The organism is Coleofasciculus sp. F4-SAH-05 (assembly GCF_040222985.1).
GTDB classification, from domain to species: domain Bacteria; phylum Cyanobacteriota; class Cyanobacteriia; order Cyanobacteriales; family Coleofasciculaceae; genus Coleofasciculus; species Coleofasciculus chthonoplastes.
The window spans coordinates 1-57,671 of sequence record NZ_JAVKBY010000058.1 but is presented as its reverse complement, the minus strand read 5'-3'; the positions used below and the strand labels follow the sequence as shown (position 1 = coordinate 57,671).

At 45.6% G+C, this 57,671-nt stretch carries 46 protein-coding genes and 4 pseudogenes; 37 read left to right on the top strand and 13 right to left on the bottom strand.

Going from position 1 to position 57,671, the window contains the following annotated elements; all coding sequences use genetic code 11:
• Positions 1-51: 51 nt before the first annotated feature.
• The 8 genes from RIG27_RS06875 to RIG27_RS06840 all read left to right on the top strand — a co-directional run bounded on the left by RIG27_RS06875 (position 52) and on the right by RIG27_RS06840 (position 11,240).
• Entirely contained in the window at positions 52-843 is a 792-nt protein-coding gene (locus RIG27_RS06875) for an endonuclease/exonuclease/phosphatase family protein (RefSeq protein ID WP_446343647.1), read from the top strand.
• Between the two features lie 132 nt (positions 844-975).
• Complete coding sequence (locus tag RIG27_RS06870) at positions 976-2,757, top strand: hypothetical protein (RefSeq protein WP_446343645.1); 1,782 nt, start codon at positions 976-978, stop codon at positions 2,755-2,757.
• Between the two features lie 41 nt (positions 2,758-2,798).
• A complete protein-coding gene (locus RIG27_RS06865; protein ID WP_446343643.1) occupies positions 2,799-2,945 on the top strand; it encodes a hypothetical protein in 147 nt (48 codons plus the stop codon).
• On the top strand, positions 2,923-5,082 hold the full coding sequence (locus RIG27_RS06860) for a hypothetical protein (RefSeq protein ID WP_446343641.1): 2,160 nt from the start codon (positions 2,923-2,925) through the stop codon (positions 5,080-5,082). The genes RIG27_RS06865 and RIG27_RS06860 overlap by 23 nt, the downstream gene beginning before the upstream one ends.
• A 100-nt stretch (positions 5,083-5,182) precedes the next feature.
• Positions 5,183-7,045 carry a hypothetical protein gene (locus tag RIG27_RS06855; protein ID WP_446343639.1) on the top strand — a complete coding sequence of 621 codons (1,863 nt, stop codon included), beginning with the start codon at positions 5,183-5,185 and terminating at the stop codon, positions 7,043-7,045.
• 39 nt (positions 7,046-7,084) lie between these two features.
• Positions 7,085-9,109: a hypothetical protein gene (locus RIG27_RS06850; protein ID WP_446343637.1), complete on the top strand. Its 2,025-nt coding sequence runs from the start codon at positions 7,085-7,087 to the stop codon at positions 9,107-9,109.
• 9 nt (positions 9,110-9,118) lie between these two features.
• Positions 9,119-10,144: a hypothetical protein gene (locus tag RIG27_RS06845; RefSeq protein WP_446343635.1), complete on the top strand. Its 1,026-nt coding sequence runs from the start codon at positions 9,119-9,121 to the stop codon at positions 10,142-10,144.
• 4 nt (positions 10,145-10,148) lie between these two features.
• Positions 10,149-11,240 (top strand): hypothetical protein, encoded by a 1,092-nt coding sequence (locus tag RIG27_RS06840; protein WP_446343633.1) that lies wholly within the window; start codon positions 10,149-10,151, stop codon positions 11,238-11,240.
• Here the strand turns inward: RIG27_RS06840 and RIG27_RS06835 are convergent.
• The gene (locus tag RIG27_RS06835; protein ID WP_446343631.1) at positions 11,237-11,392 is read right to left on the bottom strand and encodes a hypothetical protein; all 156 of its coding nucleotides are present in this window, start codon (positions 11,390-11,392) and stop codon (positions 11,237-11,239) included. The two genes, RIG27_RS06840 and RIG27_RS06835, sit on opposite strands and share 4 nt — an antisense overlap.
• A gap of 484 nt (positions 11,393-11,876) precedes the next feature.
• Between RIG27_RS06835 and RIG27_RS06830 the strand changes: the two genes are divergently transcribed.
• Together RIG27_RS06830 and RIG27_RS06825 are read left to right on the top strand one after the other, a co-directional pair.
• The gene (locus tag RIG27_RS06830) at positions 11,877-13,172 is read left to right on the top strand and encodes a hypothetical protein (protein ID WP_446343629.1); all 1,296 of its coding nucleotides are present in this window, start codon (positions 11,877-11,879) and stop codon (positions 13,170-13,172) included.
• Between the two features lie 358 nt (positions 13,173-13,530).
• Positions 13,531-15,207 (top strand): hypothetical protein, encoded by a 1,677-nt coding sequence (locus RIG27_RS06825; RefSeq protein WP_446343627.1) that lies wholly within the window; start codon positions 13,531-13,533, stop codon positions 15,205-15,207.
• A gap of 212 nt (positions 15,208-15,419) precedes the next feature.
• Here RIG27_RS06825 and RIG27_RS06820 read toward each other — a convergent pair whose 3' ends face one another.
• Positions 15,420-15,554, bottom strand: coding sequence for a hypothetical protein (locus RIG27_RS06820; RefSeq protein ID WP_446343625.1), 135 nt, complete (start codon positions 15,552-15,554; stop codon positions 15,420-15,422).
• A gap of 352 nt (positions 15,555-15,906) precedes the next feature.
• Here RIG27_RS06820 and RIG27_RS06815 point away from each other — a divergent pair, with 352 nt between their 5' ends.
• Together RIG27_RS06815 and RIG27_RS06810 are read left to right on the top strand one after the other, a co-directional pair.
• A complete protein-coding gene (locus RIG27_RS06815) occupies positions 15,907-16,050 on the top strand; it encodes a hypothetical protein (protein WP_446343623.1) in 144 nt (47 codons plus the stop codon).
• A gap of 31 nt (positions 16,051-16,081) precedes the next feature.
• Positions 16,082-16,417, top strand: coding sequence for a hypothetical protein (locus RIG27_RS06810; protein ID WP_446343621.1), 336 nt, complete (start codon positions 16,082-16,084; stop codon positions 16,415-16,417).
• A 58-nt stretch (positions 16,418-16,475) separates the two neighbouring features.
• Here the strand turns inward: RIG27_RS06810 and RIG27_RS06805 are convergent, their stop codons facing one another.
• The 9 genes from RIG27_RS06805 to RIG27_RS06765 form a co-directional block, all read right to left on the bottom strand.
• Positions 16,476-16,607: a hypothetical protein gene (locus RIG27_RS06805; RefSeq protein WP_446343619.1), complete on the bottom strand. Its 132-nt coding sequence runs from the start codon at positions 16,605-16,607 to the stop codon at positions 16,476-16,478.
• Positions 16,598-19,228 carry a CHAT domain-containing protein gene (locus RIG27_RS06800; protein ID WP_446343617.1) on the bottom strand — a complete coding sequence of 877 codons (2,631 nt, stop codon included), beginning with the start codon at positions 19,226-19,228 and terminating at the stop codon, positions 16,598-16,600. Before RIG27_RS06800 ends, RIG27_RS06805 begins: the two co-directional genes overlap by 10 nt.
• 11 nt (positions 19,229-19,239) lie before the next feature.
• Positions 19,240-19,404 (bottom strand): hypothetical protein, encoded by a 165-nt coding sequence (locus RIG27_RS06795; RefSeq protein ID WP_446343615.1) that lies wholly within the window; start codon positions 19,402-19,404, stop codon positions 19,240-19,242.
• Positions 19,356-21,236: a ShlB/FhaC/HecB family hemolysin secretion/activation protein gene (locus RIG27_RS06790; protein ID WP_446343613.1), complete on the bottom strand. Its 1,881-nt coding sequence runs from the start codon at positions 21,234-21,236 to the stop codon at positions 19,356-19,358. The genes RIG27_RS06795 and RIG27_RS06790 overlap by 49 nt, the downstream gene beginning before the upstream one ends.
• A 149-nt stretch (positions 21,237-21,385) precedes the next feature.
• Positions 21,386-23,920 carry a two-partner secretion domain-containing protein gene (locus RIG27_RS06785; RefSeq protein ID WP_446343611.1) on the bottom strand — a complete coding sequence of 845 codons (2,535 nt, stop codon included), beginning with the start codon at positions 23,918-23,920 and terminating at the stop codon, positions 21,386-21,388.
• A gap of 64 nt (positions 23,921-23,984) precedes the next feature.
• Entirely contained in the window at positions 23,985-24,404 is a 420-nt protein-coding gene (locus RIG27_RS06780) for a Nif11-like leader peptide family RiPP precursor (protein WP_446343609.1), read from the bottom strand.
• A gap of 60 nt (positions 24,405-24,464) precedes the next feature.
• Complete coding sequence (locus RIG27_RS06775) at positions 24,465-24,677, bottom strand: hypothetical protein (protein ID WP_446343607.1); 213 nt, start codon at positions 24,675-24,677, stop codon at positions 24,465-24,467.
• Positions 24,632-25,012, bottom strand: a complete 381-nt coding sequence (locus RIG27_RS06770) for a Nif11-like leader peptide family RiPP precursor (RefSeq protein ID WP_446343605.1) — start codon at positions 25,010-25,012, stop codon at positions 24,632-24,634. The genes RIG27_RS06775 and RIG27_RS06770 overlap by 46 nt, the downstream gene beginning before the upstream one ends.
• Positions 25,013-25,207: 195 nt before the next feature.
• Positions 25,208-25,624 carry a Nif11-like leader peptide family natural product precursor gene (locus tag RIG27_RS06765; protein WP_446343603.1) on the bottom strand — a complete coding sequence of 139 codons (417 nt, stop codon included), beginning with the start codon at positions 25,622-25,624 and terminating at the stop codon, positions 25,208-25,210.
• 1,027 nt (positions 25,625-26,651) lie between these two features.
• On the opposite strand from RIG27_RS06765, the pseudogene RIG27_RS06760 reads away from it, so the two are divergent.
• Positions 26,652-27,080, top strand: a pseudogene (locus RIG27_RS06760) (helix-turn-helix domain-containing protein); the annotation flags it as partial.
• Between the two features lie 190 nt (positions 27,081-27,270).
• Here RIG27_RS06760 and RIG27_RS06755 read toward each other — a convergent pair.
• Positions 27,271-28,065, bottom strand: a complete 795-nt coding sequence (locus RIG27_RS06755) for a DUF928 domain-containing protein (RefSeq protein ID WP_446343601.1) — start codon at positions 28,063-28,065, stop codon at positions 27,271-27,273.
• A gap of 470 nt (positions 28,066-28,535) precedes the next feature.
• Here RIG27_RS06755 and RIG27_RS06750 point away from each other — a divergent pair, with 470 nt between their 5' ends.
• From RIG27_RS06750 to RIG27_RS06695, 12 genes and pseudogenes are all read left to right on the top strand, one after another.
• Complete coding sequence (locus RIG27_RS06750; protein WP_446343600.1) at positions 28,536-29,333, top strand: MinD/ParA family ATP-binding protein; 798 nt, start codon at positions 28,536-28,538, stop codon at positions 29,331-29,333.
• A gap of 178 nt (positions 29,334-29,511) precedes the next feature.
• On the top strand, positions 29,512-33,174 hold the full coding sequence (locus tag RIG27_RS06745; protein WP_446343598.1) for a type 2 lanthipeptide synthetase LanM family protein: 3,663 nt from the start codon (positions 29,512-29,514) through the stop codon (positions 33,172-33,174).
• Positions 33,175-33,746: 572 nt separating this feature from the next.
• The gene (locus RIG27_RS06740) at positions 33,747-34,043 is read left to right on the top strand and encodes a Nif11-like leader peptide family RiPP precursor (protein WP_446343596.1); all 297 of its coding nucleotides are present in this window, start codon (positions 33,747-33,749) and stop codon (positions 34,041-34,043) included.
• 290 nt (positions 34,044-34,333) lie between these two features.
• Entirely contained in the window at positions 34,334-35,824 is a 1,491-nt protein-coding gene (locus RIG27_RS06735; RefSeq protein WP_446343594.1) for an MBL fold metallo-hydrolase, read from the top strand.
• A gap of 356 nt (positions 35,825-36,180) precedes the next feature.
• Positions 36,181-36,462 (top strand): Nif11-like leader peptide family natural product precursor, encoded by a 282-nt coding sequence (locus RIG27_RS06730; RefSeq protein WP_446343592.1) that lies wholly within the window; start codon positions 36,181-36,183, stop codon positions 36,460-36,462.
• A 439-nt stretch (positions 36,463-36,901) separates the two neighbouring features.
• On the top strand, positions 36,902-37,249 hold the full coding sequence (locus RIG27_RS06725) for a Nif11-like leader peptide family RiPP precursor (RefSeq protein ID WP_446343590.1): 348 nt from the start codon (positions 36,902-36,904) through the stop codon (positions 37,247-37,249).
• 249 nt (positions 37,250-37,498) lie between these two features.
• A complete protein-coding gene (locus tag RIG27_RS06720) occupies positions 37,499-39,028 on the top strand; it encodes an FAD-binding oxidoreductase (RefSeq protein WP_446343589.1) in 1,530 nt (509 codons plus the stop codon).
• Between the two features lie 108 nt (positions 39,029-39,136).
• Positions 39,137-40,801, top strand: coding sequence for a tryptophan halogenase family protein (locus RIG27_RS06715; protein WP_446343588.1), 1,665 nt, complete (start codon positions 39,137-39,139; stop codon positions 40,799-40,801).
• A gap of 137 nt (positions 40,802-40,938) precedes the next feature.
• Positions 40,939-41,484 carry a 2OG-Fe(II) oxygenase gene (locus RIG27_RS06710; protein ID WP_446343587.1) on the top strand — a complete coding sequence of 182 codons (546 nt, stop codon included), beginning with the start codon at positions 40,939-40,941 and terminating at the stop codon, positions 41,482-41,484.
• Between the two features lie 127 nt (positions 41,485-41,611).
• A complete protein-coding gene (locus RIG27_RS06705) occupies positions 41,612-41,881 on the top strand; it encodes a DUF433 domain-containing protein (protein ID WP_446343585.1) in 270 nt (89 codons plus the stop codon).
• A gap of 27 nt (positions 41,882-41,908) precedes the next feature.
• Positions 41,909-42,172 (top strand): annotated as a pseudogene (locus RIG27_RS06700) (REP-associated tyrosine transposase); the annotation flags it as partial.
• A gap of 90 nt (positions 42,173-42,262) precedes the next feature.
• Entirely contained in the window at positions 42,263-42,460 is a 198-nt protein-coding gene (locus RIG27_RS06695; protein WP_446343583.1) for a DNA-binding protein, read from the top strand.
• Between the two features lie 58 nt (positions 42,461-42,518).
• Here the strand turns inward: RIG27_RS06695 and RIG27_RS06690 are convergent, their stop codons facing one another.
• Entirely contained in the window at positions 42,519-42,815 is a 297-nt protein-coding gene (locus RIG27_RS06690; RefSeq protein WP_446343581.1) for a hypothetical protein, read from the bottom strand.
• An 82-nt stretch (positions 42,816-42,897) separates the two neighbouring features.
• Between RIG27_RS06690 and RIG27_RS06685 the strand changes: the two genes are divergently transcribed.
• The 12 genes and pseudogenes from RIG27_RS06685 to RIG27_RS06630 all read left to right on the top strand — a co-directional run.
• Complete coding sequence (locus tag RIG27_RS06685; RefSeq protein ID WP_446343579.1) at positions 42,898-43,023, top strand: hypothetical protein; 126 nt, start codon at positions 42,898-42,900, stop codon at positions 43,021-43,023.
• 207 nt (positions 43,024-43,230) lie between these two features.
• Positions 43,231-44,517, top strand: a complete 1,287-nt coding sequence (locus RIG27_RS06680) for a PAS domain S-box protein (RefSeq protein ID WP_446343578.1) — start codon at positions 43,231-43,233, stop codon at positions 44,515-44,517.
• Positions 44,518-44,519: 2 nt separating this feature from the next.
• Complete coding sequence (locus RIG27_RS06675; protein WP_446343576.1) at positions 44,520-44,891, top strand: NHLP leader peptide family RiPP precursor; 372 nt, start codon at positions 44,520-44,522, stop codon at positions 44,889-44,891.
• Positions 44,888-45,109 (top strand): NHLP leader peptide family RiPP precursor, encoded by a 222-nt coding sequence (locus RIG27_RS06670; RefSeq protein WP_446343574.1) that lies wholly within the window; start codon positions 44,888-44,890, stop codon positions 45,107-45,109. Before RIG27_RS06675 ends, RIG27_RS06670 begins: the two co-directional genes overlap by 4 nt.
• Positions 45,110-45,404: 295 nt before the next feature.
• Positions 45,405-46,532 carry a DUF7005 family protein gene (locus tag RIG27_RS06665; RefSeq protein ID WP_446343653.1) on the top strand — a complete coding sequence of 376 codons (1,128 nt, stop codon included), beginning with the start codon at positions 45,405-45,407 and terminating at the stop codon, positions 46,530-46,532.
• 344 nt (positions 46,533-46,876) lie between these two features.
• Positions 46,877-47,980: a cyclic nucleotide-binding domain-containing protein gene (locus RIG27_RS06660; protein ID WP_446343572.1), complete on the top strand. Its 1,104-nt coding sequence runs from the start codon at positions 46,877-46,879 to the stop codon at positions 47,978-47,980.
• An 84-nt stretch (positions 47,981-48,064) separates the two neighbouring features.
• Positions 48,065-49,762 carry an NHLP bacteriocin system secretion protein gene (locus RIG27_RS06655; protein ID WP_446343570.1) on the top strand — a complete coding sequence of 566 codons (1,698 nt, stop codon included), beginning with the start codon at positions 48,065-48,067 and terminating at the stop codon, positions 49,760-49,762.
• Between the two features lie 82 nt (positions 49,763-49,844).
• Complete coding sequence (locus RIG27_RS06650) at positions 49,845-52,127, top strand: NHLP family bacteriocin export ABC transporter peptidase/permease/ATPase subunit (RefSeq protein WP_446343568.1); 2,283 nt, start codon at positions 49,845-49,847, stop codon at positions 52,125-52,127.
• An 85-nt stretch (positions 52,128-52,212) separates the two neighbouring features.
• Positions 52,213-55,140 (top strand): NHLP bacteriocin export ABC transporter permease/ATPase subunit, encoded by a 2,928-nt coding sequence (locus RIG27_RS06645; RefSeq protein WP_446343566.1) that lies wholly within the window; start codon positions 52,213-52,215, stop codon positions 55,138-55,140.
• Positions 55,141-55,605: 465 nt separating this feature from the next.
• A pseudogene (locus RIG27_RS06640) lies at positions 55,606-55,755 on the top strand (RRXRR domain-containing protein); the annotation flags it as partial.
• Positions 55,752-55,880 (top strand): annotated as a pseudogene (locus tag RIG27_RS06635) (RNA-guided endonuclease IscB); the annotation flags it as partial. The pseudogenes RIG27_RS06640 and RIG27_RS06635, both read left to right, overlap by 4 nt.
• A gap of 154 nt (positions 55,881-56,034) precedes the next feature.
• Positions 56,035-57,671: filamentous hemagglutinin N-terminal domain-containing protein (locus RIG27_RS06630; RefSeq protein ID WP_446343564.1), on the top strand; the 1,637-nt coding region annotated here is incomplete at its 3' end.

Genomic DNA, 57,671 nt, shown 5'->3' with positions numbered 1-57,671 from the left:
TGGATGAGATAGCACCGCCTAAAAATTGAGTTCAAGAAAGGAGAAAATCAAATGAAAGCAGCCTTCTGGAACATAAACATGGGAAAAACGTCTCCGCCGAACCGGATCAACACATTCCAAAAATGGTGTGCCGATATGAAGCCGGATTTGCTGTTGTTGGAGGAAGTCAGCGAGACATTGCGAGACGACATGGAGACTCTCACAGGTATGCAGAAACTCAACTACGTCAATACCTTGGATAAGAATGGTAATACGACAACGAAACAGTTATGGGCATTGGAGAAGGCGAGACAACCGTTACCGTTTGAAGCAAGGGCATTGAGATTTCCAGGGCTGGAGCAAAAACGACTCCTGTTGAAGGTGACAAGGAAAACTGGGATACCCGGTAACGCATTTGAACTTTGGGTGATACATGCAAATGCATCAGCAGCCGGAGGTGCTGCCGCAACCAAGGCGGTGAATGACCATCTGAATTCTACTGCGGGAAAGGGGGCGATCGTTGGTGGTGACTTTAATTATGCGATCGCATCGGCAGGGGGAAATGCTATCCATCCACATAGTTGGCAGACTAAAGCCGGACAAGTCCAACTAAAATTCACGCAATGGAATAAAGTAGCTGGATCGACTCAGGGTCCAAATGACAATTTACATATTGAAAAGTCTGGTACTGTAATTTATCAACAAGTTCAACCGCATAACATAATCGATTATGTGATGAAGGGCGCAAACCGAAACGCAGTTGCCCAGAACAACTGTATAGGTGTCACCCCCGCCCCTGAAAATATGTGGATCGACATATTGAGGGAATTCGATCATTGCCCTGTTGTTTACGACATAACCTAAGAATGCCTGTTTTAGCAGTAGACACATCAAATAGTCCTATTTCCCCTTACATAAGACATAAGACATAAGACCAATGACAATCTCCACGTTTAACTTTAACTGTATCTACCTACTTATTCACTTGTTATTCAGATGAGCATTATCTACGGTATTCCCGATTGGCAGGGTGTCATCAGAACTGAAAAGTTCACCATTTTACCAGCTTCTGACGACCCCAACCAACATTTTGCCCTACCCGTAAATGTGAAGATGGGGAACGACAAAAAAGATAAACCGGATTTCTTTCTCAGCTTTATCTGTCCCCCCGGTTCTGCAGATCCAGAAACTAGCATTTACACCATGATTAACATGGGTCTGGAAACAGATCAACATATAGAAGAGGCTTTTGAGTATTTGCGCCAGGAGAAACCACAAGCTACCTTAGTGGCGGCTAACTTTGCTGCCGAAGCCTTCTGGAATTTGGAAATCCCCCAAATGGAACCAATCGTGCAACAATTTGCTTGGGAAAACGTGAATACAGCACGGATTTATCAGCGAATTCCAGAAGCAGCCGGATTGCTGATTTATAACGGATTAAAAGAAACTTCCCTCATCGCCAGAGCTGCGGTTCAATGCCAACTCATCGCTCTGGTGCCGCGTTTACCTCTAAAAGTTAAGTTTAATACCCGCGAGTTACTCCAGGCAGTTTGGGACTTACACCCGAGCCAGTCTAGTATCCCTCGCAATGATATTTATAATTATTTTCTCAGAGATCCCAATGACTTGCCCCTGACAATAGAGGAGGGAGACTATGACGTAACTAAACGGGACTTATTTTCTCAAACCATGGTGGGACATTTGCGGATGAAATTAGGCAGTTTTGCTGCTTCTCCCAGTATTGCTGAAGGACCCCATATCGGATTGCAAGACCCCTCAGATCCGTCTTTACCAACGGAGACGCTTTGGAATCTAGATATACCACTGGTTGTCGCCACCCCACTGATGTTTGACTTCGATCCCTTTGATCAAGTATTAGAAATTATTAGTGAAGAAGGAATTGACTATTTCACCTATTTCTCAAATACCCCTGAGCTTCCCAACGAGCTGACCACAGAAAACGTCTACGTTGATTCTAATTTGCCGCCTAATTTACAAAATGTTTATGCGGTTGATGTCAACTTGCGAGTCGAGCCAGAATATTCTTACAATGGCAATGCCCAGACGAAATTACATAAATTATTTCCCTACCCTGAGCCCGATGCTGACCCGCCAATCGTTAGTCTTAGGTTTAAACACCCCAATCAAAAAATCTATAACTCCCAGGTTCTGATTATTACAATGCAATATATGCACCAGGGTGAGAAGATTGATCGCACCGGGGATTATCTCTATATTGGTGCCGACCAAATTCCGGTTTTTGTCACAGTCAGCGCCACCTCACAACTATTAAATCAAGCTGAGATTGATGCTACGATCGCTGATCCCAATCAGAGCATAAGCGATCGCGGCACTCTGAATGCCGACAATCCCGCAGCCACGTTTGTCTATTTTGCCGAACTTAGTCAGGAAGCCAGCTTGGAAATTATTGCCAGATCCGTCGAGGATAATACGAAAACTTTACATCTAGACCTACCGCCCCTATCCACTCAACTAGACCTATTTAGTTTCCCCGAATTTGGCACCAAAAGTATCGAAGTCACGGTCAACTTTCAAAGCGGAACAGACCTAGCCATTGTTGAGTTTTTACCCGAAGGAACCGATGAACCCAGAACCGAAATGTTTACCCCAACTGACAACCAGAAAACAGTATCCTACTCACCTGGGAGCTTATTTGACTATCGCTATCGATACCGCTTGATGCCAACTGATAGCTCCCCAATACCAGACTGGTCAGATTATCTTTTGCCCAGCGAACCCCTAACCTTGGAGGTCTAATATCATTTGACAAATGACAAATGACAAATGACAAATGACAAATGACAAATGTTGAGGGAGCTACGGAGTTAGCGCTATTACCTCACACACCCTCTGTCGAATCTCGACAGCTAAAACAGATGCTTCGAGCAACTCAAACAATCCATTTATTTTATAGGAGTGCCAATGCTTTCACTTTACGTGCGTAAACGAGTGGAAATAGAAGGATCAGACGGGAAAACCCGCTCCTTTACCGTTTTTGCCGACACCGTAGAATCGGACAAATTCTACATCATACCCGAAAGTCCGAACTTCGCATTAGATCTAGACACGAGTCAACCCAAGTTCAACTTCATTTGGTACTACAGCAGCAATTATGAGAATGGTGGGATTTGTACCTTTACTGTCGCCCTACCCATACCCACAGAAGCCAGCGAAATCAACCAAGTTGCGGCGCAGCTTCAGGAAGACAATCTGGTAATTGGGCGATCGCATGATCTCTATAAAATGGTTGTGGCGATGAACGAAAACGAAACAACAACCAGCAAAGCGCTGCGAGAAGCTCTCGGACTCACCGAGGCGGAAGCGAAGGCTTACCAGGATAAATTCCAGCCCGATCAAGATTGGCAGCAATTCCTGCCGCCATCAACAATCAATTTACTGCCATTACCGATTAAGGGTGGAAAAGTAAGCATACGCGGCTTTGATAACCCAAATGCTTATGACGATTGGCAGAACGGAGATCAATCAGCCGCTGATTTTACCGGAGTCTACGAAACAACCCCTTCACTATTGGGAGATAACCGAGCTGTAGTCAGCTTCAACCTCAACGAATTCGGGGCTAACCTGTTCTGGCATGCTTTGGGTGGTCCGGATTTTTCGGGAGATCCACCTCCTGGGTACGAACCGATCAACAGCATCATCGCGGTTACCTACGAAGTAGATTTTGAAGCTATGCTCCCTCCAGCCAAAGTTATAGTCACTCTGGAGTCTGAAACCGTCGCCAAACTGATTACAGAGGAGCATACAGATAGCGATACCTGGGGTAACGAAAGCGAGCGCACTGAAGTGATCGCTCGGGAATACGAGAAAAAGGGTTTAAGCAGTATTGAAGTCAAAATTCCCAGTGTTTCCTATCTCGGCGATAATGACGATACATCGGCACATGAAGCGAACTATTTGGAATTACTGACACAGTGGGGTTCCGAGCAATTGGCAGAAATGGTGAATAACCAACTACCTGACTTCAACTGGGATGATCTCAAAGATGGTTTAAAAGAGGAAGTCGTTCTCTATGACGAAACTCGTGTCTTCCAGATTAGCATACCTGTTGCCTTTAGTGTATACCCCCAAGATCAGTTACCAACAATTGGTTCCATAATCGGGGATGAACCCCTAGAACAATATTTTCAGGCGATTAACTTGGACAACCGCCCTTACTACGACGTAACTGTTACCATTAACCCGCCAGCCAACATTGAGGATCTCAGTATTGGTACCCTAGCCGTATCACCAACCTTTGCTGGGAAACCCCTGTATCAAGATGGTCAACAAGTTAACACTCTGGTCTTCGATTCTAACAATAAAGATCAAGTGGAATTAACTGGTACTTTCGACGTCAATAGCAGCGCCGAGAAACAGTTTGAATACTCCTGCCAAGTGAACTACACGAACGCCACGCCAGCCTACCAGTTCAGCGGTACCCAGACCGAGAATTACAACCTTTCTCTGGTGAGTGGAGCTACCTTGGGAGTCGTGTATGCTGAGCTAGTTGGTGGACAGATTCTTTGGGATATTTTCAATCGCGGAGAACTCAAAGTTAAATACGCCAGCGTTGAGCAGCAATATTTTCTGAATCAAGATGACTACGATGTTGATGTTTTGCTAACTTTGGGCGAACAGGTGACCCCGACGATTGAATATCAACTCAAGTTAGACTTTGCCACTGGTGGCAATAGCCTCACCTATCCACTAGATAGCACCCTCTGGGCGAGTATGGATATTTCTCAGGGGACTGGCACAATTCAGGTCCCCTACGAGAATACTAAACAATACATCTTTCTTTGTCCTGCTATTGGTTCAGGCAAGGCAACCATGTGTATTGTTCAAGCTACCTATACTCTGATGTTTCCCGGTGGCGTCGTGCGCGAAATTAGCACCAACATTACACTGAATGCAGCTAATAATGGTCTTTCTTTTTGGACAGTTCCCACCTCTTCCTTGGAAAACTTTTCTCCGAAGGGTACTGTAAGTTATACTGCCACGATTGTGACCAGTAGTGGGACAGAGATCAGAACAGGTGACGATGACAACGGCACCAACCTTTTATTGCAGATCGATCTTTAGGCAGTAGTACCGTTACAATCGGCTCGCATAGGGGATTCTATCTAGGAATCCCCTGCCCTAAACCCCATCAAATTTACTATCAAAAAAAGGGATTTGATTTATGCTTCAAGAAGATGGATCGCTATTTTTCCCCGACTATAATGTTGTCGTTTATCCCGATGACGATGCCCAACTGAACAAGTATTACTATACCAACACCCAACCTCGCCTGCGTAGTCAAGATGGCAATTATCGTTTTACGTTGATCGGTTTTGAGCCTCCAACTCAGGAGTCGGCTGGAGCGCTATCCTTGGTGGTAGATTTATCGGTTGAATCTGAAGTGTTAGAGGCGATTGCCAAAGAGATATCCCCCGACAATCCCCCACAATTGGCACCCATCCCCTGGATGTCTGGTACGGCAATTTTATCCCTAGTATCTTCCAGTAATAGATACGTAGCTCAGCCATCACTGATTGGGGACAATGCGGTAGTCTTCAATATGCTCCTGTCTTTAGATGATTTTATTCTGCTGCAATCGGTTTTGTGTAGTGGTAAGGATGGGAGTCAGGGAAAACAGGACGATTTTTGTCAAAACAGTCAACTCTTAGAAGATCCTCCTGTTCCGATCTCAATTATTTATAACCTTACCTATGCCTCCATGCGCCAAAGCTTAAAATGCAGCGCCACGATGACCTGGGATCGATTTTACACCTGGCATCAAAAAACCTGTGAAGTTAAAATTATCTTTATCAATTTTAATATTACGGAAATCGTTGAAGAACTCAAAGAAGAGCAGGCGGTTGAAATTGAATGTGCGAGCGATGGTGCGGAACATGAAACGGCTCTGGAATTAGTAAAATTGATTGCTGACTCGTTTTTTACACCGTTGCCCATCTATGAAGAGCCAGCTCCCGGCGGTAATAATGGCTGGGGACTGGGTTTTTCTTGCGTCGAGAGAGATTATACCGAGATTGCTCATAGCTTTTTGAATTTTGATATGAATACTGAGGTGGCAGTTTCCCGTCGCATGTATCTTCAGGGACAAATTGAAGACTTGGGCGATGCCTACGACCAAAATAAGATTGAGTTTATTAGGATGAATTTAGAGTCACCCTTTGAACAAGATCTAACGATTTATTGCAACGCCGATTTTGCGGCAGACCAAATTTACGAAATTTACCTGGGAATTTATGACAAGAATGGTGATCTGGTCAGATATATCAATCCGAATCCTCATCGTTTCACGGACAACGAAACCTGGTCAGTGACTCTGATTTACGACCCCTATAAAGAAGATGGTTATAGCTACCAGTACACGGTTGATTTTCACCCTGATACCTATAGAGACCCATTGAAAATCCCCAATAAAGTTAGGATAGAGCGTGGGGAAAAATATTTAGCGATTACGCCTCGGGACTACTATACTGTCCAACCTGTACCGGTAAGAACAGGTAGTAATTTACCTTGGGAGTTAATGCAGGCTATTATTGTTAACCTAAAGCTAGCCGACCAAATTTTTGATACCATTCAATTGGAAGGCGAGGAACGAGAAAAAACTTGGTTTATGTATAGGCCACAACCCAATGATTTTGACTTTTACTATAAAGTCACCTACAATACAGGTAGCAAGTTAATCAAAACGAATTGGATTAAAAGTGCTACGATTATTCATCTTGATCCATTTACCGAACGAACAGTATTTTTCTTGGCTGGTCAAGTTAATTGGACAAGATATAATCAAGTTATGGTGTTTGTAGAATGTATCAATGAACAGGAGGCAATTAATGGAAAAACATTTTTTCTGTTGACGGAAGAAAGTGAGCCGATCGCGGAATTCACCTATTACTATATCCAGAGTGAACAAAAGGAAATCAAATATAGCGCGATTTATTTTGAATCGGGTGGTTCCCAAACGCTCCCAGAACAAAGAACTCAGGATACCTACGTGACTTTACCCGCCTCTCCAGAGGTTACATCTCTATAGCTTTATCGATTTTTTCAGGTTACTAATTAGGAGGTCATCATGCTAGTCCAATACAGAGGTAAGATTGTTGTCAATGGCATCGAAGTTTATCCCGACTTTGAAAATACCCATCAATTCTGGTACATTCCCTCAGAAATAAAACTAGCCGAACGCAATAACAGCAAGATTTTTTCTCATATCTGGTATATAGCCAGTACAAGTGATGAATACGGCGACGGATTCCTCAACTATGAGGTAAACATGGCAGTAGAAAACAGTACCTTAGACAAGATTAAACAAGAAATCAACCGCCAATGGGGAATCGCGATTAATGATATTCAATTAGCTCCAGTTACTTATAGTAATGGTCAGGTTTCATTGGTGGCGCTGCAACCGTTAGATGATGGCGATACCTCTCAAACAGTTTGGGATGCGGGCTCGCCTTCTCTAGTGGGAAATAATGCGGCAGTTTGTTCAGTTGAATTTCCCAAAGAAGGGCAATTGGCTGCGGCAATGTTCGCGGCGATCCAAGAAAAGCGAAATTCGGTGATGGCGGCTTATATCCTCAGTTATAAGGCAATGACCCCAGCTATTCAATTTCGGGTGAATGGTGAGTTTAAGGCGTTTTTAAACGATTTTAAATTGTCGGCTAACCTGCCCATACCTATCAAAAAAGTTATCCTTGACTTTGGATTGCAAATTCAATTCCAAGCCAGTTTTCAGAAAACCAATATGGAAATTGAGCTGATTAATTACGACGGCGAGGAAGAAAGCCAAGGTTTGGAATTGGCAATGCAGATTCTCTATGAATATATGTTGCCAATCTTCTTTGAATATCAGCTTAGTCCCAGCGATAGCTGGAATCCCTTGAGTGAACAACCAGAAATTATCGATGATATTGTGGCGGCGGGTGACATGGACGACGCTGGGGTGAAAGCGCTGAGTGAAGAAGCCCCGCCGATGATGATTACTATAAACGTTAGTAACTATACCGGAATTCAAGAAAACCAATTGAAGTTCATGTACTCGGAATCACGGGCAAAATATTTTACAATCGCCCCCCAATCAGCGGTACTGGAACAGTTGGATAATCCCGACGATTATATTAGCCAAATCAATCGCAGCGACTTTCCCTTCGGTCAACCATTCAATGTATCGGTGGGTGCTCCAGGAATAGGTCACGAAGAATTTACAGATCGCAATTTAGTTTATGTGAAGGTTAATGCGACTTATCCGCCTGGGGGAGGCTCCAAAAATGATTTGGAATTCAGAGTAGATGGGGTAGACAAAGACAATCCGATGCCGTTCCAATACAACGCCAAAGGGGATACAGATGTTGGCTATTCCGTCAGCTATCTGTATGAACCGTCTAATAATTGGAAGGCGGATAAAAACCAGTACGATATATCCGATTGCCAGACTGAAGCAAACGCAATTTCGGCATTTTCCGGTGAAATTCTCGACTTTGTGACGATCCTCACCCGGGTGAATAGTAATTTTATTTGGGGCGATCAGACCAAGCGGGTTGATGTGACAATTGAGTGCGAAGGCTATTCGGGAACCATTACCCAGTCATTCTTTCCAGATGATGTCCAAGAGCAATCGGCAAATATCCGCGTGGAAAAACAGCGATCGACAAAACGGCGGTTAAAATCGTCTATCTCTCGCTATAGTTACAAGTTGTTAGACGGAATGGGCAACGTTATTTACGAGACCGATGTCCGAGCAGTAAATAACTTTATTATTACGGTCTCAGACCAATACCGAGAACACGTACCGATTCCCTTCTTCAATGCGCTGCCAGAACAAGGTATTATTGTCGCGTTTGTCTCAGTTCATTATCAAGGTGAAAACGGTGAAAAATGGGATTCTGAACAGATTCGGTTGACGCCAGACAATCGTTTTGAAACAAAAGAAATTCTGTTGGCGACGTTGACCGAATATCCCGATAAAGAACAACTGTTATTTAGTTACAAAGTTAAGGTGATCAAACAGGACACCTCTGAAGATAACTATGAAGAAACAGACGTAAATCCGACCCAAGCGCCATTTGTGATTACAGGCACACCTCCAACGGCTAGCTGATACTGAATCATGAGAGTTATTAGTAAAGATACAATTTACCGGGAAGCGCTGGAGAGAGCCGTTTCCATCTTGACGGAGAACTATCCCGATCGCGCCCAACGCCTTCAACACACTCTTGATGTGGTCACTCAGGATATTATTAACCATCCCCATCCGGCAAAAGCTTGGTCTTATAGCAGCCTGAATAAAGATGGAGCGCCTGTAGAATTTACCTTTTCCTCCCTAGATGATGACCTGCGCTATGCCGTGGAAGTCGGCGGACCAGATATTTTTAGCGAGGATCGCTTAACCAGAGCCAGTCAATTGCTATCTATCCTGGCTCCAGAGGCACCCTTTGGCGAAATCGTCAGCCAATTTAAGCAGGTACAGGCAGAGGGGATACTCAGTTGGGGCGCCTGGTTAGGGATTCGCCATCAGCGCGATCGCGATCGCTATAAAATCTATGCCCAAGTGCCCAAGAAGGCAGACAACGGTACTGGGGGCGCAGCAGAACTGATTGCCCGATATCTGGGTCAACTACCCAGCTTACTAGGCAATCGCCGCCTGGAATTAATTTCCGTCGGACAAGCGATCGGCTCAACCCGCTGCGAATTTTACTTCCTGCTATCGGGATTGGGGCTTCAGGAAGCCGAAATCGCCCATTTACTGGAGCAGTTTGGCTTGCAGCACCATCAACCTGCTCTGTTGGAACTGCTCAGAAGCCCCCGCAAGACTCTATTCGGTACGCCAGATTCAGCCCCCTTACCCGAAGTCAAATATGCTTTAAGCTGCTCCGTACTACCGGGAAACCAGCAGCCAATTGTTTCCATCTTTACCAAAGCCAACCAATATCTGGGTGGGGATGGCTTCATTCGCTATGCCGTGATGGTAACCGCCTATCGTCGCGGTTGGCCTTTTGAAACCTACTCAATTTTCACCCAACCCATCGGGCGACAAATCCGGCGCTGCGCCCATCACAACGTTCTCGGCTTCATCGTTGTCCCTGACGCCGAACCGGGTTTGCATATTTCCTTGAGTTCCCCATTTCCCCAGTAAGCCAATGTCTATCAATCGCACGATTGAACGAGCCATTCGTTTTTTACTGCTATTTCAGCATGACGACGGCTGGTGGGCTGACTTTCAACTGGCACCAGGACCGAGTAATATCTGGGTTACCGCCTATATTGGCTGGGTTCTGGCAGGTCAAGATCATCCCCAAGCCAGAGATGCGGCGGCTTTGGCTTGGCATTGGCTCTCGGCACAACAGTCCCCCGGCTGGGGATATAATCCCTTGACCCCCCAAGATGCCGACAGTACCCTCTGGGCGTTACAGTTAGCCGCAGCAGTTGGCGCCAGGGGACGCGGGGATGGGGGGACGCGGGGATGGGGGGACAGTTCTGAAGCTGGGGGAGAGAAAGTTATCCCTTTGAATCCAACTTGGTATCAAACCCGAGTCGAACAGGGCTATCGGTTTCTCCAGCAGCACCGACAACCTGGGGGCGGAGTGGCAACTTATGCTCAGGATCAGGAAATTCGCGCCTTCATCGGAGCCTCTCCATCGGTATCCTTTCAGGGTTGGTGCCAACCCCATGTTTGCGTTACCGCCGCCGCCGCTGGGATAGATGAACTAACTGCAGATGCCTGCGAATTCTTGCGAGCCAATCAATCGGCTGACGGGTGCTGGCACAGTTACTGGTGGTGCGAAGACGAGTATGCCACCAGCCTAGCCGTTCTGGGTCTCCAGAAACAAGATCACCCAGAAGATAGGGAACGCATCGATCGCGCCGTGCAGTGGGGGCTGACGCGGATTACAGCTCAGGGTTGGGTGCCCTCAACGTTGTATCGTTACGGTTCTCCCTTTGCCACCGCTTGGGTGATCTCCCTGCTTTCCACCCGTAAGCAACTGCAAGTGGTGAGGGATGCCATGGAAAGGGCGTGGCAATGGCTAAAAGGGCAACAAAAGCCCAATGGCTCCTGGTTAGGTTCCGCCTGCCTACGAGTACCACCACCGGATTGGCGCAACCCTGAGACGTACAATCGCTGGAAACTAGGCAGAAAAATTGAAGGCGGTATTTCACTAGACCAGAATAGTTTATTTACCACAGCAACCGCGATCGCTGCCCTCAGTCATTGGAAAACTCAGATAGGTTAAGTAGTCGGACTGGCATAAAACGACGAATGACAAATGACAAAGGACAAAGGACAAATGACAAATGACAAATGGCTCAGAAGATTACCCATAATCTTAATGGTAATAGCCCTGAATTGCTGGGCGATATTGCCAGTCTCCGCAGCGGAAAACACCGGTCTGCTTCCCTTAAGACCCAGCCAGCAAATAGAAGGAATGGCTCGTTACGAGGTTTTGGAATCGCATAATATCGGCTATATTGCCTGTCCCAAAGGCTTCACAACCGAGTTCGTAAGAATAGATTATGATAACGGCTCAAACCGTGACTATCTAGAAAAGGTAGCCACGGCAGCCGATTGCCATTTTGATATTCCTGGCGAGGCTGATTTTAGTAGAAGCCTGAGACGATGCAATCGATGTATTAGAAACCTGACTAGTGGTACCGATTTTATCGGATGGCCAAATAGAGGAACACGTTCGATTTTAGACTACCCAGATTTTTATCCTCCCCTGTTCAGTCACCGAAGTATCAATAGATATAATTATATAGACCCAAGTACGAGTCATCCCATTTCCGATAGCCGGTTTAGAGTATCCGTAGCCGAACCCATATCGCTCTATCAGCCGCCCACAGCTGTACCCGTAGACGTTGACCATGTGATGGCGAAATCAAAAAATGTCGGTTATGTTGCCTGTCCTTTGGGTTTTACGACGAGATATCGGGATAGTTACGCAGACAAAGAAAAGTTAGCAGACTGTGATGACAACGGCCGGTGCAATCGATGCGTCAAAACCTTTTATGGTACAGATATTTATGAACTGACTGACAAAGATAAATGGCCTCACAATAACTACTGCACAGACGACGAATTTCCGCCCCTGACCAAACCATCTGATGTGCAATTGAGTGGGGGTTGCGCCAGAAAGGAAAAGCGCTACTCCTGGTCTGAAGAAGACTGGATCTGGATTGTTGATCCGATGCCCTTAGATTTCTGGTCTAGCGATATTATCCCCGGATACAATCAAATTAATATCTATTGGCAGGGAACTCGATACAGCTATTACCAGCTAAAAAATCAACCCAATCTAGTTTTCTACCTGCCCGATCGTTTTGAATTAATTAAGCCAGAAGATGATACCGTTCCCGACCGTTCAAAACTCAAGTTCACTACCCCAGATGGCTCCCTCGATAATTTGAAAGCTACGTTTAGTTTCTTTGCCCAAGCTGTTGTCGATGGCGATCGGATTGATGATGCCAAAGCCCAAATCGCCAATCAGATTGGTGAAGAACCAGAAATGCTAATTTTCCAAGCCGATAAGAATTTTCGCAGCCAACTGACCTTGCGCTTGCCCAATCTAGAAGGAACCGCTAGCCAACCACAAGTTCGGGAAACGGCTCAAATTGATATTGAATCAGGCTTTAAGGATGAATTAGATTTAGCCTTTCCTGCCTTCCAAGCCCTATGGAATGCCATCTTTAGTGATGGTTCTGATACGGTCTTATTTACGGGAGACGTAGAAACGAAAATCAATGACGGATTCTATAAGGATCAGATTGATTTTATCGGGCGATTTGCTCCCGAAGACATGGAGGAGTATTACTATTCAATTATTGATTCGGGGACGGATACAACCTACAGCAAAGCCTTAAACGCAACCACATTTGCCGAGGTATTTGACGCGCCTCCTAGTGGCACCGATGGACAAATTGAAACCCTGAATCTGGATTTTGGCGAAAATTCGGCAAATTTATCGCCATCTAATTTGGAAGACGAAATAACCTTGCAACGGCCGATATCCGATTTGATTCTCGGTAACGAAGACCCCGATGTTTATCGTTATACCCTGAAAGTAATGCGTGAGAATGCTTGTAATTCTTGTGCTAAGACTGCCAATGCTGATTGGATCTATATCAACCAGAACGATACCGAAAACTGTCAGGACAAATGTCCTTAATCTCCTCAAGGGATTAGGACTTACGCACAGGCTCTATATGTAGGGTGGGGAGAGCGTAGCGTAACCCACCTTAACCAATATATATGGTGTGGCTGCGTAAGTCCTGGGGGTAACAATCTACTTGAGGGGTAGGCAGGGTGTGGGGGTGTAGAACAAAATAAGAAATAGGAACTGAGAAATGTTTGCTAAACTAACAGAACCGTGGCAACGCCGTCCCATCTGTTCGAGATGGATAAGAGGATTATTAATTGTCTCGATCGTAGGGGTGATTAACTTATGCTATTGCCGGCCAAGTTATGCCCAGTTCTTTCCCGGCTTTCCCTACAAGTACCCCGCGCCATCTTCCCTTGACTACGTGATGAAACCCGAGCCGGCGGCGGAAATTGATATCGATGACGATACTTCAATTTGGGAATCAAACAATGTTGGCTATATTGTTTGTCCTGGAGGCTTTACCACAAAAGTCAACGACGAGCAATATGACCTGCTAGTATCACAAGGAAATCCAGCAGATTGCGATGCCGACAATAAAATCTGCAATCGCTGTGTTGGCGTCGAAACGGAAATTGATAGTGATTGGCCCCACAGTAGCCAGTGTACCGATCCAGCTAATCAATTCTCTCCCTTGAAAAGCCACCTCGATCTCAAGACAAGTGGCGGTTGTAGCCAGTCTTATTCGGACTTATTAGTAACCGATGCCGTACCAATAGTTCAGCCTCCCATTGGCGGCCCCCTATCCTTTGATTATGTGGCAGCGCTATCGAATACAGTGGGTTATTTGGCCTGTCCTCCGGGTTTCACAACTGACTACAACACAGCCAAAAAATTTGATCTGTTAACCCCGGCTAATTGTGATGAGAAGACTGGACGATGCAATCGATGTATTGCCTCTGCTGATTCATTCCCTGACTACGATCAAACAGCCTGGCCTCACAATCACGACTGCGAACCTTGGGAGTTTGAACCCCGTATAGGATGGATGAATCGCTCTGATTTAAAACCGACTGGGGGCTGCGGCACAAAAATCAATGATGCCTGGATTGTCGATGCCATACCATCGGATTTTTGGGAATACGATCAAGGAAATTACGGCTACCAGAGAATCTCCATCGATTGGCAAGGTAATTTATACAGCTACTACCGAACCAATTGGAATCAATTTTCCTATCTCCCCAATGAATTTAAGCTCGCCGAGCAACAAAATGGCGCTCCGGCTTTATCAATCCTACAGTTCGTTAGCTCCGATGGTTCTGTAGAAAATACCCAAGCTCTTTTCCGCTTCTTTGCCGAACCTGTTTTCGATCAAGATCGCATTGATGCTGCCCAAAAAGAGATTGAAAGTCGCCGAGATGAATTTAATATTCGTGAAGAAGATCCCATAGAACTGGTTGTCCTCCAGGGATATCAAAGTGTTGCCACCGAACTTTACCTGCGCTTACCCAATGAAGATAGCAACGAACCTCTAATTCGGGAGAATGCTCGAATCAATCTCAAAGAAGGGGTGCAGGATGAATTGGACTTGTCATTCTCAGAATTTCGGGCACTATGGGATGCGATTTTCAGTACAGCGCCGGGGAATGATCTGTTTACTGGCTTTGTATATGTGTCAATCAATGACGGGCAATCCACTGAAATGATCAACATGAATGGGCGATTGGCTCCGATAGATATGGAAGAGTATTACGACTCGATTATCGATCCGGGGACGGATACAACCTACAGCAAAACCTTACAGACGATCACCTTTCCTCCCATTTTTGACCCACCCGACAATGGGGATGAGCGAGTCCAAGCCCTGGCTCTGGATTTTGGCCAAAATTCGGCGGGTTTATCCCCTACTAATTTGCAGACGGAGATTGATGTACAACGACCCATACGTGATATTGTTCTCGGCAACGAAGATAGTGGTATTTATCCATATACTCTCAGAGTTGTGCGTCTGAATAATCGCAATTGTTGCTCGACGAGTGCGGATGCTGAGGCTATCTATGTTACCCAGAGCGATGTCAACACCTGTCAGGACTGGTGCAATTAACCGGACTTGATAGATTGGGTTCGTAGTAGGGGCTAAAGCCCCTAATTTTATCGGTTTTTTGGGTGTAATACCAAATCCAGGTTAGCCACCCCCGTTATAACAAAGTCCGCGCAGGCGGCCTACCCTTCGGGAAGGCTTCGCCTATGTTTGTGTAGCAGCGATTTCAATCGCCTCCTCTTGCATGGGGTTACTTTCCACCTGCAATCACTTAATCAGGAACTAGGGATACCTTTCTCGATAAATTCTGGGATAATTAAACGATGCCAATCTAGTTTAATCAGCTCCGTGTTACCAAAACGCTGACCCAATACATCCACTGGATTGGTATTTTCTGTTACTATTCTCACTATAATCCTGATTGAACCGATGTGACGACAAATCAGAACTTTATTAACCTCACTCGTTTTCGTCACCATCCGGTCAAGTGATTGACGTTGCCATGAGTCATAGTTTTGCCGCTCAATTTGATTTAGAGACCTGAAACCCTTATTAATTCGTTCTTGAGTGTCAATTTTAAATTCTGCTTCGCTCCACGCTTGTTTATTGCTATGGCTGGGTTATAAATTTTTGGAGATGTCTATTAGGGTTTTACGGCGTAATAGTTTTTCCCATTAGGGTTTTGGCTTCATCTGGACAAGAAGTGCGATCGCACTCCTTCTAGTTTGAGTGCGTAATAGTTTTTCCGATCAGGGTTTTGGCTTGATTTCGGACACCAATGCGATCGCACTCCTTCTGGTTTTACGGCGTCAGGACTTACGCACAAACGCCACATATAGTAGGGGGTACGGCAATGCCGTACCCCTACAGGTAGCGTCTATGCCGTCAAGCAAGCGTAAGTCCTAGGCGTAATAGTTTTTCCGATCAGGGTTTTGGCTTGATTTCGGACACCAATGCGATCGCACTTCTTATGGTTTCAGAGCGTAATAGTTTTTGTCATCAGGGTTTTGGCTTGAATCCGGAAAGTCATGCGATCGCACTCCTTATGGTTTCAGAGCGTAATAGTTTTTCCGATCAGGGTTTTGGCTTGATTTCGGACACCAATGCGATCGCACTCCTTATGGTTTCAGAGCGTAATAGTTTTTGTCATCAGGGTTTTGGCTTGATTTCGGACACCAATGCGATCGCACTTCTTATGGTTTCAGAGCGTAATAGTTTTTGTCATCAGGGTTTTGGCTTGATTTCGGACACCAATGCGATCGCACTTGGATAAGTAGTCAGACAAAAGAAAACGGCACTGTACTAAGTGCAAGTAAACAAGCCTCAAACCCTTACGAAGAACGTAGCTTGCTTCTTTTCGGGAAGCGAGTATGACAAATGACGAATGACAAATGACAAATGACAAATGACAAATGACGATCTCCACCGTTAGCTTTTCGCAGTGTCCACCTACTTATAGCCAATTCCCCACGATCACAAAGGGTGCCCAGTAATAGGGATGAGCGAACTTCTGCTCCTGCAAAATCCTGATTTGAGCAAGGCGCAGGGATTCAGCTTTTGTGGCTTGATTTTTGACTAATTCCTCGTAAAATGTAGTCATGAGCAACGCTGTGGCTTCATCACTGACCACCCAAAGCGAGGCTAAGGTGCTGCGTGTACCGGCTCGAACCGCAACTCCTGCTAACCCTAGAGCCGCCCTTTCATCCCCTTTAGCAGTTGTGCAAGCGCTGAGGACGAGTAATTCAATCGGCTTAGTCTGAGTTCCCTGTTGAGTTCGCAGGATATCATCGAAATCCTTTATGCTAATCGGGCTATCCCAGGACAGGATAAAGGTGTCATCAGCACTAGAACTAAACTGACCATGAGTGGCTAAGTGAACAATGGGGAAAGAAAAAGACTCGATCGCCTGCTGAAAGTTCACCTTGGTGAATGAATCATCCAGGATGAGTTGGCTCTCCATCTCAGCCGTGATCTGCTCTAATTCCAACTGAACGTTTGGTAGAGGTTGGAATCCTAAACGAGCTTCACTTAATCCAAAGGCGAGAACTTTTAGCGTTTCCTGGGCTAAGGGTTGAGGATCTACTAATTGCAGACTCGGCGCGATCGCGACGCTATACCTCTCTATTATGTAGCGCTCGCCATCATGTAGGGCTGAAAGTGGCAGGTTCCGGATCGCTCCGTCGGGAACAAACACTAAGGTTTTCACGCCACTGGCGGCTAGTTCGGCTTCAACGGGGCGGATTAACCAATTGTACAGTTTTTGGGCAGGGTTTAATATGTTTTTGGCAGACAACCGGAGACGACGGCTCGTTGCCCCATTCAGTAAACTCTTGATCGTCTGCTCGATTTGCTCTTTGGGCAAGAACGTGGTGTATTGACGCAGGGGTTGTCCCGGTAGTGTGAGAATGACTTCCAAGCGATCGCTTAAAATGATCGGATAAAAAACAGCGGCGGTTTGGTCCAGTTGGTCGATTTGAATCGGTTTCGCATCTAGGCACGCATCCCGAAAGAAGTTGTCTAACTCTGCCAATTGTAAGGATTCAATCACTTCCCTGGCTTTTATTAAGTTGGCTTGCTCTGGTGTCGCGCCCGGTTGCAACAGTAGTCCGACTAACTCCCGATATACGGGTTCTACGCTCTCTCGAAAGGAAAATTGAACCTCTGAGCTAACGGCGACTAAATCACTGCGTAACGACTCAAGGGTTTTAACCGCTTGAGAGTAAGCCGCGATCGCTCCTTCTCGATTTCCGGTTGCAATAAGCAGCCTTCCCAGTTGCCATTGCCAGCGATAGGCAATATCAGATGCATTAATCCCTTGTGCCAAAAGCAGAGCCTTCTCGGTCAATTCTTGGGCATAGTTCCACTGTTTATTCTGCTCGTACAGCCCAGCCAAATTTCCCAACGCATAAGCCAATGTTCGTTTATCGTTTAAACGCTGAGCCTGTTGAACGGCGGTGGCTAAAAGTTGGGCAATTTCCCCATGACTTGGAGTGAAAACTTCTCCCTCTCGCTGTTGAGCCATCTTGATCAGACTCTGAGCCAGATTAATTCGAGCATTAACCGCTGTCCGAGACAGGGGTAACTGAGTCAGAGTGGTATGAATTTGAGGTACTAATTCCAGAGCCTTTGACTCCTGTTTCTGATCAACTAAAAGACTCAGTTGATTGACTTGTGCTTGAATCTGAAGCTCAGGTGAGGGAGATTCGGCGGCGGCGCGTTGATAGAAATCCAAAGCGGCTTGGAATTGTTGCTGTAATCGAGCAGTGTTCCCTAAACTGAGAAGTGTCGAAGCCGCAGACTCAGGTGCTGGTATTTTTTGGGCAATCGCTAAACTTTGTCTTAAGGCGTTATCGGCTTGCTCTAAATTACCGATTGCTTGCAACGCATTACCTAAACTCTGAAGTCCTTGAGCTTTGAGCCGAGTATCTGGCTGTTGTTGGAAGCTCGCATTCACCTGCTCTAAAGTACGAAGGGCTTCACGATAGAGCCCTAGGCGTCGTTGAGCTTGGGTTTGATTAATCTGGCTTCGGGTTGCGCCGCTGATATCCCCGATTTGGTTATAGATATCGGCAGCATTTTGCCAGGTTTCTAGGGCTTGTTCTGGATCACCACGGGAGAGTTGCAATTTTCCCTGTACTTCTAGTGTTTCGGCTAAGAGTTTGGTTGGGTCTCCATTCTGCGATCGCCCTTTAAGGAGCTCAAGACTGTCTGTAATTGCTTCAGTCGCTGCGTCCCACTCTCCGGTTTGCTGGTAAATCAAGGAGAGATTCCTTAAAATCCTGGCTTGACCAAGCTTATCACCTTGGGCAGTATAATCGGCATGAAGTTGTTTCAATAGGGCGATAGCTTGGGAGAATTGTCCTGTTTTATAGAGTTGTTCCGCTTGTTGTTCTAAAGCATTTTTGTTTAATTCGGCGATGGGATGCCCTTGGGATACAGAACTAGAGGCGATAATTTCTGCACCTGGAGTCTGTGGGGCGGTGTGGAAAGAAGACAGCGACATGGCTGGCGCCCTTCCCAGCCAGATAACGCCAATAAACGATAATAGTCCTAAGGTAAGGATTGACAAATTTTTCAGTTTCATATAGGTAATAACTAAGGAGTCGGATAAAATAAAACGGAACGGTATGACATTTTGTAAATATAAACCTCAAACCTTGACAAATGACAAATGACCAATGACAAATGACCAATGACAAATGACCAATGACTTAAAACACTTTGTATTCCAACCGGAAAGATAAACCATCTTCTTGCCAAGTATCTTTACTTCCAGGTAAATCAATTAAAGGGATACCCCAATCGAATCGGGCAGTCAATTTATCTCCGGTTCTCCATAACAACCCCAATCCCGCAGCCGCCAGGGTGTTGGGGTTTGGATTGGCTCTACCGGAACTATTCCAAGTCGTGCCAATTTCCACAAAGGGAGTCACTTGGAGAATACTGTTCCACTCAGGGATACGAGCAATGGGGATGCGGACTTCAGCGGAGGTGAATAAGCCATTATCTGAGAGTAAAGCGTCTTGACGATAACCTCGAACACTATCTATTCCGCCCAAGCCAAATTGTTCGATGGGAACTAAGGCGTCATTGGATAGTTGTATATCTGACCTGAATAAAAGGATAGTGTCGGGTGCTAAAAGGCGCAAATACTGTACCTGAGCTCGCCAACTGAAAAATTGACTATCCGGCGATTTTTCATTGATAGTGGCATTTAAAGCACCAATCCCCAGGCTGAATTGCGATCGCAAGGCGAAGACTTCTGTACTCCCCCGATTGATCCATTCCTGAAAAAACTCGATGGCTGAAATTCTGGTTTCACCTTGCTCGTTCGCTCCCGGAGATAAGCGGAACCCTTCGCCCAGCAGTGAGGTGTCGCTCTCACGTCTAACCGCCGACAGTCCCAAGGCAAATTCTTGGGTAGGAGTGTCAATCAGGGGCTGACGGTAGGTAATCTGATAGTCGCGGGCGTTTGACTCGATATCGACTTGGTTGAAGGGTGCTTCGATGACGTGGCTGCTTGAGCGACTGTAGGAGAGTTTGAACGTACTGTTTCTGGGATTAATTGGGATAGTGTAGCTGGCTTCATCGAGGGAGTTACTGCCATCGGTGTTGGTATAACCCAGGATGAGGGAGTCCCCGAATCCAAAAAGATTGCCTTCTTCCAGGGTAACATGACGCCGCACTGTGCCAACGCTGGGAGAGCGTCCGTTATCGACTCTGAGCATGGCTGAAAAGGAGGGAGCTTCTTCAACGGCAACTCTTAATACACTCGTACCCGTTTGTGAGCCAGCCGCTAACTCAGCCGACACATTTTCAATCAGGGGGTTGAGTTGAAGCAGTTGCAGGGTTTCTACCAACTGATTGACTTGTAAGGGGGTTGGGGTAGCTCTGGCAAGACGCGATCGCACATAATTAGAGTTGAGTCGTTTTGTCCCGTTCACCTCAATCCTCTCCACTTCCCCTTCAATCACTTCAATCGTGACCACGCCATTGTTTAGCCCTTGCGGGGGAATAAACGCGCCACTGGTAATATACCCCCGTTGAATGTAAAGCTCGGCGATCGCATCCTGAACTTGCAGCAATTCAGTAAACGCGATCGGGCGTTGGCTAAACGGGGCAGTCACCGCCGCCAGTTCCTCTGGACTGAAGACCGTACTACCAATAACTTCAAATCTCTCAACTGTAATTGTACCGGGAATGTTATCTGGCAACAATGGGGGCGCGGTAGTAGGAGGAGAAGTCGGCGGTTGCAGCAACTCGTCTGGGGAGGGTAGCAGTTCAGGTTCCGGTAACGCCGGGGGCTGGGGTTCGACAGGGTTAATCCCAGGAGTCGGTGAGCCCTGGGAACGAAACTCAACATCCTGAGTTGGTTTGAAGGTTTTGTGCCCACCTGACAGGCTGTCACTCAGGTTCTGGTACTCCACCCTTACCAGAGCATCCCCTACCTGGTTGGCAGTCAGTGATATATCAGCTTGTAACCTCGTATCCGCGACTTCTCCCATTTGGGCGCTAACCGGTGTCGCCACTGGGCTTAAACCAAGAATGATAAGTAGGTGCACACAATTAAAGTTAACGGTTGCGATCGTCATTGGTCATTGGTCTTATGTCATTCGTCTTATGTCATTCGTCATTGGTCATTTGTCATTCGTCATTCGTCATTTGTTAATTCTCTTCCCCAGCTCCCTCTGCTCCCTCTGCTCCCCCAGCTCCCCCATCTCCCCCATCTTCCCCATCTCCCTCAGCTCCCTCTAGGTGGAACACAACCGGGGTGAGTCAAGGCAGGCTTCTGCGGTGTCACAGTAGGTGCGGCGTCAGTCAGGATAATAGTCCCATCAGCCGCGACAAACCAGCCTTGTATTTGCCGAATCACCCGATGTTTCCCTTGTCCACTGTCCGTTGATGGCGGATGACTCACCCCTGCAGACGACACCTGATTACTCGGTCGAGACCACTCCACCGCCACAACTTCATCAGTCAACGGGTCATTCGGGCTAGCAGGTAAACCCCCGCGTCCGCTGATGACAAAGGAACTGCCAGCAAGTTTCGCTGTACAGAGATTTTGTGCAACCAAGCCTTCGACATCAACCACGGTTGTTGATAATTCGACTAATCCAGAACTCGGATCAGCATCAGGGGTGTTAATTTCCACAATGCCACTGAATTGAGCCCCCAACTCCGAACTGGCGGTGATGTCGCTTTCTGTTGTCAGTTGGGGACGGAACTGAGTGCCGAAAATGCCTTGTGCATTGATAATGACGCGCCCACCTTGACTATTCGTGGCATTAGCTGTGATGTCGCTATTGTCGAGGGCGACTAAGGTATCGGTGTTGAGGGTGATATTACCACCCGCGCTAAGTCCGGTGGCGTTAGTAGTGATGGCACTCTCTCCGCGCATCTGAATGTCTTGGGAATTCAGGGTAATATTTCCCTGGTCTCCTCCAGCAGCAGCCGCTGTAATCACCCCTTGATTTTCCAGTCGGATTGTGGCAGCCTCTATCTCAAGGTTGCCCGCCGGACCCGTTCCCTGCGGCGCCAGGTTGCGGCTTTGGAAGTTACTCACACTCAGGGTTGCCCCATCCCGGACAATTAACCTAGGAGTCGTAATCCTCAAATCACCCCCGGCTCCATCACCGACAATCGCCGAGGCAAACAAGCCACTGGCACCATTGGCAGACGTACCGATTACTTCCACCGACTCCTCGGCGTTCACACTCAGGTTTCCCCCAGCACCTGAGCTAAACGTCGTACTGAAGGCTTGAGAGCCATCCCGGAGAATCAAGCGTCCTGTATTAATCGTCAAGTTGCCCGCATTTCCACTCCCTTGAGTCGCCGTCGATAAACGACTGGAAAAACCATCTGGGGTTGTGCCAGTTAGCTCCACAGAGCCCGAAGCGTTTAGGGTCAAATCTCCCCCACGACCGGCACCAGAGCTTTCACTACCGACTGTTGCCCCATCCCGGATAATCAATTGCTCGGTGTTAATGGTGACATTCCCCGCGTCTCCAGTCGCAGCCAATCTACTGCGGTTAAATAAGCCACTGGGAAACCCGTCAGGGATTGAGACTCCAATCAGTTCTACGGACTCCGCCGCATTCACGCTGAGAATACCCGCACTGCCGGCGCCAGACGTACCCGATGAGACTTGCGCCCCATCCCGCAGCCGCAACCGCTCTGTGGTCAGGGTGACGCCACCGCCCTTTCCCGAGGTTGTCGTACCAGAAAACAACAAGCTAGCAAAACCATTGAGAGGATTTTTCCCACTCAACTCGATTAACTCTGAGGCAGTAATGGTTACGTTCTCGCCCTTTCCGATTCCCTGGTTGGTTGCCGCGAGTACTGAACCGTCGGTGAGGGTGACGCGCCGTCCTTGTACCTGAATCCTTCCCGGTGTCGGACCACTGGTGTTAATGGCAGCCCCCTGGGACAGCAGGATATCTTGGAAATTTTCCACGCCTTGATAGCTCAATGCCCAGCCCGGATTTGTTGGGGTCAGGGTAACAAGCCCCTCCTGTACACTTCCCAACTCCAGACTTCCGCCTTGTGTGGTTAGATTTCCGCCAGAAAGGGCTACCTCACCCCCCACTAAGGCTAAAGTTTGATTCGGCTGTACTGCAAGACCCTTTCCATCTACGCCAATGAAGACAAAGGTTTGGGGATCTTCAATGACTTGGTTGCCCAACCCCTGCACTTGAATCCCTCCCGGATTGGCTGCATATTGCAACCCCAAGGGAACATTAATTGTTAGTAAGGGTGGGGTTTGGGGGTTGGTGGTACTAAATTCTAGACCATCGCCAAATTGGATGCTATTCGCCGTACTGCCAATAAATGAACCGCTCAGGTCGAGTTGAGAGCCTGCACCAAAGATAATCCCATTGGGGTTAATTAAAAACAGGTCAGCGTTGCCTAAAACTCCCAAGGTTCCCAGAATATTAGAAGCATTTCCCCCAGTGACTCGCGTGAGAATCCGTTCAATTCCTGTGGGATTGGAGAAATAAACTCCCCTGCCTTCCCCGACATTAAATTGTCCAAAACTGTGGAACAGGTTAGCCTCTCTGGTTGCTCCGCCATCAATTTGGTCACTGTTGATCGCATTAGGAGTAACAACTGAGCTTTCGTTGCCGAGAGTGGTATCGGGGATGAGCTGGGCTGAGGTAGTATCTGGGTTTAGCAGCGCTCCACCCAGGATTAAACAACTGCTCCACAATAAAGGACAACAATTCCCAAAAAAGCTATCGGTTTTCATGACTAACCGCTTTAAATTTAAACAAGTCATCGTGCGGTTTCCGCAAAGGATTCTTTCGCTAGGGGGTTCTGATTTGGGTGGATTAAAGCCATTACTACGGACACCATTGCCATAGCCCTAGCCAACGAGCATTTCGAGCATTTCGACCACTTTTTGGACTAATTCGAGGATTTCGAACACTTCGAGGATTTCGACCACTACGACCACCAGCGACTAGCTCTAAATCCTGTTCACTGAGTTCATCGTCATCCAACTCATCCGAGTTAAGTTGTGCCGCCTCTTGGTCATAATCATGTAGCCTTTCTAAATCCGCTACTGTCAATTCGTACCCTTGACTTGCAGCAATTTCAACCAAGTTTTCTGGGCTAATCGCCGCTTCTAGTTGTTCAAATAGCCTCTGATCCGATTCGGCTGCCCTAAACAGTTCATCGATGACTTGCTGCGCTTTTTGTCGTTGCAATTCCTCCGCTGATACGTCTTCAGCTTGGAGTGACTGGATATTTAACTGTGACATAAAAATCTCCTAGGTATCTAATAAATTTTTGCACATGATTTGGATTTTTATCTTTCTCGATTAAAGGGTTAAGCTACATGGATTATTTCCAGTAAACGCGATTTCGACCAATTTTTCTGGGCTAATCGCCGCTTCTAGTTTTTCAAAAAGCCTCTGATCCGAGTTAGCAGCTATAAACAGTTCATCTATGACTTGCTGCGCTTTTTGTAATCGTAATTCTTTTAAAGTCACCAGCAGCGGGCGCGTGACTTGATCTTGGCGAATTTCTTCCACCAGTCTTCCCTCTGCCTGCCCGTACCACCAGCGACTAGCTCTAGCTCTTGTTCACTGAGTTCATCGTCATCGAACTCATCACCGTTAAGTTCTGCTTGCTCTTGGTCATAATCATGTAGCCTTTCTAAATCCGCTACTGTCAATTCGTACCCTTGACTGGCAGCAATTTCCACCAAGTTTTCTGGGCTAATCGCCGCTTCTAGTTGTTCAAATAGCCTCTGATCCGATTCGGCAGCCATAAACAGTTCATCTATGACTTGCTGCGCTTTTTGTAATTGTAATTCCTCCGCTGATAGGTCTTCGGATTTAAATGATTGGATATTTAACTGTGACATAAAAACCTCCTAGATATATAACTTTTTACGGCAAGTCTAGAAACCTGAGTCGGGGCGGGTTTAGTCACATCCCTTGTGCAACCAAAAAGATAGTCGTGAAACCCGCCCCTACACACATTCGTACCTCGACTACTTACGTCTTCAGCTTCGAGTTGCTCAAAAAGCTTCTCATCCGAGTTGGCAGCCATAAACAGTTCATCTATGACTTGCTCTGCACTTTTTGTAGTTGTAATTCTTAGTAAGAACACGAAAAGCACAACGAGCACGAAGAGCACGAAGATCACGAGGACTAATACCACATCCACCAGCGACTAGCTCTAGCTCTTGTTCGCTGAGTTCATCGTCATCCAAATCATCAGAGCTACTTTGTGCCGCCTCTTGGTCATAATCCTGTAGCCTTTCTAAATCCGCTACTGTCAATTCGTACCCTTGACTTGCAGCAATTTCCAACAATTTTTCTGGGCTAATCGCCGCTTCGAGTTGCTCAAAAAGCCTCTGATCCGATTCGGCAGCCATAAACAGTTCATCTATGACTTGCTGCGCTTTTTGTAGTTGTAATTCCTCCGCTGATACGTCTTCAGCTTGGAGTGACTGGATATTTAAATCTGACATAAAAACCTCCTAGATATCGGGTAACGGCTATAGTGTTGTGACACACCTAAAATGGTGGAAGATTTGACCATTGAATCGGGCGCATGCCATGCGCCCCTACGGTTTTCGGGTTCCCATCCTAATTCATCAAATAAGGTGTGCCACGCCAATAGTTAGGATTCATCCAAAAAGCTCTGTCTTTAGAGCAAGTAGAATCTTGAAATCAGCCGGGTTCTGATTTGGGTATATTAATGCATTACCTAACTATCTACTATACCCTTATATTGTCATCTTGTAAATATTTGTGTTTAAAATTAGTACGACAACAATTGTGCAAATTAATTTTGATGACTAATGAAGTCAGTCGTGTTTTAAGTTCAGGCATAAATAGAGTAACTTTCCAAATTAATTTTGATGACTGAATAGAACAATAGCCTGATTAGTTCACCCGGCAATTGAAAGTGAAAAACGTCTATAAGCTGTTCGGCATTTAAACCTTAATGTCAATAATGGTGAAATCCTTGTAGTGCGTTAAGCGAAGCCATGCCGCAGGCTTTGCATCTTGCTCGCTACTAATACCCAATTTAAATGCATGACAGCTTATAGTCTCCCACGTTGTAGAGACGTTCCGGCGGAACGTCTAAATGATGTGTTTTTTTGTACTACTGTGGCGTGTTACCCCCTAAATATGGGGAAAGGGCAACACGCCAACCCCATATAATATAGGACTTACGCAGCGACACCACTTAAAGTGGGAAAGGTGCGTTACGCTACGCTAACACACCCTACGAATAGAGGCTTTGCGTAAGTTCTATAATAGCGAGTCCGATGCTCCACTGAGAGTATGTAGTTTTCTGCAATCTTGATGGCTGAATTGTGCCAAGCCCCTTGCTGGTTTATGCAATCAAATTGGCAGATAAGTGTAATGTATTCTATAAAAATTATGTTTATCCTACAGATAGAGCAAAATGAATTGGATGGGTGATGAAATCGCTTTCCAGTCCTCAAATCGCCGTTTTATCTATAGAGTCTGTGCCAATTAGCCGTGATGATTCAAAAACACCAAGTCCAATTAAGCCAAACTGAAAGGCAAGAGCTAATCAAACTAACCAAAAAAGGCAAGATATCAGCCCGAAAGCTACGCCGCGCCCAAATCTTACTCCTAACGGATGCTGGACATAAAGACGAAGAAATCGCCACTATGCTGCATTTGGGGGTGGCAACAGTTGAGCGCACCCGTAAGAAATTTGTGAAGGGAGGTTTAGACTTTGCTTTAAACGAATGCCCTCGTCCAGGGGCAGTTAAGAAATTAGACAGAAAAGCAGAAGAGTTCTTAATCGCTACCGCTTCCAGTAATCCGCCACCGGGAAAGGATTGTTGGACAACGCAATTACTCGCTGAAAAGTTAGTGCAACTCCAATTGGTGGAGAGCATCAGCGCTGAAACTGTGCGCCTCCTGCTAAAAAAGAGATCGTTAAACGGTGACTCCAAGAACAAGGACTAATGGCAACAATAAGCCGAGTTAGCCATCAAAATTAATTAGGGGATTCACCATTGTAGAGACGCGCCATGGCGCGTCTCTACAATATATGGTGGGAAAGGTGCGTTACGCTACGCTAACACACCCTACACATAGAGGCTTTGCCTAAGTCATATAGATGCTCTGATTACTGGACTGGTGTTATAGCAGAAATCAAAGGTTTTTGGGAAATTGTATCTAGTTCAACAGACTCTAACAGTTCTGCCCAATCCGACGCGATCGCACTATCATTGGGAGCAGAACGATATAGCTGAGCGAGGCTATTGAGGCAGTCATACCAAATCCCGGCTTCCGCATAAATGGCGGCGCGATCGCGGAGTGACGCATTCCTCAACTTAGCCACCAAGTTTGGGCTAGGTTTAACCCGTTCTATCTGTCCCTCAACATGTGGCTCATTCGCCATATCTTGCTCATTACAAATCATAAAGAAATACCAATGATACTTCTTTCCCTCCTCTAACGCTGGCAACGTGCCGTCATCTGGCAGAGGGACGCTAACAATTCCGGAATGATCCGGAAGTGTTACAGTCGTTTCATACATTACGTCATCCTTGCCAGCCTCTTTCAGGTAAAACATGGCTTGCTGGGCAGTATTTTCAGGGAGAGACAGTAAAATCGTGGGATGCCCTGCCACAGTTCGCACTGGCTCTGTTGGAGGCAGCAAAGCGACCATCTTTTCATCGGTAGAGTTGCCACAGCTATTGGGTACTATCGCTTTTGCTGTGCTTCCTCGCACTCCCCCTGATATAGTGTCGCGACGAGGTCTTCCTGTAATGGGAAACCGTATTGATTGAGCGTGGAGAGTCGGAGACTTCTCAACCTGATTCTCAGGAAAGTGGGTTGGAGGAGTGCTAATTTTCCAGGAAGCAAGCTCCTCTTGATTGAGCGATCGCCCCTGAGCCAGCATGGGAAAACTACTCATGGTCAATAGCTCTACAAATAACGCCAAGAGTGCTATGCGATGTAAAGATAACTTATTACTTACCACTTTTATATCAGACCTCTTACACGGTTAATTTTTGTTGGTTGCACCGCTACAGTGCTGGTTACCCTTTTAGTTGCTTTTTGGACAAAAGGGCTTGTTTGGGCGTGCCAACTCAAACTCAGGGTCGGTAGCCACTTGTTCTAGTCCAACCGCCCTAAAAATTTATTCTTGTTCGATTCGATGCTGGGAAATTGTTGAACATCTTGATTATATTATTAACACATAGACGCCTAACTGTGCGATAATTTTTAGATAAATGCTGTGAAACAAAAAATCAATCAATTCTAAACCATATTGATTTTGATGGGTTAGTTAGTTGAATTATGGGATTAGATAGAACTTTATAGTTGTGCTGCCCATCAAAACTTAAGCAATAGACCCCAAAAGGAGGGAGTTGAAGGAGCATTATGTCGAAAATTGTCTCTGTTCATTCATTTCGAGGTGGAACTGGGAAATCGAACACCACTGCCAATGTAGCGGTTACCACAGCCAGCCAGGGACTACGGGTGGGGATTATCGATACGGATATCCAGTCGCCAGGAATTCACGTTATTTTTGGCATGGACCAAACCAAGATAAAGCGAACCCTGAATGATTACCTGTGGAATCGCTGCGGGGTTGAAGAGACGGCTTATGATGTCACTCCTCCTGAGGTGAGCAAGAATCAGGGCAAGGTGTTTCTGATTCCATCCAGCATGAATATCGGTGAAATTAGCCGTATCCTGCGGGAGGGATACAACGTAGCCTTGCTCAATAATGGGTTTAAAAAGCTAGTGAGCTCCCTAGAGCTAGACTACTTATTTATTGATACTCATCCTGGAATTAACGAAGAAACCCTACTGTCCGTGACAATCTCCAACATCCTGCTAATCATTTTGCGTCCCGATCGTCAAGACTTCCAAGGAACGGCTGTAACTGTCGATGTGGCTCGTAAGTTGAACGTCGCTAAGCTACTTCTAGTGGTTAACAGAGTACCGCAGAAGTTCGATCTCAACTCAGTCCGGCAACAAGTAGAAACAACCTATAATGCAACGGTAGCAGGAGTTTTGCCTAACTGTGAAGAAATGATGGAGTTACAGAGCAGCGACTTGTTCTGCCTGCGTTACCCAGACCATTATATCTCCAAAGAAATACGCGGGATTGTGGATCATATCTATGAGAAACCCAAGACTGTGGGGGGACTCAAAAAATTGTTTGGTCGATGAGAAGTTATCCGCCTTCCCCAACACAGAACCAAAAATCCATCAATTAAGAGAGAAAAATTCATCAATCCATTCTCGCCTATTTCATTTATTATGAGTGGGTAAGATAAATTCTGTTCAACCCAATATTATCCCAGGACGAACCAATGACAAATGACCAATGACAAATGACCAATGACAAATGACCAACTTGCCACCCGAACTGGTTAGAATTGTCGAGCAGGCTTGCAGTCTTACAGAGCGTTTAGCCACTGGTGAAATATCCAGTAATCCGGCTGAGGATACTCGCGTTAATGCCAGACTGGAAAAATGGTGTCAAACTGCTGCACAAGGAAACCTAGAAAAATTTCAGAAGCGGCTTGCTTGGGATAACATAAATCTCAGCACCGTTAGCCGTATTCTGGGTCATATTTCCCTCAGCGGTACTCAACCTTTACCGGACTGGGTAGAAACCTTCCAAGCCGGCATTGAAGCCGCCGCATCAATTTCAATAGAAACCCTAGAGCGTCAGTCAAGTATTCCTAGAAACCGGGTTAAGAGTGAGGATGACAACGCCATATCAACCTTTCACCCAAAGAAACCCGGTTTCTTGACCGATGTCCTAGAACCGGGAAAAGCCTATAGTTTTCTAGACGCCCAAAATCCCATTCCCTTTCAAGAAACTTTTCTGCCCTTTATTCAAGTTGCCAGAGATAAATTAACTCCCCTAACTGGCGATAGTTACCCTAACTTGACAGCAGCAGCTTGTGCCGATCTTGAGCGGAGTCTTTTAGTCTCACTATCCAGTCTCTGTTCATCCTCAATGGAATTGAAATTCTCAGCATTTCGGGCGAAGCGACAATCCACTCTATCTCGATTACTGGGACAAATACAAAATAGTTATACCAAAACTCATTATCGAGCATTTATCCAACAGATGCTCCAAGGCGGGGGACTACTGGCATTTTTTCAAGACTACCCCGTCTTGGCTCGATTAGTAGCAACAGTAACCGACTTTTGGGTGGATGCCACAGGGGAATTTATCCAGCGATTAACAGCAGACTGGTCAACTATTCAGCAAACGTTCCAGCCAGACATTGAATTAGGTCAAGTCAATAGCATCAACCCCTGTAAAAGTGATCCTCACAATCAGGGACGAGCTGTGATTGAGGTGAGCTTTACATCAGGTTTGAAACTGATATATAAACCTAAAGACTTAGGCTTGGATGTAGCTTATTTTAACATCCTGAACTGGTGTAATCAGCATTTTATCCAGTCGCCACATTTCCCGTCTCTACAACCCTATAAATTACTCAAAGTCCTAAATCGCGCCACTTATGGTTGGGTAGAATTTGTCGAGTATTTGCCTTGTCAAAACCAAGCAGAAATCAAACGCTATTACCAGCGTGCTGGTCAATTGCTATGTTTGCTGTATGTTTTGGGGGCAAATGACTGCCACCATGAAAACTTAATTGCCTGGGGTGAACACCCCGTTTTGGTGGATTTGGAAACCTTGATGCAGCACCCATTCCAGGAAATTGCAGGTCAAGCCAGGAAAGAGGGAGCAAAAGCTGTATCCCTGGCGCAGCGGCAATTGAGGGATTCCGTAATCCGGACGGGTTTATTGCCCCATTGGCATCTGGGGTCAGATCGACGAACAGCTTATGACTCAAGTGGCTTGGCAGGATTTGGCAATCAGGAAACACCCTATCAGATACCGAAGTGGGAGAACATTAACACCGATCGCATGGTTTTAACTCATGAAACTGCCAAAATGTCAAGTCAAACCAATGCACCCTCCCTGGCAGGGATTATACAAGCCCCAAGCGAGTATGTTAACGAACTCGTGGATGGATTTGAGCAGAAGTATCGGTTTTTGGTCGCACACCGGGAGGCACTCCTGGCAACTGATGGCCCCTTGGCAGCTTTATCCCATCAGCGAGTGCGTTGTCTATTTCGTTCTACCCAAGTTTATGCGTCTGTACTGCAAAAATCGCTGCATCCTCAATATCTGCGAGATGGTGTAGATCGCAGTATTGAACTGGAGGTTCTGTGTAGAGCTTTTCTGGGGACCGATTTAAAGCATCCTTGGTGGAGGATTCTCAAGGCAGAACTACAGGTGCTGGAACAGTTAGATATCCCTTATTTTGCCGCTGATTCAGATAGTGATACCTTGCCAGTTGTGAAGAGTGAAGTGCAATGCTTCGCACAACCCAGTTATACCCAGATGATTGCTAATATCCAGCGCCTGAATCAGGATGACTTAGCTGAACAAGTTGCTATCATCCGGAGTTCTTTATATTTATTCGTCGCTGGTGAAGTAGGTACCGCCGCCTCTGATATAAAAGTTCGTAGTAGGCACTTTAGTGCCAGAAGCGCCGCTGGTGAAGTAGGTACTGCCACCTCTGATATAAAAGTTCGTAGTAGGCACTTTAGTGCCAGAAGCGCCGCTGGTGAAGTAGGTACTGCCACCTCTGATATAAAAGTTCGTAGTAGGCACTTTAGTGCCAGAAGCGCTAAAGCGCTTACTACAAACTCTAAAGTCAGTGGCATTCGGGTTAGGTTTGATATCGATTCTTCTAAATGGCGTGAAAAGTCAGCTGCCACCTCTGTTCTGGATGATGACATTTCCCCCATTTCTGAGCAAGAATCGGTGCAGCAGGCAATACACATCGCCCAAGATTTGCAGCGACGAGCCATTCAAGCTGCTGACGGTAGTGCTACCTGGATTGGACTCGGTTTCTTACCCCAGGCAAATCGTTTTCAACTGCAGCCAATCGGGAATAGTTTATATGACGGTTGCTCTGGAATCGCCTTATTCTTAGGCGCATTGACGAAAATAACTGGCGACAATGAGTGGCGTGATTTGTGCCTGGGAGCGTTACAACCCCTGCGCCGGATTTTGCCGGATTCTGATCCTGAGTCGCGGCAACAACTTACCCGACTGGGTATTGGGGGTGCTGCCGGATTGGGGTCTATTGTTTACTCACTGGTGCGAATCAGTGAGTTTCTAGGGGATGGAACGCTGTTAGCAGATGCCAAACAAGCCGCTGGTTTAATCACGCGCGATCGCATTGCGGCTGATCAGCAGTTTGACCTTGTGGCTGGAGCGGCGGGAGCGATTCTCGGCTTACTCACGTTGTATCAGGTAACGGCTGATTCGGGTATTTTAGCTCAAGCCACGAACTGTGGTGAGCATCTGCTCAATCATCGGGTGATCAGCGAAACGGGTTGCAAAACTTGGGCAACTGGAGCCGAAAAACCATTAACAGGATTTTCCCACGGTGCTGCGGGTATTGCCTATGCCTTGCTGCGCTTGTACGACGTCACTCAAGAGGTCGTTTTTCGCCAAGCCGCTGAGGATGCGATCGCCTACGAACGCCATCTCTTTTCCCCCACTCAGGGAAATTGGCTCGACTTGCGGTCTTATGCCCTGATTGATGGCAAGCCAACCTCTATGACTAGCTGGTGTCATGGCGCTCCTGGCATTGGTTTAGCGCGTTTGGGAAGTTTAGCGAGTTTGGATACGCCAGACATCCGAGCAGAGATTGCGATCGCGTTAAAGACTACCCTACAGTTTAGCTGGCAAAATATAGACCACCCCTGCTGTGGAAATTGTGGTCGGATGGAGGTACTGTTAGTCGCGGCACAAAAATTGTTGCGCCCCGATTTAGTAGAAATTGTTAAAAAGCAAGCTAACTGGATGGTGAGACGGGCAAAACAAGTGGGAGGGTTTCATCTATTTCCCCAGTTTCCTCAAGACATTTACAATCCGGGTTTCTTTCAAGGCACCGCCGGAATTGGTTACGAATTTTTGAGATTAGCGCATCCCGATTTACTGCCTTCGGTGTTGCTGTGGAATTAGTCAGCTAATCTGTATTTAATTAAGGGGAATAGCATTACCCTTATTTCGGCTTATAGGACTTACGCAAAGCCTCTATGTGTAGCCTCTATGTGTAGGGTGTGTTAGCGTAGCGTAACGCACCTTTACCACGATATGTGGTGTAGCCCGTCGCTGTTGGTAGATATATAGCGTTTTCATTTAAGTTGTGAACCCAACCCCTGTTTGGGAGGGGTAAGATTGTCACGTTTCATTATGTGTTATTGCCATCATTGAAGTAGCTGGGATGCTGGCAGAGCAAGCATTCAACAGCGAATTGACGAGCCACCCCAAAGCCGCGATCGCCTAAATTTAGTTAAGAACTATAACAACTTTTTTTAAATCACATTAATTCTGATGACCTATGACTTGAGCGGTGACATAAATCCATCAAGTTTTAGCTTTCCTCAAGTGCGGCTTGATGTGCTTGTAAATTTATCATGGTGATGTAGCTATAACCGGAGAAGACAAAAACAAGAAAAATCAATAAATAGCGAAAAATAAATCAACTAATTCCGCCAACAACTTGTTAGACTTAGAACATTCAGACAAAAACAATGGAGTCTAATATGTCCGAAGAAGCGGTATTTAATTTGTTTGAAACCATGGATAAAGATCCAGATTTAAGCCAGCGACTCACTGCCATAGAAGATCCAGCAGAAGTCGCCCGGATTGCTGAATCGGAACTGGGCTTGAACGTCACAACAGAGGAACTGATCTCTGCCGTAGCTTCAATGCAGAACAGTGAGGACGAATCGCCAAAGGACGAGTTGAACGAGGAGGAGTTGGAAGCAGTAGCTGGTGGGCGCTGTATCCCTTGGCCTCGCCGTTGGCCTCCCCGCCGTGGCTGGTAGGCGTTGGTAAGAGAAGGATAAAAGGACGATACTCCTGCCTTTCCTCATAGACCCTTTCGTCTCTGCTCGGTTCCGACCTAACAGTCTGGATGAAATTTAGTTTCATGTTGACACGCCCCAGGTACTGTTGATTTTGGATTTGGGGTTTAATGCTATAGCAATAGACACATCTGTTAGGACAAATACACGGGTGGAGACGTTCCACGCATTACGTCTCCACGAATGCATCATCGGTAATAATTACTTAATGTATAAGCCCAAATAATACATTGAAAACAAGGAAATAAACTATGGAAATTCACATGATTGGTCATGCTTCTATCTTCGTCAAGACGAAGGATTGTCGAATTTTGATGGACCCGGTGCTTTGGGATCCCTTTTATGGAGGAACGAATGAAGTATGTCCTAAGCGGGAAGTCATTCATGAACAGATTCCAGAGTTTGACTTTCTCGTCATATCTCATAACCATCTCGACCACTTTGATATTCGGTCTCTTGCCTATCTTCCTAAAACAGTCGATGTTTTGATTCCCAGGGATAAATTGATAGAAAATTACCTTCGACAACTAGGGTATTCTCAAATTTATCCATTGAAAGACTTCAATGAAGTTAAAATTGGTTCTACAAATTTGTTGACAACCCGTTCAGAGAACCGTGTGCCTGAGTATGGCATGGTATTTGCTGATGAATCAGGTGTTTTTTGGAATCAAGTCGATACAATACTAAGTCCGAAAACAATTAAATTTGTCTTATCTCGCTATCCCCAAATAGATTTTTTACTGGCAACGTGGCAACCTATGTTAGAAGGTTGCTATCAGTTTAATAAAAGTATATCTTTTCCCTACGCAATCTACAATCAACTGCTTTACAATATCAGTTTGATTCAACCGAAAGCAATTGCACCTGGAGCTAATGGCTTCAAGCATGTTAATTGTTCATCTTGGCTAAACCAGATTGTATTTCCAGTCACCCGCGAACAGTTCTGTCAGGATGTCAAATCTGTCTGTCCAGAAATAGGGCAAAATGTCTTTCCCCTCGATCCAGGAGATATCCTAACATTTACTGACAGTAAATTCTGTCATTTGCCGAAAATGTGCGAGTATGTCAGGCAGGTAGCAGATAACCGGGAAAGCTTAGCATTTTCGCCCGTGAAGTTGGACGCTGAATTAAAAGATAATAATCCCCAAGATTATGATGTAGATTTTTTGAAAAAAGAAGTTGAAAAAGAAATTTGTTTGAAGCTGCCTAAATTTATAACAGAGAATTGGGACTCTTTATTTCTAGAACATCGGAAATGGAAAATTATTTATCAATTAGAAGTGACATTTCCGGATGGCAGCCAACAGTGGGTATTTGACTTCTCAGATAAAAATATTCAACCTTATAAGGGATATAATCCTCTGGCTAACTTTTTTACTTACATTACAGCTTCAGGTTTTTACGGGCTTCTCAATGGCACTCTAAGTCAGGAGTATATGCAAGGAGGTTATTATCGGAGATATCATAAAGTTTACTTGGTGACTTCGGTTGGCATTACGTATCCTACTTCTACAGAACTTATAGAAGAAGTTCTAGAAGATCCCCTTACCTTTATATTTTCGGCAAATCAGCAGAACATTTATTCAGAAAAGGCTCTGGATTTAGAACTAGAAAAATGGAGCATTCCTAACAGAGATGGCTCTGAATCAATTAAGAGAAAGAATCCCATGATTAAAATTGGAGATGTACTCTTAAAGCCGACGCAGGAATTAAGTTTATCCTGGGGATTCCTCAAGAACTAGCTCCCCCAGCTTAACCGCATTTACCAAACTGCTCAAGTATTTTAGCAAAGCTGCAAGAGTTTATGGGTTTAAGCTCATAGGATTTACGCAAAGCCCCTATTTGTAGGGTGGGGAGAGCGAAGCGTAACTGACATGAATCCATCAAGTTTTATAGCAACCGCCATAGCTGTTATAACACATCATTTATGTAGAGATGCGCCATAGCGCGTCTCTACAATTAAATTTGTCATTTTGATGTAGCTATAACGGGAAAAACCAAAAACAAAAAAATCAATAAATAGCGAAAAATAAATCAACTCATTCCGCTAAACACTTGTTAAAGTTAGATTATTCAGACAAAAATAGTGGAGTCTAATATGTCTAAAGAAGCTGTACTGAAACTTTTTCAAACCCTCGATAAAGATCCAGATTTAAGGGAGCGACTCACTGCAATAGAAGATGTAGCAGAAGTCGCCCGGATTGCTGAATCGGAACTGGGATTGAACGTCACAGCAGAGGAACTGACCTCTGCCGTAGCTTCAATTCAGAACCCTGAGGGCGCATCGCCAGAGGGCGAGTTGAACGAGGAGGAGTTGGAAGCAGTAGCTGGTGGGTGGTTTGACAACTGGAAGGTAAAGGTCAAGCCAAAGGCTTGGTAAGAGAAGGATAAAAGGACGATACTCCTACCTTTCCTCATATACCCTTTCGTATCTTCTGGGTTCTGATCTAACAGTCTGGATGAAATTTAGCAGCCATTGCGTAACTTTCATGTTGACAATACCAGGTACTGTTGATTTTGGATTTTGGGTTTAATGCTAACACGTCGAATCCAACTAGAGCCGACTGTTGCGCTCAAAAATACCGTGCCTTTGTAGGCAAAATTCTTGATCATGGGTGGCATACTCCTGTCGTGTTTGCTGCCCATTTTTAAACACCCCTTGAAATTTGAGATTAAATTGAGATTTACACTCTCAAATAGGTAGGGACTTGAAATTGGGAATAGAGGAATGCATTTGCCACCACATTGTCGAAATAGGAAAGCGGTGCAACTTTCTCTATCATGATCAATACTTCAGGCAAAGAAAATAGGAGGCTACTATGTCTAAAGAAGCTGTAATTAATTTTTTTAAAACTCTCGATAAAGATCCAGATTTAAGGGAGCGACTCACTGCGATAGAAGATCCAGAAGAAGTCGCCCGGATTGCCGAATCGGAACTGGGCTTGAACGTCACAGCAGAGGAACTGTCTTCTGCCTTAACTGCGATGCAAAAATATGATGATCTCCCACCAGAGATTGAGTTGAGCGACGATGAGTTGGAAGCCGTGGCTGGTGGGTGGTTTAAAAACTGGGTAATAAATACCCAAAAGGTTGATTTTAAAAAGGTTGATTTTCAAGTCAAAGGAGGTCAAGGGAAATGGAGTCTGGAAATAAAAGGAGGCTGGTAATAAAAGGAAGATAGAATGATGGCTGCCGCGCTTCCACCGTACATTATTTCTGTTCTGGCTAGGTTCTAATACCAACTTCATAAGTCCTGGCTACAGATATTTGTCTGGTTCCCCAGATGGCGAGACTTATGAGAAATCCGAGTACCGCATTATCAAAATAGGCATCATGAGCTGCGCTCACAACAAAGGAATGTAAATTCTTAACCTTCAACCTTCTAACCTTCAACTTATTTTCAAGACAGGAGACAAATGATAGTAAAAGCGCTGGATGCTTGGCGAAATATCCTGAGTACAGAGAATGTATTAACGGACACAGCAACCGTCTCTGCTGCCCAAACGGCAACATTTGCAACAAAGCAGCGTGTTCTTGCCTTGATTCGACCTGGTAATCGTGCAGAAGTTCAAGAATGCGTCAGAATTGCCAATGAATACCAAACGCCAATTTATCCGATTAGCTGTGGCAAGAATTGGGGACTAGGTTCACGGGTGCCTGTCCAAGATAATTGTGTAATTTTGGATTTGAGTCGGCTCAATCAAATTGTAGACTATAACGAGAAATTAGCTTATATCACCGTAGAACCTGGAGTGACGTTTCGCCAAGCGTATGATTACCTGCGCGAACAAAAATCGAACTTGTTTCTATCGGTAATCGGAGGTTCCCCTGATGCTAGTTTGATCGGAAATACTTTAGAGAGGGGAGATGGATTCGGTCCCCATGGAGACAGACTTGACCACGTTTGTGAACTTGAGGTGATTTTGCCAACCGGAGAATGCGTTCATAGTGGATTCGGACGTTTTGCAAATGCCAAAGCCGCAAAAATTAGCCGTTGGGGAGTTGGACCTTATTTTGATGGTATATTCACCCAGTCTAACCTTGGCATAGTCACCCGAATGACGATGTGGCTGATGCCAATTCCCAAGTACCCCCAGCTTTTTACCTGTACTATTATTGATGCTTCTCGTATTGATCAACTCATTGATGCCGTTCAATCTCTCGTGTTGCAAGGAACGATCAAGACTAATAGTTTCAGTCTTTGGAATTGCTACAAAATTCTAGCGGCTGAGGGGCGGTATCCTTGGAAAAAAATGTTAGGTCAAACGCCTCTATCGTTGAAGCAATTAAAAGGTGCTGAGCCTTGGTTTGGGAATGGAACCTTATACTCTGCCAGTCGAGAACAAGGTTTGGCAGAACGAAAGTTGATTGAGCAGGCATTAGAAGGTAAAGTCGATCAACTAATTTTTAGTGATGAAGATAGTGACGCTTTCAAGGAAAATACATTCATCGGTGTTCCCAGCGACGAAAATATTTCAAGTACTTACTGGAGAAAAAAAACGCCAATTTCTTCACCGATGAACCCAGATAGAGATGGGTGTGGTGTTATCTGGCTTTGTCCAGTTTTACCCTTTGATGGAGAGCAATTTTTACTGGCGATTAAAATCATTGAATCAATCTTTGATTCTTATCGTTTTGAACCGAATCTAGGACTAAGCTTTCCATCAGGACGAAGCATTCATGTATTTATAGCAATTATTTACGACAGAGACGTAGCGGGTGAAGATCAACGTGCCATGGAATGTCATGACAAAATTCTTCATAGTTTGATACAAGAGGGTTACATTCCTTACCGCTTAGGTATTCAATCTATGAACTCTTTGCCGCCCACACAAGACGACTATGGAAAATTAATCAGTACATTGAAACGGGGACTCGATCCAAATAATATACTGGCTCCTGGTCGATACGATTTTAGAAGTGAATGGTTTGACACAAATTATTAACTCTATGGGAAAACAATGAAAAAACATACCTTTGAAAAAGGTAATATCTTTAGGAACAATATCATTGTAAAATGACAGGATTCATTATTTAGTTAATTGCTATTAGCTATGACATCAACTATCGCAGGGCAAAATCCAAACAGAATTCAAAACATCGTTATCGTTGGCGGCGGCACATCTGGCTGGTTATCTGCTGCTTATCTCAGCAAGGCTTTAAATAAAAGTGGGGGTAATCCCTGTACCATTACTTTGATAGAATCATCAGATATTTGTACAGTTGGCGTTGGAGAAGCTACTCTGCCGACCCTTATTTATACATTATCAGATTTTTTGGGAATCCCCGAACCTGATTGGATGATCGAGTGTAACGCTACTTTTAAGCTGGGGATAAAATTTGTTAATTGGTCTGGTCAGCCAGATCAAAATGTATTTTGGCATCCCTTTGGTGGTGAAGATATATTTTGGGATCCTTTGCGTCAAGGCTCGTTAACTAAGGAATTAAGAATTCCCATATCTCATTATTGGCTCAAAAGGAAGTTACAGGGCAATCCTGAACCTTTTGACTACAGTTGTTTTGAATCTGTGCATTTGTGTGCGGCTAAAAAGTCTCCTAAAACTGACGGCAATCCTAAGTTACGGTCTATTGAATATGCCTATCATCTAGATGCCGGACTATTAGCTAATTATTTAAAACGAAAAGCCAAGTCTGAATCCGTTAAACACATTGTCGATAATGTGTTAGATGTTTCCTTAAATGAGAAAGGGTTTATCAGTCACTTAACAACTGAAAATAATGGTAATATTTACGGTGATTTATTTATAGATTGTTCTGGATTTAAAGGACTGCTAATTAATCAAGCACTACAGGAACCTTTTATCTCTTATTCCGACTCGCTATTTTGTGACAACGCCATTGCTATACCGATGGCATACGACGCTGAGGATGAATATGATACTCGCAATGGGGGAATCAACCCTTACACAACCGCAACTGCATTAAGTTCAGGATGGGCATGGAATACTCCTTTAGTGGGAAGAAGTGGCAATGGATATGTGTACTCAAGTGCCTTTATCTCGAAAGCAGACGCCGAGGCAGAATTTAGGCAACACTTAGGTGAAAAGTCGCTTCACCTAGAAGCCAAACATATAAAAATGAGGGTGGGACGAACCCGGAATGCTTGGGTGAAGAATTGTATTAGTATCGGGTTGAGCAGTGGATTTATTGAACCCTTGGAATCTACAGGAATATATTTAATTGAAGCTGGATTAGAGAATTTACTTCATAATTTTCCGGATCGGCTATTTCAACCAAACTGCATTGAAAATTATAATCGGATTATGAGAGAACAATATGAGGAAATACGCGATTTTATTGTGATGCACTATTGCTTAACTAAGAGAGAAGACACCCCTTTTTGGCAAGCTAATAAGTATCATCCGGCTATCCCAGAGTCATTAAAGGAAAAATTAAAACTATGGCAGCTTACATGGCCAGACAATCCGACTATTATCTGTAGACAGAAAATTGCAAAATTATTTCCTGACTACTCCTACACTTGTATTTTAGCTGGCATGGGTCATTTCCCCAAACATAGTTTGCCAATTTTAGACTATTACGATGACAATGAAGTGGAGCAAAATTTTTTAGCGTTAAAAAATTACGCAGATGCTTTAAAAAATGCTCTTCCCGCTCATCATGAATACATCAAACAGCTTCCTTCAAAAAGTTTTAAGTTCCAATGGAAACAGAGACTATCTTCGCCAGCACTGTAGATAGTAATGTGCATTATGATCTCCAAGATAGCTTAATACATTCGCCATAATTCCGCACAGAGACATAAATGGAAACAACTCTGACTAAATGTTATATACGAAAGCGCAACGTCTTTCCAATTGAGTACCTGAACGACTTGCGTTCGCAGATCATTTCTTCCCCTTATTTAGCAGCCAATCAACTCAGCAACAGCTTTTTAGGAACAAAGGGATTCTCGGTAATCTTTAAACGCTCAGGCATCAGTGAAGTTGAACGCAATTTACCGTTTTTTGAACCCTATTTGAAGGCTGCCCTAATGCAAGAATGTAATACCTTTTATCTCAATCCATTGGTACTAGAGGGCGGAACCTGTGTAGAGCCACACGTTGACTGTAGCATTTCCTTATATAGCAGGAAGTTAACAATTCCAAATCTTGTGAGTGTCCTCTACGTCCAAGTACCGCATGATCTACAAGGGGGAGAACTGCTGCTAGAAACTGGCGAAGACCAAGTCGTACAAATTCAGCCGCAAACCAACACCATGCTTTTCTTTCGCGGCAATTTAGAGCATTCAGTTAATCAGGTCAAAAGTTCACAGCCTCGAATCAGTGTAATTTGCGAACAGTACAATTTGAGTGAAACTCGACTCCAGCAGATTCCAGAGTTTGAGATTCAGTCTGAGGCTGATAAACGTTACAACTAAAATATTTCCATACTACGTCGGATAATCACGGTTTGTGCTACCTACCTAGCTTGGCACTACTTCAGGAAGTTTTATCTCACCATAATTGTTAAACTATATAAGAATGACATTTAGAGGGCAAGACTCTATGCTTAAGGACTCCCAGATTATTAGCATATCTCCTGAAGTTATGGGGGGGACTCCAGTTTTTGCCGGAACCAGGGTTCCTGTGCAGACATTTCTCGACTATCTCAAGGCAGGCGAATCCATTAACGATTTTTGGGATGGATTTCCAACCGTGACAAAAGCACAGGTTATTTCCTTTCTTGAAGAGGCTGGAAAGCAGCTTGTAGGATGCGTTAGCGATAGCGTAACGCATCATTATTCTCAATCAGCCCACGCACAAAATCGATTATAATTGCCTGAATACAATCGGTATCTTTCCATGACCAACTACCGGAGAAATAAGATTGAAGGCGGGACCTACTTTTTTACTCAGGTTACGCACCACAGACAACCTTGGCTGTGTCAGGATATTAGCCGTTTCTTACTTCGAGCCGCATTCCTCAAGGTGCGTCAAAAATACCCATTTCAGATTGATGCGATTGTTTTGTTACCTGAGCATATTCATTGCATCTGGACTTTACCAGCCAACGATAGTAACTATGCCACTCGTTGGCGGTTGATTAAAAGCTATGTCACCAAGCATGGGACTTCTCAGTTACGCGATCGCTAACGCATCCTACAAGATCATTTGTGAAGGTTAAACTTGACTCAGAAATACTAGGAGAGCGATCGCGTGGCTTCCATTACCATTGATCTTTCAGATAGCCAATTGCAAAAGTTACGAGATTTGGCAAGAGTGCATGGAATTGCGCTCGAAGTTCTATTGAAGGCAAGCTTAGAGGATTGGCTCAATTCTCAAAGGAGCGAGTTTGTTGATGCAGCCAATTATGTGCTGACCAAAAATGCTGAATTGTATCAGCACTTAGCATAATGCGTTTTCGTCCTAAACGCTTTAGCAAGGGTATGTCCTTTGCTAGATTAGCTTGCCCTTAATCCAAACCAAGCTCAATCATAAGTTGCTGGTGAGAAATATTCTGACTGGAGCGACTTTTCCGTTTTTGCTTTAATTTGCCATCAGGAATATCTTTCAGGGTTAGTGCTGGTAACTTTAACGCTTCCTGAAAAGATTGTATATCTTCTACTAACTCGTCAAAAGTGCGTCCTGAAGGTTCAACTGCCTTGGCGCTACAGGCTGTAATAGAACCATCTTCAGCGTAGAATACTTCGCGAATAATATAGTCACCATCCGCTTCTTGGAAAACCCGATAGTTCCAGGTTATCGTCATAATTCCTCCTTTTGTCCCCCGAAGAAAAAGTTATAGCAACCGCCATAGCGGTTAGGACACATCATTTATGTAGAGACGTTGCATGCAACGTCTCTACATATTAGTATTAGTTGAAGGTGTTATTGCTATCATTGAATTAGCTGGGAGGGTGGCAGATCAAGCATTCAACAGCGAACTGACGAGCAACCCCAAAGCCGCGATCGCATAAATTTAGTTAAGAACTATAACAATTTTTTTGTGAATCACATTAATTCTGATGACCTATGATTTTATCGGGTTATTTACCATCTAAATTCTTCGGCTTTTATTACCCATCAAAATTTGTTTAAGCCCCGATACTTATGTATTTTATCAAGATATTTACAGAATAGAATAAGCGTAGTAGGCTCAAGATTAACGTTTCGCCATAAGCGCAGTGGTAAACAAGTCTCTGCCCCCCGAACTCCTCCGTCAGCCTGACCTCCTAGACGTGAAGCGGTCAACACCTTCAGTTCCTGTATCAAAAACCATTCATTCCCAGTTATTTTGTCAAAATAGAGAACAACAAAATCACCCCCTAATTGAAATTGGTGATGGATTGTGGGACTGGAATTTGCAAACCAACACAATTTACTTTTCCCCTGCTTGGAAAGCCATGCTGGGCTACCAACAATCTGAAATCGGCGACAGTCCTATCGAGTGGTTACACCGCATACATCCTGATGACGTTGAAAAAGTAAGGGCAGAACTCACAGCGCATTTAGCCGAACGTACCCCCCAGTTCAAGAACGAACACCGGATGTTGCACAGAGATGGAAACTATCGCTGGATTCGCTCTCAGGGGCGTGTGGTTCGGGATTCTCAGGGCAAACTCTACCATATGGTGGGATTCCAGACTGACATCACCGCCTACAAAGAAGCTATAGCCGCTTTACACGACAGTGAAGCACAGTTTCGCACTGTTGCCGAAGCTCTCCCCTTGCCCGTCATCATTGCCAGTGCGCCACAGGGACTGATCCTTTATGTGAACCAGAGCTATGCCAAAACACCCTCCAATTCCCTGTTAGCGTTGTCTGCTGAGGAATTAATGGGTCGTAACGCGACCGACTTCCTTGACAATCCCGCTGACCAAAAAGTCTTACAGAATCTTTTCCGCCAAAATGGCTACATTCATCACTACGAACTGCAAGTCAAACGAGGAGACGGGAGATCCATTTGGATAGACTTGTCCATCCAAACCCTGTCAGATAACGACCAAAATCTTTTTCTTGCCTGTTTCTTCGACATCACCAAGCGTAAGCAGATAGAGGCAGAACTCAATCAGGCGCTGAATCTGTCAAACTTAGCCCAGGAGTTCACGACTGAGGACGAACATAACGAAGACTTACCCACTAAATCCCGACCTTCTTTGACTAAAGTCTTCAGTTTCATCGAAGCCAACCATCGAAATCCGATTAGTTTGCGAGACGTGGCTCAGGCGGTTGGTTACTCCGGTGCCTATTTGACCAATTTAGTACAGCAAGAAACCGGACGAACTGTTCTCCAGTGGATTACAGAATACCGAATGGCAGAGGCACGCCTGTTGCTACTTAAAACCCAAAAATCAGTCAATCAGATTGCTATAGAAGTGGGTTATCAGAGTACAGAGCATTTCATCCGTCAATTTAAAAAACTTCACAAAACAACCCCCAAAGCCTGGAGAAATGAGCATAAAATCAAGTAGGCGTGGACAATGATATTAGCGATGGTCTAACCATGATAGAGAATGATTTTGACAATTTCAAAGACTTGGAAGCTCAATTAATTGAAAGAGCGTGGCAGGATGAGGCGTTTCGACAAGCGCTGCTGTCCAATCCCAAGGCAGTTATTGAGGCAGAATTCGGAAAAAAACTTCCTGAAGACCTGCAAGTTACCGTACTTGAAGAAACCCCTAATCTTATTTATATAGTGTTACCCACTAATCCCGATGAATTGACCGACCAAGATTTATCGGATGAGGAGTTAGACTTAGTGGCTGGAGGCAGTATGTTCACCGTTATGGGACCGAATCGTTTGAGTTTGTGCATCATTTGTCCTGGAGACAAGAAACCGACATGACAGAACTAACACCCAAAACTCGCCAAGACTTAGCCGCCGAACTCATTGCCAAAGCTTGGGAAAATGAGTCTTTCCGGCAAGAGCTACTCAGCCACCCCAAAGACGCGATCGCGAAACTACTAGGAATTAATCTAGCAGAAAACTTAGACATCAGAGTAGTGCAAGAAACCCCCCAAAACCTGTACCTCGTTTTGCCAGTGAAGCCTGATAATACTTAATCTTTATAGGACTTACGCAAAGGATCTATATGTAGGGTGTGTTAGCGCAGCGTAACGCACCTTAATTAATATATATGGTGTGGCTGCGTAAGTCCTGTTTTAAAGGGGGGGAGGAAGTAGAGTTGTAGGTTGGGTAGAGCGTAAGCGTTACCCAACACCATCATTAAATCGTTGGGTTACTCTACCCTTCGGGTTCTCCTGCGAAGTACGAGAAGGCTTCGCCTACGTTCCAAGGGTCCAACCTACCAGGGTAACAGGCTCCCGTTAAATTCTCAAAGGCAAGGAAGTAGTTTTGATGGAAAGACAGGAATTGAGAACGAGAATACTCAAAGCTTATGGTGCCAATGACTCGGACACTGAAGAATTACTTGCGTATAACGAAAATGTTTTTAATACAGCAAATTTAGAACCATCTATAAGCTTTCCCATTGCACCTGAACCTCATGTTGCTACCTGGGAAAATTATCGAGCAGAAGCTACAGAAAGGGGAACCTTTGAAACCCTAAAAAAAAGACTGATACAGTTGCAGTTTCCGATCCAAGCAGGAATTAGCCAAACCGAGGCATATCGAGGGGCTACTCGCCGAGGTGTTCCCGTTGATAGTATGGCTGAAGCGACAGGTTTAGTCTTAACCCAACCGGAACGATTACAATTAATCATACATCAAAGTATAGCTGGAACTATACCCGTTCTGATTGCCGGAAATCGGGAAGATTTCGTGCTTTTGGTGCAAGCACTGACAACAAAAAATGAACCGAAACCCGTTCCTGCTTCTATGGGAGCTTGTATGGTGGCTGGGTTTAATAACTGGGACAGAATTCGCCAATATCGGCAAAAATGGGAAGCCAACCATCCTGATAACACCGACGAAGCCAGTTGGATGGCTGAGTTTAAACGGCTGATTCCCCAAAAAGAATTGTATCAGGATCGGTTTATGATTTTAAGCCAAGGACCATACAGCGATGTATCCGCTCAGGATATAGGAGTAAACGTAGCTGAGTGGCTAAGACTCTCCCTCGTCATTCGGCTGGAACATGAATGCACCCACTACTTCACGCGCCGTCTGTTTAACTCGATGCGAAACAACCCGCTCGACGAATTAATTGCCGATTATAGAGGAATTGTCGCCGCTATCGGTTACTATCGGGCTGATTGGTTTTTGCGCTTTATGGGGTTGGAGTCATTTCCCAACTACCGACAGGGAGGTAGGCTGCAAAACTATCGAGGTAGCCTCTCACCGGGAAGCTTCAAAATTTTGCAATCCTTAGTCGTTTCCGCCGCTAGAAACCTGGAAGCTTTCGAGCGTCAGCTTCTCAAACCTATCAATCCCGCCGCGATGCTAACTACTCTGTGTTGCCTAACCTTGGAAGAATTGGCTTCTGATGCCGTAGATACCTATCTTTCTGAGGGGTTAAATTTATAAAAAACGAAAGATACGTCAATTACAATCGGTAAATACGTCAATTATATAATGCCTAACCTGTTTTATGATTAAAGACACTTTAAGGCTTAATTCCTATGTAGCTGGATTTATTGCACTTAAATTCTTCTAAGACATTATGCTCACCTATCAAATTTAATTTGGGAAACAAAAATCAAAAACATTGGTTTTCTGAATCCTTTTGATGTACTCTTTTGATGGCACAGTTCACTCAGCACTTGGCAATCCCCTTCTGTCGAGAGAATGTACCAGAGGTAGCCGGTTCGTCTGGAACTTCCCCCATAACGCGCTATCTGTCCATCTTTAGCAAAATACAGGAAATTTAGATGATGGCACAATTATTACTGAGTGAACTGAGTAGTAGCGACATCGATTGGATGATTGCGACAGGTCAGCAACAAGAAGTTACACCCGGTAGTATAATTATTGAACCCGGTAAAACAATTGATAAATTGTACATCCTACTGGATGGCAGTTTAACAATGACGGTCTCCCAATCTCCAGGAGAAGGCAACCTCCTTGCCGGCGCCTTTGCTCTCTTAGAAGGGAACGAGGTTTCAGGACGAGAGGTTGCCAAATTATCGAGTGGCGAAATAGCTGGAGAGGAATTCTTACTGGAAACTCGCCCACCCATTACGACAATTCGGGCGTTTGAAAAATCTCTATTGTTGTCAATTTCTCACCAGCAACTATCGACAAAACTTACAGAAGATATAGAGTTTGCTGCCCATTTTTATCGCATTGTGGCGATTATGCTTTCAGACCGACTCCAGGACATCTCTAATCAGTTAGGTCATGGCAAGATTAGTCAGAGTCAGTCACTGAAGGAAGTTTTATTTGTGTTTGGGGAATTTAGCGATAGCGACCTAGATTGGATCATTGCCATGGGTCGCACTGAAGAAATTCCGGCTGGCAGGACACTCATCCAAGAAGGGAAACCTGTAGATGCGCTGTATATTATCTTAAACGGAAAAATGAAGGTTTCGGTGGCTGAAGGAGACAGTAATCCTCTCACCCTTGCCTTTGCCACTTTGGGGTTAAGGGAAACGACGCAAAGAGAGGTAGCCAGAGTATCGAAGGGGGAAATTGTCGGAGAAACAGCCGTTGTCGGGTCAGGAACAGCTCCCAATACGATCCAAGCCCTAGATAATTCCTTAGTGTTGTCAATTCCCCGACAGCAATTGAAGGTCAAACTCGAGCAGGATGTCAGGTTTGCGGCGCGATTTTATCGCGCGATCGCAGCCCTATTATCCGATAGATTGCGATCGCTGATTACTCGCATCGGTTATGGCAGACGCACCTACAGCACCGGTCAATTGCTTGATGAAAATATTGAATATGAAGATGAATTAGACATCAGTGTCATGGATCAGATGTCACTGGCGGGAAGCCGATTTAAATGGATGCTGAGTCGCATTAGAACGAGTTAAATACTCATGGAAAGTTTCCCTTTTCTGTTACCAATAATGAACGATTGATGCCAGTTCAATGAACACACAAATAGGCTTGATTCAATGGTAGACCAAAAAACTTTATTTAGGCAAGAATCATTAGAACGTTTATCGTCCCCAGAACGTCTAGACCAACTCATGAAAGTTGTCAGTCCCAAAGACTGGCTGCCTTTAGCAACACTGGGTTCTTTGGTCGGTATAGCCTTCATTTGGAGTATTGTGGGACGAATTCCGATCACAGCTAGCGGTCAGGGAGTACTCATCTATCCTCGCCAAGTTGTGGATGTGCAGTCCACTAGCTCTGGACAGATTAAAGAATTGAAAGTGAAAGTGGGAGATCGGGTCAATGCCGACGATGTAATTGCCACAGTTGAGCTACCTGAAATTCAAAAACAGTTGCAGCAACAAAAAGAAAAACTCAAAGAGTTACAACAGCAGAATCGGGGAGTTAACCAGCTTCAAAGTGAACGAACCCAACTGGAACTTAGAACCATTGAGCAGCAGCGCCAAAGCATCCAAGAACGCATTCGCAACATTGAGGCGCTAACTCCGATTCTCCAACAGAGAATTACCTCATCGATCCAGCAGCAACGCCAGAGTATCCTGGAACGCATCAATAACACTGAAGCGCTGACTCCTATCCTGCGGGATCAAGGTCGAGAAGCACTCAAAGCTGAACGGGAAGCGATTGAAAGTCAATTGGAAAATGCGGAAAAATCCCGTATTGCGCTGAATAGACGGTGGGAGGTTCGTGAAGGTTTATTTAACAGACTAGCCACGGATACCAAGGGAGATCCGATCTTAGATAAAGATGGAAATCCGATCAAGGGTTCAATCATTACAGAGGATGTGGTTCTGCAAGCGGAACAAGATTACCTGAACAACGAAGCCAACATCGGTAACTTAAAAGCTCGATTGAGAGAACTGGAAGCCAGACAAACTCAAGCGGAAAAGAACTTTCGAGATAACCTGAATAGTATCTCTGAACTTCAAGCCCAGCTAAAAGAACTTGACGGGCGGGAGGCTGAGGCACAAAAGAACTACCGAGACAACCTGAATGTCCTATCAGAACTCAGAGCCCAGCTAAGAGATTTGGACAGCAAAATACCCAACCTGAAACAGCAGAACCTGGAATCTTTAACGTCCAGGCAAAATCAAATTCAGGAAGTGAAGCGGGAAATCGCTAAGCTAGAACTGCAATTACAAAAAAACAGCGAGATTAGAAGTCCCTACACTGGACGTGTCTTAGAATTCACGGTTACAAATGGACAGGTTCTCAGTCCAGGTTCTCGTCTGGGATCTATAGAAGCACAGAGGCAATCTAAAGAGTTAGTGGCTGTCACATTCTTTGCCGTTCAGGATGGTAAGAAAATCGAACAGAGAATGAAAGATCTTAAAGCCAAGGGTAAAGCGGTTGAAGTTCAAGTTACACCGACGACAGTCAAGCGAGAACGTTTTGGCGGTATTAAGGGGACTGTAACCGATGTATCAGCGTTCCCGATTACCAAAGAGGGTGTAGCTCTGAGTGTGGGAAATGCACAAGTGGTGGAGAGTCTGGTGACCCAAGTCCCACAGCTAGAAGTAGTTGCCCAACTTAAGCCGGATTCCTCAACATTTAGCGGCTATACCTGGTCTTCTTCCAAAGGTCCGCCAATGAAAATGACATCTGGAACCACAACCACCGTTAGAGCCACCGTGGAAGAAGTCCCTCCGATCACGTTTGTCTTGCCGTTCTTGAGGTCGTTTTTTGGGTTGAGCTAATCCATTTAGTCCTTACGCAAAGCCTCTATGTGTAGGGTGTGTTAGCGCAGCGTAACGCACCGCAAGCAGTAACCAATGACCAATGATCAAACTAAAGCTACCACCATTATTTAAACGTAAAGCATCTAGCCGAGTCAAAACCCCAACCCTGCTGCAGATGGAGGCAGTGGAGTGTGGGGCAGCGGCTTTAGGGATTATGTTAGGTTACTATAGCAAGATTGTCCCCTTAGCCGAACTGCGACGGGAATGTGGCGTCTCTCGCGATGGTAGTAAGGCATCCAATATGTTGAAGGCTGCCAGAAATTACGGACTCAAAGCCAAAGGGTTTAAAAAGCAGCTAGATAGCCTTCTGGAGCTAACCCCCCCCTATATTGTGTTTTGGAACTTCAACCATTTTCTAGTGGTAGAGGGATTTGTCAAGGGGCGTGTTTACCTGAATGACCCTGGAACTGGACCGAGGAGCGTATCGTTTCAGGAGTTTGACGAAGCCTACACCGGAGTCGTGCTGGTGATGGAACCAGACGAGGGCTTTCAAAAAGGAGGTCGTAAACCGAGTATTGTCAATGCCCTGCGCGATCGCTTAGTTGGCTCTATTCCAGTATTGACCTACTGTGTCATCGCTGGATTCCTACTGGTGCTGCCTCAGCTCGCCATTCCTATATTCAGCAAAATATTCGTGGATCAAATCTTAGTGCAAGGGATGTCAGATTGGCTACGACCCCTACTACTGGGAATGGGACTCACCGCCTTACTGCGAGGACTCTTGGAGTGGCTGCAGCTGCAATTTTTGCGACGGATGAAAATCAAACTGGGCGTGGAAATGTCCGGCAAATTCCTGTGGCATATTCTCCACTTACCCGTAAGTTTTTACGCTCAACGATTTGCTGGGGAAATTAGCGATCGCGTCAGTCTCAATGACGAAGTTGCCGATGTCATTTCTGGACGGCTGACTGCCACAATCATTGATCTGGTGATGGCGGTCATTTATGTCTTAGTCATGTTCTTCTATAACATCCCACTCACCCTGATTGGGGTGATGTTTGCTGCGATCAATATCTTCACATTGCAGTTAGTATCCCGCCAACGCAAAGATGCCAATATGCAACTCACCCAAGCCCATGGCAAAGTCGCCGGGGTTTCTATTTCTGGACTCCAGAGCATGGAAACGCTCAAAGCCTCTGGTTTAGAGTCAGATTTCTTTTCCAAGTGGGCGGGTTATTACGCCCAAGCGATTAACGTGCAAAAAGATTTGGGTGTTACTAACCAAACCCTAGGAGTACTGCCGTCATTTCTCAGTGCTGTCGCCGATGTGATGATTTTGCTAGTCGGCGGTTTGCAAGTTATCGAGGGAAATCTCAGCATCGGGGATTTAGTCGCCTTCCAAAGCTTATTACAAAGTTTCTTAGATCCCGTTAACAATCTCGTCAACTTTGGCAGTACCCTCCAAGCACTTGAAGGTGACTTGAACCGTTTGGATGATGTCTTGCAAAACCCGACGGAAGAGAGGGGGAGATGGGGAGACGAGGGACAAGTCGGTCAAGACAGCGATGGTTATGCTCACCCTGACTCTGCCTCTAGAGCCCCTCTACTTGCTTCGCCTCGTTTGGAAGGATATGTCGAGTTAAAAGATATTACCTTTGGATACAGTCGTGTAGCTGAACCCTTAATTCAAAACTTTAATCTCTCACTGCAACCGGGGCAGCGAGTCGCCCTAGTCGGTGGCAGCGGTTCTGGTAAATCGACCCTTGCCAAATTAGTCTGTGGACTCTACGAACCTTGGCAGGGTGAAATCTACTTTGATGGTCAACCCAGAACCCAAATTCCCCGCCATATCCTGACTAATTCAGTCGCCATGGTTGAGCAGGATATCTTTCTGTTTGCCGGAAAGATTCGGGACAATTTAACCTTATGGGATAGTACAATTCCGACCAGCAAAATTATCCAAGCTTGCGAAGATGCGGCAATTGACGATGTTATTTTTTCCATCTCCGGAGGCTTAGAGGCACAATTAGCAGAAGGCGCGACGAACTTAAGTGGAGGGCAGCGACAACGTCTGGAAATTGCTAGAGCATTAGTGAACAACCCCTCAATCTTAGTGATGGATGAAGCCACCAGTGCTCTAGATACAGAGTCCGAAGAAATTATCGATCAAAACCTGCGTCGTCGGGGATGTAGCTGTATTATCGTCGCCCACCGACTGAGCACTATACGAGATTGTGATGAAATCGTCGTCTTCGAGCAGGGAAAGGTGGTGCAGCGGGGAACTCACGAAACCCTGTCCCAGCAACCTGGGGTGTACGCCCGCTTACAAGAAAGCGAGGGGGAGCGGGGGGAGCGGGGGGAGCAGGGGGAGCTGGGGTTGTAGAGACGTAAGGCGTGGAACGTCTGGAGAGCAGAAATTAAATTTTCGCTTCTGGCTGCGAACAGTATTGGAAGGATAATTAGTTATCATGCAAGCGACAGAAAATACCAAGAGTGCGCCGGAACAGCTACATCGATTGAAGCGTAACCAAACCTTGCTATTGGATGACCCACAGACAGTTTGGATCATCGAATCGGGAGCGATCGCACTTTTTGCCGTTACTCTTAAACAGAACCATAGTCTCACGTCACGTCGCTATCTGTTCACGGCTAAACCCACAGAAGCGGTTTTTGGTGTCCGTGTAGATTTGGATCGGACAGGGGGAGCCTCAGATCAGCAACGCTGCCTCCTCGCTGTAGCTGTGGAAGAGACGGTATTACGCCACGTTTCTCCAGCTCACCTTGAGCAACAATTCGCTGATTGCCCGTCTGAAATCGGACGGCTGGTAGAGGGGTGGATTCATCGATTAGGTCGCTGGTTATCCCATGGTTCCCCCCCAGTGATTTCCTTGGAAACGGAGGGAATTCAACACTTAACCCTGAGTAAGGGACAAAAGCTCAAGCCAAAGCGGGATACTTTTATTTGGGTTCGAGTGATCGCCGGAGAAGTGAGTTTGATCGGCAATCCACAACTCGACCTGTCTAGCCATTCTCAATCGTTATGGTTACCGTTGAGTGACACCGTATGGCTAGAGGCAACAGACACAGCTGAACTAGACACGGTGAACCTTGACTATATCCGAGATTTAGATACTCTGCTCTTAAGTCTGAATCATCTTCATGACTATTTTTTCCGCTACATTCAACTAGTCCTTGAGCAGGAAATGCGGGAAGAATTACAGCGGTTTCGGATGAGGGAACGCCTCAATCGAAAGATGTTACGGGATGCTAATCGGGAATTAGCCTCTGTACTCAAACCCCAGGAGATAAGTTCTATTGCGGGAGGAACGGAGTTGCTTGTGGCAGTCGGTGCCGTTGGTCGTGCCTTGGGTGTTACGATTAATCCTCCGCGTCCGTCGGAAGATTTGCAACGAGTTAACGAGCTAGAAGCCATCGCTCGTGCGTCCCAAATCCGGATGCGGCAGGTGCTGCTCGTAGACCATTGGTGGACAGACGATAGTGGTCCCCTGCTTGCCTACACCCTTGGAGATAAGCACCCCGTCGCCTTGCTCAGAGCCAAGAATGGCTACGAATTGTTTAACCCCCAAGACAGGGTGCGGACTGCCATTGATGCCGAGGTGGCGGCAACCCTAGACCCCGTTGCCTATATGTTTTATCGCCCCCTCCCTGCCAAACCGCTTAAAAGTCTAGACATTGCCAAATTCGGATTTAAAGGGATAACTAAAGATTTACTGATAATTTTGTTGGTGGGGATGGCCTCTACCCTACTGGGAATGATTACGCCTTGGGCGACTGGAATCATGATCGAAGAGGCTATCCCTAATGCTCAGATTGGTTTATTGGGACAAATCTGTTTGGCACCCTTAGCCGCTGCCTTTGGTGCAGCCGCGTTTGAGTTGGCTAGAGGCTTTGCGATGATGAGAATGGAAACGATCGCAGATGCTTCTACTCAATCAGCTGTATGGGATCGTCTGCTCAAACTCAGCGTGCCTTTCTTTCGCCAATATTCCATCGGCGATCTAGAATCCCGTGTCTCTGCGATCGGTGAAATTCGCAGCAAGCTTAGCGGCACTACCCTGCGAACTATTTTTACCAGTTTCTTTTCTTTATTTAACTTGGGGCTGTTGTTTTACTATAGTGCCACATTGGCTTGGCTGGCTCTGGGTGTGGCTATTGTTGCTATTGCCTTCACGACTATTTTCGGTATTTTAACTCTGCGTCAATCACGTCCCTTGCAAGAACTGAAAGCAGATATATTTGGCATCATGGTGCAGCTGATTGGCGGGGTGGCTAAACTCAAAGTCGCTGGTGCCGAGGAACGGGCTTTCGCTTACTGGAGTAAACAGTACAGCAAACAACAAAAACTGGTGCTAATTAACCAGCAACTTGAAGATATTGTGCAACTGTTCAATACATTGCTGCCGACTATCAGTTCGGCTGTATTGTTCTGGCTGGTTGTCACCTTGAATAGCAAAGCTCAGGCTTCTGGAGGAACGGTGCTATCGATCGGGAGTTTCCTGGCATTCAATTTAGCCTTTGGCACTTTTATTAACGGGGCTGGTGATTTGAGTAATACCCTGATTGATGTTTTGGATGTGGTGACGCTGTGGAAGCGGGCGGAGCCAATTCTGAAAGCGACGCCTGAACTTAATCCCAATTCAGCCGATCCGGGCAGACTTTCGGGCAAACTGGCACTAGAGCGGGTTACGTTTCGCTACCGAGATGATGGACCCCTGATTTTGCAGGATGTTAGTCTCTATGCCAACCCAGGAGAATTTATTGCCTTCGTTGGACCTTCTGGAAGTGGCAAATCGACGGTGTTGAGGATGCTGCTGGGGTTTGAAACTCCTGTGTCGGGAACGGTTTCTTATGATGGTCAGGATTTGGCAGGGCTGGATATTTATGCCGTGCGCCGCCAGCTTGGGGTGGTGATGCAAAATGGTCGGATTATGTCAGCCTCTATGTTTGAGAATATCTCCGCAGGTGCCTTGATTACGATGGATGAGGCTTGGGAAGCCGCTCGGATGGCTGGGTTAGCAGAGGATATTGAATCTATGCCGATGGGAATGCACACGGTGATTAGTGAGGGGGGTAGTAATATTTCCGGGGGACAACGACAGCGGCTTTTGATTGCGCGATCGCTCGTGTTAAAGCCTTCAATTTTACTCTTTGATGAGGCGACTAGCGCTTTGGATAATCGCACTCAGGCGATCGTGAGTGAAAGTCTGGATAAGTTGCAGGTGACACGAGTGGTGATTGCTCACCGACTGAGTACAATTCGCAATGCTAACCGAATTTATGTGATTGAGTCTGGGCAGGTTGTGCAGGTGGGAAATTATGATGACTTGGCTAATCAGGAGGGGCTGTTTGCCCGATTAATTGCGCGGCAAGTTTAAGCTGAAGTTCCCCCCGTGCCGATTGGTAGGGGACACCTCGGCTTCGCTCGGTGTGTCAGATGGGGGAGAGTTTGATTGAACAGACCCTACCTAAATCAAGATACCATCTAGGGACTGCGCTCAACTTTTGTTCAAGAAGAAGCCGTTAAGAGATGAATCAAACCATCAACCAGGTGTTATTCGACATTAATACGGGAATCGTGAGGTCTACCGTAAGCAACCCCGGTCTCGCATACACGGGGCTTTAGCTAAGAAATTAGCCAAAGCCGTGCTTACCCGCCTAAGTCTTAACTGACTACGTTATCGGCAAGTGTTCAAGAACCTACCAGTGGATGCTCCTGCTAGTCCACTGCTCTAGAACCGAAAAGTTAAACAGTTTTAAGGTCACTGAAACAGTGCTTTTTGGATAGTTACCGACCGATAACATTGGCAAAGCTAACGTTACTGAAAAGGATAGACACAACAATGTCTAAACAACCCAATTACGTTTTTGTTCTTGATACAAACCGCAAGCCTTTGACCCCTTGCAAACCATCAGTAGCACGGAAGTTACTGATGGCTAGCAAAGCCAAAGTCTTTAAGTTGTATCCATTTACAATCATTTTGAATAAGGAACAAAAGATATTGAGCTGTTCTTAAGGAAAAAGCCTGATGTTTTAAAAAGAGTTATCGCTCAAGCTAAAAGACCTTTAAAAGATGCTGCTGCTGTTAATTCGACCCGTTGGGCTTTATTCAATAAATACTGTCAACAAATTCGTCAAAAGGATGGTTACAATTATGGTTTTTGAATATTGGAGGCGGTTAAAACCGCTACCGTGCGTTCCTCCCTGGTCTGAAGCTTGCCCGATAAGCGAAGCGAAGGGACACAGGGTTTCCCGCAACGGAGGTGTTTTGATGAAGTCTAATCAAGGGTTGAGCTATATCTGTTGCCGTTTCAGTTCCTTAACGGTGGCTTTAGCTTTCGCTTTCGCTACATCGGCAGCCAACGCCCAGATTACACCCGCCAATGATGGTACAGGAACTCAGGTAACTCAAACCGGAACTCAATGGGATATTGACGGCGGTTCTCTATCCGCAGATGGGGCGAATTTATTTCAGAGTTTCCAAGAGTTTGGCTTGGATGCTGGAGATGTGGCTAATTTTCTGTCTACACCCGCAATTCAAAATATTTTAGGGCGAGTAGTAGGTGGGAATGCTTCCTTAATTGATGGATTGATTCAAGTCACCGGGGGAAATGCCAACTTATTCCTAATCAATCCTGCCGGGATTGTGTTTGGGAATAATGCCCAGTTAAATGTGATGGGGGATTTTACGGCAACGACGGCTACGGGAATTGGCTTTGGGGAGAACCTTTGGTTTAATGCCTTTGGTGAAAATAACTACGAAACCTTAATTGGAACTCCCAATCAGTTTGCCTTTGACTCCTCACAACCGGGAAGTCTAGTTAATGCAGGGGATTTAGCCGTAACTGAGGGGCAGAATTTAACCCTACTTGGGGGAATCGTGGTGAATACCGGAGCCATCACTGCACCGGGAGGAACAATTACCATTGCGGCTGTACCGGGGGAGAATTTAGTCCGGATTAGTCAACCGGGAAACCTGTTAAGTTTAGAGATAGAAACGCGACAGGATAGTACAGGGCAGATTTTACCCGTGAGCCCTTTAGATTTAGCCGCCTTGCTGACAGGAGACGACAGCGAAACAGTGGAAACTGGGTTGACTGTAACACCAACCCAACAGGTGCAGTTAGCTGAATCTGAAATAACCATACCCCAGGAAGCCGGAACAGCGATTATATCTGGCAGTCTGGATGTGTCAGATGTCGGAAATTCAGACAATACATCCTCACCTGTGATGGGGGGAACTGTGAATGTATTGGGTAATAACGTCGGACTCTTTGCAGCCACTATCAACGCTTCCGGTAGAAAAGGTGGCGGCATCATTCATATTGGTGGAGACTATCAAGGACAAAATACCCTACCCCGTGCCAGACAAACCCTGGTTAGTGCTGATTCAACCCTTACGGCTGATGGTGTTTCCTCAGAGTCAGGCATAACAGCCGATGGGGGAGAAGTGGTACTCTGGTCCGATGAACTCACCCGCTTCTACGGTACCATCAGCGCTCGTGGGGGAAATAATGGGGGAAATGGGGGATTAGTGGAAGTGTCGGGGAAAGAATTGCTAGTTTTTACGGGGTTTGTCGATGCGGGAGCATCTTTGGGGGAAGCGGGGACATTGCTACTCGACCCGAAAACCATTACGATAAGAGACCCGAATACTCCCTTGGCCACCTTTCTCAATCCCCAACCTGTACAAGATGGCTATTTCGGCAACTCAGTAGCAGCAGTGGGCAGCGACATCCTGATTGGCGCTTCTCAGAACACCTCCGGGGGAGTCTCTCAAGCCGGGCAAGCCTTTTTATTTAACCCAACCGGAACCCTGCAGCACACCTTCGACAATCCCCAACCTGTACAAAATGGCAACTTCGGCATCTCAGTCGCGGCAGTGGGCAGCGACATCCTGATTGGCGC

What these genes read in the sequence shown, in the direction of transcription:
- RIG27_RS06750 (WP_446343600.1), top strand. Translation starts at nt 28,536, where the DNA reads ATGTCGAAAATTGTCTCTGTTCATTCATTTCGAGGTGGAACTGGGAAA.
- RIG27_RS06660 (WP_446343572.1), top strand. Translation starts at nt 46,877, where the DNA reads ATGATGGCACAATTATTACTGAGTGAACTGAGTAGTAGCGACATCGAT.
- RIG27_RS06690 (WP_446343581.1), bottom strand. Translation starts at nt 42,815, where the DNA reads ATGACGATAACCTGGAACTATCGGGTTTTCCAAGAAGCGGATGGTGAC.
- RIG27_RS06650 (WP_446343568.1), top strand. Translation starts at nt 49,845, where the DNA reads ATGATCAAACTAAAGCTACCACCATTATTTAAACGTAAAGCATCTAGC.
- RIG27_RS06725 (WP_446343590.1), top strand. Translation starts at nt 36,902, where the DNA reads ATGTCTAAAGAAGCTGTAATTAATTTTTTTAAAACTCTCGATAAAGAT.
- RIG27_RS06865 (WP_446343643.1), top strand. Translation starts at nt 2,799, where the DNA reads ATGACAAATGTTGAGGGAGCTACGGAGTTAGCGCTATTACCTCACACA.
- RIG27_RS06825 (WP_446343627.1), top strand. Translation starts at nt 13,531, where the DNA reads ATGAAACCCGAGCCGGCGGCGGAAATTGATATCGATGACGATACTTCA.
- RIG27_RS06665 (WP_446343653.1), top strand. Translation starts at nt 45,405, where the DNA reads ATGGAAAGACAGGAATTGAGAACGAGAATACTCAAAGCTTATGGTGCC.
- RIG27_RS06765 (WP_446343603.1), bottom strand. Translation starts at nt 25,624, where the DNA reads ATGTCAGATTTAAATATCCAGTCACTCCAAGCTGAAGACGTATCAGCG.
- RIG27_RS06740 (WP_446343596.1), top strand. Translation starts at nt 33,747, where the DNA reads ATGGAGTCTAATATGTCCGAAGAAGCGGTATTTAATTTGTTTGAAACC.
- RIG27_RS06860 (WP_446343641.1), top strand. Translation starts at nt 2,923, where the DNA reads ATGCTTTCACTTTACGTGCGTAAACGAGTGGAAATAGAAGGATCAGAC.
- RIG27_RS06645 (WP_446343566.1), top strand. Translation starts at nt 52,213, where the DNA reads ATGCAAGCGACAGAAAATACCAAGAGTGCGCCGGAACAGCTACATCGA.
- RIG27_RS06755 (WP_446343601.1), bottom strand. Translation starts at nt 28,065, where the DNA reads ATGAGTAGTTTTCCCATGCTGGCTCAGGGGCGATCGCTCAATCAAGAG.
- RIG27_RS06840 (WP_446343633.1), top strand. Translation starts at nt 10,149, where the DNA reads ATGTCTATCAATCGCACGATTGAACGAGCCATTCGTTTTTTACTGCTA.
- RIG27_RS06780 (WP_446343609.1), bottom strand. Translation starts at nt 24,404, where the DNA reads ATGTCACAGTTAAATATCCAGTCACTCCAAGCTGAAGACGTATCAGCG.
- RIG27_RS06845 (WP_446343635.1), top strand. Translation starts at nt 9,119, where the DNA reads ATGAGAGTTATTAGTAAAGATACAATTTACCGGGAAGCGCTGGAGAGA.
- RIG27_RS06790 (WP_446343613.1), bottom strand. Translation starts at nt 21,236, where the DNA reads ATGACGATCGCAACCGTTAACTTTAATTGTGTGCACCTACTTATCATT.
- RIG27_RS06855 (WP_446343639.1), top strand. Translation starts at nt 5,183, where the DNA reads ATGCTTCAAGAAGATGGATCGCTATTTTTCCCCGACTATAATGTTGTC.
- RIG27_RS06715 (WP_446343588.1), top strand. Translation starts at nt 39,137, where the DNA reads ATGACATCAACTATCGCAGGGCAAAATCCAAACAGAATTCAAAACATC.
- RIG27_RS06785 (WP_446343611.1), bottom strand. Translation starts at nt 23,920, where the DNA reads ATGACTTGTTTAAATTTAAAGCGGTTAGTCATGAAAACCGATAGCTTT.
- RIG27_RS06830 (WP_446343629.1), top strand. Translation starts at nt 11,877, where the DNA reads ATGGCGAAATCAAAAAATGTCGGTTATGTTGCCTGTCCTTTGGGTTTT.
- RIG27_RS06655 (WP_446343570.1), top strand. Translation starts at nt 48,065, where the DNA reads ATGGTAGACCAAAAAACTTTATTTAGGCAAGAATCATTAGAACGTTTA.
- RIG27_RS06745 (WP_446343598.1), top strand. Translation starts at nt 29,512, where the DNA reads ATGACCAACTTGCCACCCGAACTGGTTAGAATTGTCGAGCAGGCTTGC.
- RIG27_RS06720 (WP_446343589.1), top strand. Translation starts at nt 37,499, where the DNA reads ATGATAGTAAAAGCGCTGGATGCTTGGCGAAATATCCTGAGTACAGAG.
- RIG27_RS06735 (WP_446343594.1), top strand. Translation starts at nt 34,334, where the DNA reads ATGGAAATTCACATGATTGGTCATGCTTCTATCTTCGTCAAGACGAAG.
- RIG27_RS06800 (WP_446343617.1), bottom strand. Translation starts at nt 19,228, where the DNA reads ATGAAACTGAAAAATTTGTCAATCCTTACCTTAGGACTATTATCGTTT.
- RIG27_RS06705 (WP_446343585.1), top strand. Translation starts at nt 41,612, where the DNA reads ATGCTTAAGGACTCCCAGATTATTAGCATATCTCCTGAAGTTATGGGG.
- RIG27_RS06770 (WP_446343605.1), bottom strand. Translation starts at nt 25,012, where the DNA reads ATGTCACAGTTAAATATCCAATCATTTAAATCCGAAGACCTATCAGCG.
- RIG27_RS06875 (WP_446343647.1), top strand. Translation starts at nt 52, where the DNA reads ATGAAAGCAGCCTTCTGGAACATAAACATGGGAAAAACGTCTCCGCCG.
- RIG27_RS06870 (WP_446343645.1), top strand. Translation starts at nt 976, where the DNA reads ATGAGCATTATCTACGGTATTCCCGATTGGCAGGGTGTCATCAGAACT.
- RIG27_RS06685 (WP_446343579.1), top strand. Translation starts at nt 42,898, where the DNA reads ATGCAACGTCTCTACATATTAGTATTAGTTGAAGGTGTTATTGCTATC.
- RIG27_RS06850 (WP_446343637.1), top strand. Translation starts at nt 7,085, where the DNA reads ATGCTAGTCCAATACAGAGGTAAGATTGTTGTCAATGGCATCGAAGTT.
- RIG27_RS06730 (WP_446343592.1), top strand. Translation starts at nt 36,181, where the DNA reads ATGTCTAAAGAAGCTGTACTGAAACTTTTTCAAACCCTCGATAAAGAT.
- RIG27_RS06670 (WP_446343574.1), top strand. Translation starts at nt 44,888, where the DNA reads ATGACAGAACTAACACCCAAAACTCGCCAAGACTTAGCCGCCGAACTC.